General features: G+C 65.3%; 51 protein-coding genes and 2 tRNA genes. 22 read left to right on the plus strand and 31 right to left on the minus strand.

Going from position 1 to position 56,497, the window contains the following annotated elements:
• The 4 genes from IOC61_RS00785 to IOC61_RS00800 all read right to left on the minus strand — a co-directional run.
• A partial coding sequence (locus tag IOC61_RS00785) for an SLC13 family permease (protein ID WP_195686990.1) occupies nucleotides 1-795 on the minus strand: 795 nt, incomplete at its 3' end.
• Nucleotides 796-900: 105 nt separating this feature from the next.
• Entirely contained in the window at nucleotides 901-1,698 is a 798-nt protein-coding gene (locus IOC61_RS00790; protein ID WP_420706319.1) for an enoyl-CoA hydratase-related protein, read from the minus strand.
• 8 nt (nucleotides 1,699-1,706) lie between these two features.
• Nucleotides 1,707-3,908 carry an acetate--CoA ligase family protein gene (locus IOC61_RS00795; protein WP_195686992.1) on the minus strand — a complete coding sequence of 734 codons (2,202 nt, stop codon included), beginning with the start codon at nucleotides 3,906-3,908 and terminating at the stop codon, nucleotides 1,707-1,709.
• A gap of 111 nt (nucleotides 3,909-4,019) precedes the next feature.
• A complete protein-coding gene (locus IOC61_RS00800) occupies nucleotides 4,020-4,826 on the minus strand; it encodes an enoyl-CoA hydratase/isomerase family protein (RefSeq protein ID WP_195686993.1) in 807 nt (268 codons plus the stop codon).
• 263 nt (nucleotides 4,827-5,089) lie between these two features.
• On the opposite strand from IOC61_RS00800, the gene IOC61_RS00805 reads away from it, so the two are divergent.
• Nucleotides 5,090-6,007 carry a MurR/RpiR family transcriptional regulator gene (locus IOC61_RS00805; protein WP_311428984.1) on the plus strand — a complete coding sequence of 306 codons (918 nt, stop codon included), beginning with the start codon at nucleotides 5,090-5,092 and terminating at the stop codon, nucleotides 6,005-6,007.
• Nucleotides 6,008-6,174: 167 nt separating this feature from the next.
• Here the strand turns inward: IOC61_RS00805 and IOC61_RS00810 are convergent, their stop codons facing one another.
• Together IOC61_RS00810 and IOC61_RS00815 are read right to left on the minus strand one after the other, a co-directional pair.
• A complete protein-coding gene (locus tag IOC61_RS00810) occupies nucleotides 6,175-7,152 on the minus strand; it encodes an NADPH:quinone reductase (protein WP_195686995.1) in 978 nt (325 codons plus the stop codon).
• A 264-nt stretch (nucleotides 7,153-7,416) separates the two neighbouring features.
• Nucleotides 7,417-7,989 carry a hypothetical protein gene (locus IOC61_RS00815; protein ID WP_195686996.1) on the minus strand — a complete coding sequence of 191 codons (573 nt, stop codon included), beginning with the start codon at nucleotides 7,987-7,989 and terminating at the stop codon, nucleotides 7,417-7,419.
• 173 nt (nucleotides 7,990-8,162) lie between these two features.
• On the opposite strand from IOC61_RS00815, the gene IOC61_RS00820 reads away from it, so the two are divergent.
• On the plus strand, nucleotides 8,163-8,912 hold the full coding sequence (locus IOC61_RS00820) for a glycerophosphodiester phosphodiesterase family protein (RefSeq protein WP_195686997.1): 750 nt from the start codon (nucleotides 8,163-8,165) through the stop codon (nucleotides 8,910-8,912).
• 77 nt (nucleotides 8,913-8,989) lie between these two features.
• On the opposite strand, the gene IOC61_RS00825 is transcribed toward IOC61_RS00820, so the two are convergent.
• Both IOC61_RS00825 and IOC61_RS00830 read right to left on the minus strand, forming a co-directional pair.
• Nucleotides 8,990-9,235, minus strand: a complete 246-nt coding sequence (locus IOC61_RS00825) for a GlsB/YeaQ/YmgE family stress response membrane protein (RefSeq protein ID WP_195686998.1) — start codon at nucleotides 9,233-9,235, stop codon at nucleotides 8,990-8,992.
• 81 nt (nucleotides 9,236-9,316) lie between these two features.
• Nucleotides 9,317-9,862: a DUF924 family protein gene (locus tag IOC61_RS00830; protein WP_195686999.1), complete on the minus strand. Its 546-nt coding sequence runs from the start codon at nucleotides 9,860-9,862 to the stop codon at nucleotides 9,317-9,319.
• 87 nt (nucleotides 9,863-9,949) lie between these two features.
• Between IOC61_RS00830 and IOC61_RS00835 the strand changes: the two genes are divergently transcribed.
• The 9 genes from IOC61_RS00835 to IOC61_RS00875 all read left to right on the plus strand — a co-directional run bounded on the left by IOC61_RS00835 (nucleotide 9,950) and on the right by IOC61_RS00875 (nucleotide 19,187).
• Nucleotides 9,950-10,132, plus strand: a complete 183-nt coding sequence (locus IOC61_RS00835) for a hypothetical protein (protein ID WP_161422179.1) — start codon at nucleotides 9,950-9,952, stop codon at nucleotides 10,130-10,132.
• Nucleotides 10,133-10,144: 12 nt separating this feature from the next.
• On the plus strand, nucleotides 10,145-11,536 hold the full coding sequence (locus IOC61_RS00840; protein ID WP_195687000.1) for a YcjX family protein: 1,392 nt from the start codon (nucleotides 10,145-10,147) through the stop codon (nucleotides 11,534-11,536).
• Nucleotides 11,533-12,591, plus strand: coding sequence for a TIGR01620 family protein (locus IOC61_RS00845; RefSeq protein ID WP_195687001.1), 1,059 nt, complete (start codon nucleotides 11,533-11,535; stop codon nucleotides 12,589-12,591). The genes IOC61_RS00840 and IOC61_RS00845 overlap by 4 nt, the downstream gene beginning before the upstream one ends.
• A gap of 83 nt (nucleotides 12,592-12,674) precedes the next feature.
• Nucleotides 12,675-13,115: a universal stress protein gene (locus IOC61_RS00850; RefSeq protein WP_195687002.1), complete on the plus strand. Its 441-nt coding sequence runs from the start codon at nucleotides 12,675-12,677 to the stop codon at nucleotides 13,113-13,115.
• Nucleotides 13,116-13,282: 167 nt separating this feature from the next.
• Complete coding sequence (locus IOC61_RS00855) at nucleotides 13,283-15,223, plus strand: exoribonuclease II (RefSeq protein WP_195687003.1); 1,941 nt, start codon at nucleotides 13,283-13,285, stop codon at nucleotides 15,221-15,223.
• A gap of 180 nt (nucleotides 15,224-15,403) precedes the next feature.
• The gene (gene siaA / locus IOC61_RS00860) at nucleotides 15,404-17,422 is read left to right on the plus strand and encodes a biofilm regulation protein phosphatase SiaA (RefSeq protein ID WP_195687004.1); all 2,019 of its coding nucleotides are present in this window, start codon (nucleotides 15,404-15,406) and stop codon (nucleotides 17,420-17,422) included.
• 34 nt (nucleotides 17,423-17,456) lie between these two features.
• Nucleotides 17,457-17,990, plus strand: a complete 534-nt coding sequence (gene siaB / locus IOC61_RS00865) for a biofilm regulation protein kinase SiaB (protein WP_195687005.1) — start codon at nucleotides 17,457-17,459, stop codon at nucleotides 17,988-17,990.
• 13 nt (nucleotides 17,991-18,003) lie between these two features.
• The gene (gene siaC / locus IOC61_RS00870) at nucleotides 18,004-18,393 is read left to right on the plus strand and encodes a biofilm regulation phosphoprotein SiaC (RefSeq protein ID WP_195687006.1); all 390 of its coding nucleotides are present in this window, start codon (nucleotides 18,004-18,006) and stop codon (nucleotides 18,391-18,393) included.
• On the plus strand, nucleotides 18,390-19,187 hold the full coding sequence (locus tag IOC61_RS00875; protein ID WP_195687007.1) for a diguanylate cyclase domain-containing protein: 798 nt from the start codon (nucleotides 18,390-18,392) through the stop codon (nucleotides 19,185-19,187). Before siaC ends, IOC61_RS00875 begins: the two co-directional genes overlap by 4 nt.
• 86 nt (nucleotides 19,188-19,273) lie before the next feature.
• Here the strand turns inward: IOC61_RS00875 and sucD are convergent, their stop codons facing one another.
• From sucD to sdhC, 9 genes are all read right to left on the minus strand, one after another.
• Complete coding sequence (gene sucD / locus IOC61_RS00880) at nucleotides 19,274-20,146, minus strand: succinate--CoA ligase subunit alpha (protein WP_132041371.1); 873 nt, start codon at nucleotides 20,144-20,146, stop codon at nucleotides 19,274-19,276.
• Nucleotides 20,146-21,312 (minus strand): ADP-forming succinate--CoA ligase subunit beta, encoded by a 1,167-nt coding sequence (sucC, locus tag IOC61_RS00885; protein WP_132041370.1) that lies wholly within the window; start codon nucleotides 21,310-21,312, stop codon nucleotides 20,146-20,148. Before sucC ends, sucD begins: the two co-directional genes overlap by 1 nt.
• A 137-nt stretch (nucleotides 21,313-21,449) precedes the next feature.
• A complete protein-coding gene (lpdA, locus tag IOC61_RS00890; RefSeq protein ID WP_195687008.1) occupies nucleotides 21,450-22,892 on the minus strand; it encodes a dihydrolipoyl dehydrogenase in 1,443 nt (480 codons plus the stop codon).
• 63 nt (nucleotides 22,893-22,955) lie between these two features.
• Nucleotides 22,956-24,551: a 2-oxoglutarate dehydrogenase complex dihydrolipoyllysine-residue succinyltransferase gene (gene odhB, locus IOC61_RS00895; protein ID WP_195687009.1), complete on the minus strand. Its 1,596-nt coding sequence runs from the start codon at nucleotides 24,549-24,551 to the stop codon at nucleotides 22,956-22,958.
• A gap of 42 nt (nucleotides 24,552-24,593) precedes the next feature.
• On the minus strand, nucleotides 24,594-27,428 hold the full coding sequence (locus tag IOC61_RS00900) for a 2-oxoglutarate dehydrogenase E1 component (RefSeq protein WP_195687010.1): 2,835 nt from the start codon (nucleotides 27,426-27,428) through the stop codon (nucleotides 24,594-24,596).
• A gap of 344 nt (nucleotides 27,429-27,772) precedes the next feature.
• Nucleotides 27,773-28,477 (minus strand): succinate dehydrogenase iron-sulfur subunit, encoded by a 705-nt coding sequence (locus IOC61_RS00905; protein ID WP_195687011.1) that lies wholly within the window; start codon nucleotides 28,475-28,477, stop codon nucleotides 27,773-27,775.
• Nucleotides 28,478-28,503: 26 nt separating this feature from the next.
• Nucleotides 28,504-30,276: a succinate dehydrogenase flavoprotein subunit gene (gene sdhA, locus IOC61_RS00910; RefSeq protein WP_195687012.1), complete on the minus strand. Its 1,773-nt coding sequence runs from the start codon at nucleotides 30,274-30,276 to the stop codon at nucleotides 28,504-28,506.
• A gap of 3 nt (nucleotides 30,277-30,279) precedes the next feature.
• A complete protein-coding gene (gene sdhD / locus IOC61_RS00915) occupies nucleotides 30,280-30,627 on the minus strand; it encodes a succinate dehydrogenase, hydrophobic membrane anchor protein (RefSeq protein ID WP_195687013.1) in 348 nt (115 codons plus the stop codon).
• Nucleotides 30,621-30,998: a succinate dehydrogenase, cytochrome b556 subunit gene (sdhC, locus tag IOC61_RS00920; protein ID WP_195687014.1), complete on the minus strand. Its 378-nt coding sequence runs from the start codon at nucleotides 30,996-30,998 to the stop codon at nucleotides 30,621-30,623. Before sdhC ends, sdhD begins: the two co-directional genes overlap by 7 nt.
• Nucleotides 30,999-31,448: 450 nt before the next feature.
• On the opposite strand from sdhC, the gene gltA reads away from it, so the two are divergent.
• Both gltA and IOC61_RS00930 read left to right on the plus strand, forming a co-directional pair.
• Entirely contained in the window at nucleotides 31,449-32,732 is a 1,284-nt protein-coding gene (gene gltA, locus IOC61_RS00925) for a citrate synthase (protein ID WP_195687015.1), read from the plus strand.
• A gap of 108 nt (nucleotides 32,733-32,840) precedes the next feature.
• Complete coding sequence (locus tag IOC61_RS00930; RefSeq protein ID WP_229332838.1) at nucleotides 32,841-33,731, plus strand: NAD(P)-dependent oxidoreductase; 891 nt, start codon at nucleotides 32,841-32,843, stop codon at nucleotides 33,729-33,731.
• A 391-nt stretch (nucleotides 33,732-34,122) separates the two neighbouring features.
• On the opposite strand, the gene IOC61_RS00935 is transcribed toward IOC61_RS00930, so the two are convergent.
• From IOC61_RS00935 to gltX, 3 genes are all read right to left on the minus strand, one after another.
• Nucleotides 34,123-34,198 (minus strand) — tRNA-Glu (locus tag IOC61_RS00935).
• A 23-nt stretch (nucleotides 34,199-34,221) separates the two neighbouring features.
• Nucleotides 34,222-34,297 (minus strand) — tRNA-Ala (locus IOC61_RS00940).
• Between the two features lie 175 nt (nucleotides 34,298-34,472).
• Nucleotides 34,473-35,951 carry a glutamate--tRNA ligase gene (gene gltX / locus IOC61_RS00945; protein WP_195687016.1) on the minus strand — a complete coding sequence of 493 codons (1,479 nt, stop codon included), beginning with the start codon at nucleotides 35,949-35,951 and terminating at the stop codon, nucleotides 34,473-34,475.
• A 144-nt stretch (nucleotides 35,952-36,095) separates the two neighbouring features.
• Between gltX and IOC61_RS00950 the strand changes: the two genes are divergently transcribed.
• Nucleotides 36,096-36,836, plus strand: coding sequence for an SDR family NAD(P)-dependent oxidoreductase (locus tag IOC61_RS00950; protein WP_195687017.1), 741 nt, complete (start codon nucleotides 36,096-36,098; stop codon nucleotides 36,834-36,836).
• A gap of 12 nt (nucleotides 36,837-36,848) precedes the next feature.
• Here IOC61_RS00950 and IOC61_RS00955 read toward each other — a convergent pair whose 3' ends face one another.
• Nucleotides 36,849-37,463 carry a hypothetical protein gene (locus IOC61_RS00955; protein WP_195687018.1) on the minus strand — a complete coding sequence of 205 codons (615 nt, stop codon included), beginning with the start codon at nucleotides 37,461-37,463 and terminating at the stop codon, nucleotides 36,849-36,851.
• Nucleotides 37,464-37,594: 131 nt separating this feature from the next.
• On the opposite strand from IOC61_RS00955, the gene dusA reads away from it, so the two are divergent.
• The gene (dusA, locus tag IOC61_RS00960) at nucleotides 37,595-38,593 is read left to right on the plus strand and encodes a tRNA dihydrouridine(20/20a) synthase DusA (RefSeq protein WP_195687019.1); all 999 of its coding nucleotides are present in this window, start codon (nucleotides 37,595-37,597) and stop codon (nucleotides 38,591-38,593) included.
• Nucleotides 38,594-38,611: 18 nt separating this feature from the next.
• Here the strand turns inward: dusA and IOC61_RS00965 are convergent, their stop codons facing one another.
• Nucleotides 38,612-39,643, minus strand: a complete 1,032-nt coding sequence (locus IOC61_RS00965; protein WP_195687020.1) for a succinylglutamate desuccinylase/aspartoacylase family protein — start codon at nucleotides 39,641-39,643, stop codon at nucleotides 38,612-38,614.
• Nucleotides 39,644-39,791: 148 nt separating this feature from the next.
• Here IOC61_RS00965 and IOC61_RS00970 point away from each other — a divergent pair, with 148 nt between their 5' ends.
• A complete protein-coding gene (locus IOC61_RS00970; RefSeq protein ID WP_195687021.1) occupies nucleotides 39,792-40,406 on the plus strand; it encodes a TetR family transcriptional regulator in 615 nt (204 codons plus the stop codon).
• Here IOC61_RS00970 and IOC61_RS00975 read toward each other — a convergent pair.
• From IOC61_RS00975 to IOC61_RS00990, 4 genes are all read right to left on the minus strand, one after another.
• A complete protein-coding gene (locus IOC61_RS00975) occupies nucleotides 40,403-41,074 on the minus strand; it encodes a hypothetical protein (protein ID WP_195687022.1) in 672 nt (223 codons plus the stop codon). The genes IOC61_RS00970 and IOC61_RS00975 overlap by 4 nt on opposite strands.
• Nucleotides 41,075-41,283: 209 nt before the next feature.
• Nucleotides 41,284-44,463: an efflux RND transporter permease subunit gene (locus IOC61_RS00980; RefSeq protein WP_195687023.1), complete on the minus strand. Its 3,180-nt coding sequence runs from the start codon at nucleotides 44,461-44,463 to the stop codon at nucleotides 41,284-41,286.
• Entirely contained in the window at nucleotides 44,460-45,779 is a 1,320-nt protein-coding gene (locus tag IOC61_RS00985) for an efflux RND transporter periplasmic adaptor subunit (protein WP_229332839.1), read from the minus strand. Before IOC61_RS00985 ends, IOC61_RS00980 begins: the two co-directional genes overlap by 4 nt.
• A gap of 222 nt (nucleotides 45,780-46,001) precedes the next feature.
• Nucleotides 46,002-47,507, minus strand: coding sequence for a TolC family outer membrane protein (locus IOC61_RS00990; RefSeq protein ID WP_195687024.1), 1,506 nt, complete (start codon nucleotides 47,505-47,507; stop codon nucleotides 46,002-46,004).
• A gap of 120 nt (nucleotides 47,508-47,627) precedes the next feature.
• Here IOC61_RS00990 and IOC61_RS00995 point away from each other — a divergent pair, with 120 nt between their 5' ends.
• A complete protein-coding gene (locus IOC61_RS00995) occupies nucleotides 47,628-48,470 on the plus strand; it encodes an alpha/beta fold hydrolase (protein WP_195687025.1) in 843 nt (280 codons plus the stop codon).
• Nucleotides 48,471-48,509: 39 nt separating this feature from the next.
• Here IOC61_RS00995 and IOC61_RS01000 read toward each other — a convergent pair whose 3' ends face one another.
• Nucleotides 48,510-49,355, minus strand: a complete 846-nt coding sequence (locus IOC61_RS01000; protein ID WP_195687026.1) for a fructosamine kinase family protein — start codon at nucleotides 49,353-49,355, stop codon at nucleotides 48,510-48,512.
• A gap of 308 nt (nucleotides 49,356-49,663) precedes the next feature.
• Between IOC61_RS01000 and IOC61_RS01005 the strand changes: the two genes are divergently transcribed.
• The gene (locus IOC61_RS01005; protein WP_195687027.1) at nucleotides 49,664-49,975 is read left to right on the plus strand and encodes a YqfO family protein; all 312 of its coding nucleotides are present in this window, start codon (nucleotides 49,664-49,666) and stop codon (nucleotides 49,973-49,975) included.
• Between the two features lie 16 nt (nucleotides 49,976-49,991).
• On the opposite strand, the gene IOC61_RS01010 is transcribed toward IOC61_RS01005, so the two are convergent.
• On the minus strand, nucleotides 49,992-50,546 hold the full coding sequence (locus tag IOC61_RS01010; RefSeq protein ID WP_195687028.1) for an NUDIX hydrolase: 555 nt from the start codon (nucleotides 50,544-50,546) through the stop codon (nucleotides 49,992-49,994).
• Between the two features lie 79 nt (nucleotides 50,547-50,625).
• Between IOC61_RS01010 and IOC61_RS01015 the strand changes: the two genes are divergently transcribed.
• From IOC61_RS01015 to IOC61_RS01030, 4 genes are all read left to right on the plus strand, one after another.
• A complete protein-coding gene (locus IOC61_RS01015) occupies nucleotides 50,626-51,261 on the plus strand; it encodes a CoA pyrophosphatase (RefSeq protein ID WP_195687029.1) in 636 nt (211 codons plus the stop codon).
• Between the two features lie 19 nt (nucleotides 51,262-51,280).
• Nucleotides 51,281-52,897: a PAS domain-containing sensor histidine kinase gene (locus tag IOC61_RS01020; RefSeq protein ID WP_195687030.1), complete on the plus strand. Its 1,617-nt coding sequence runs from the start codon at nucleotides 51,281-51,283 to the stop codon at nucleotides 52,895-52,897.
• Entirely contained in the window at nucleotides 52,894-53,532 is a 639-nt protein-coding gene (locus IOC61_RS01025) for a response regulator transcription factor (protein WP_195687031.1), read from the plus strand. The genes IOC61_RS01020 and IOC61_RS01025 overlap by 4 nt, the downstream gene beginning before the upstream one ends.
• A 162-nt stretch (nucleotides 53,533-53,694) precedes the next feature.
• Nucleotides 53,695-54,144 (plus strand): DUF411 domain-containing protein, encoded by a 450-nt coding sequence (locus IOC61_RS01030; RefSeq protein WP_195687032.1) that lies wholly within the window; start codon nucleotides 53,695-53,697, stop codon nucleotides 54,142-54,144.
• A gap of 177 nt (nucleotides 54,145-54,321) precedes the next feature.
• Here IOC61_RS01030 and IOC61_RS01035 read toward each other — a convergent pair whose 3' ends face one another.
• From IOC61_RS01035 to IOC61_RS01045, 3 genes are all read right to left on the minus strand, one after another.
• Nucleotides 54,322-55,296 carry an alpha/beta hydrolase gene (locus IOC61_RS01035; protein WP_195687033.1) on the minus strand — a complete coding sequence of 325 codons (975 nt, stop codon included), beginning with the start codon at nucleotides 55,294-55,296 and terminating at the stop codon, nucleotides 54,322-54,324.
• An 83-nt stretch (nucleotides 55,297-55,379) separates the two neighbouring features.
• Complete coding sequence (locus IOC61_RS01040; RefSeq protein WP_195687034.1) at nucleotides 55,380-55,754, minus strand: DUF488 domain-containing protein; 375 nt, start codon at nucleotides 55,752-55,754, stop codon at nucleotides 55,380-55,382.
• A gap of 61 nt (nucleotides 55,755-55,815) precedes the next feature.
• Nucleotides 55,816-56,256 (minus strand): YtoQ family protein, encoded by a 441-nt coding sequence (locus IOC61_RS01045; RefSeq protein WP_132041344.1) that lies wholly within the window; start codon nucleotides 56,254-56,256, stop codon nucleotides 55,816-55,818.
• Nucleotides 56,257-56,497 lie beyond the last annotated feature (241 nt).

A 56,497-nucleotide genomic window follows, 5' to 3' on the forward strand; every position in this document is an offset into this window, starting at 1 on the left:
CACCCCGAAGAAGGCATGGCCGGCACGGCGCTTCTCGTCGCGAACCACCGCCAGCACCGGCACCGCCTCCTTAAGCTTCTGCTGCAGCTCACGCAGGGTCAGCCCCCTGGCCTGGGAGTCTTCACCGACACGCAGTTCGACCAGGTAGTTGGCGGTGTCGAACATGGCCTCCGTGGAGGCCTTGCCCGCGCGCTGGGGCACCAGGCGCCAGCCGACCAGGAGAATGAAGACCAACCCCGCCAGGGCTACCGCCACGCCTACCGGCGAGAAGGAGAACATGCCGAAGCTATCGCCGGTCACGCCGCCACGGTAGCTGGCGATAATGATATTGGGTGGGGTGCCGATCAGGGTGGTCAATCCGCCCAGCAGTGACCCGAACGCCAGGGGCATCAGCAGCAGCGAGGGGGAGATGTCGTGCTCGCGCGCCAAGCGCATGGCCACCGGCAGCAGCAGCGCGAGCGCTCCCACGTTGTTCATGACGCCGGAAAGCACCACGACCGTGCCCACCAGCACCAGCAACTGCAGGAAGAGGCTCTCGCCCACCTTGAGGAGCTGCTTGGCAATCAGGTCCACCACGCCCGAGCGCTCGAACCCCCGGCTGAGGACGAGGACGGCGGCCACCGTTATCACCGCCGGATGGCCGAAGCCCTGGAAGGCCTGATCGCCGGGAACCAGGCCCAGCACCACCGAGCCCAGCAACGCGGCCATCGCCACCAGATCATAGCGAAAGCGCCCCCAGACAAAGGCTGCCAGGGTCGCGCCCAGGACGAGGAAGATCAGGGTGCTGTCGGCCATCGGTTCACCTCCCTGTGTGATCGGATGGCCACAGCATCGCCAGCCAGGCGCCCTGGCGACAAGTGTTTTCTACCGTTCGAGGCCGATCCGTCGCCTCTCGCCTGGTTACTTCGCCATTTTTTCCAGCATGGCGTTGACCGCCTCCAGATGCTCGGGCTCGTTGTGGCACATGCCCTGGAACACCGCGCAGAGGTCGAGGAAGTCCTTGAGCTCGGTGCGCTGTGCCATCTTCATCAACCGCTTGGTCAGCCGAGTCGCCTTGGGGGGCTGAGCGGCGATGCGACCGGCCAGCTCGAGGGCACGCTCCATCAACGCCTCGGGTTCGGTGACCTCGAGCACGATGCCATACTCCCTGGCCTCCTCGGCATCGATCACGCGTCCCGACAGGGTCAGCTCGAAGGCGCGCTGGTAGCCAATCAGGCGCTGCATGAACCAGGCGCCGCCATCCCCGGGGATGATGCCCAGGTTGAGGAAGGTCTCGCCGAACTTGGCCCGCCGCGAGGCGATCCGGATATCGGCCATGTTGGCCAGGTCGAAGCCGGCACCGATGGCGGGGCCATTGACCGCGGCGATGATCGGCACCTCCACCTCGGCGAGCGCCAGCGGAATGCGCTGGATGCCTCGACGATAGCGCGCCGAGACTTCGGCCACGTCACCGGCGAAGTCGCCGTCTCGATTGGCCATGTCCTTGACGTTGCCGCCGGCCGAGAAGGCACTCCCCGCACCGGTCAACACCAGCACCGAGACATCCTCGCAGGCGTTGACCCACTCCGCCACGGCGACAATGTCATCGACCAGGGCGGTCCCGGTCAGGGCGTTGCGCACATCGTGACGATCGAGGGTCAGGGTCGCCACCCGCCCCTCGAGGGTCAGATGGGCATCGGTCATTTGGGGATAAGACATCGACTGGCTCATGACAGGGCTTCCTCGTCGCGATGGGATTGGAGATCGGATTCACGCTCGACGATAACCCGGGCATCCACTACCGCATAGCCTTCGGCATTGACGATCACCGGGTTAAGGTCCAGCTCGACGAGCTCGGGATAGGCCTCGACGATGCGCGACACCTTGAGCAGCAGATCGACCAGAGCGGCCTTGTCCACCGCCTTCTCGCCGCGTACCCCGTCGAGAATGCGACTGGCCTTGATCTGCTCCACCATGGATTCGGCATCGAGACGGGAAAGCGGGATCGAGCGGAAGGCCACATCCTCGAGGATCTCGACGAAGACGCCCCCCAGGCCGAACATCAGCACTGGCCCGAAGATGGGGTCGCGGATCACCCCGACGATCACCTCCACCCCCTTCTGCGCCATGGGAGTGATCAGAACGCCTTCGATCTCGGCCTCGGCATCGTAGTCACGACAGGAGGCGAGAATCGCCCGGCGCGCCTCGCGCATGGCGCCCTCGCCCACCACATCAAGCCTGACGCCGCCGGCGTCGGACTTGTGCAGGATATCCTTCGATACCACCTTCATCGCCAGCGGCGTCTCGCCGAACCGTTCGGCCGCCTCGACCAGCTGCGCCTCGTCTCTTGCCACCAGCTCCAGCGGCACCTCGATGCCATGTTCGCGCAGCAGCCGCTTGGCCTCATATTCGAAGAGGTCGCGCCCTTCGGCACGAGCCTGATGAAAGATGGTGGTGAGCTCGGGCAGCGGCGCCACGCTGGGCACACGGCTCGCGCCTCGAGACTGAGCCAGGTACTGGCCGCGCTCCCCCAGCGCCGAGAGCACCCGCACCGCATGTTCGATGGAGGCGTAGACCGGCAGGCCGGCCTCGTGCAGGCGACGCAGCGCCGGCGGCTTGACCGGTGTATAGAGGCTGTAGATCACCAGAGGCTTCTCGGTGGCATTGGCGAGGTCCACCATGGCCTCGGCTCCGCGCATCTCGTCGCCCAGCAGCGACTCGGCGAAACGCTGGCTATAGCCACCGAACATGCCTACCAGGAAGACGCTGTCGACGTTGTCGTCGGCGGCAACGATCTCCATGCAGGTCGCCAGCAGCGACGGATTGGCATCGGTGGAGCCCGCCACATCCACCGGGTTGACGGTGGAGGCCTGAGGCAGGAGCACCTCGCGCAGCCTTGTCCGGGTCGCCTCGGAGAGCTCGGCAAGCACCAGGCCCGCCTCGACCAGGCGATCGGAGGCGATGGTCGCCTGGCCACCGCCATCGGCAACCACCGCCACACGCTTGCCGCGGGCCTTCTGCAGCAGGCCCAGCCCCTCGGCGACCGGCAGGATCTCGTCGGACTGATGCACCACGCTGACGCCGGATTGCCTGAGCAGATCCACGGTCATGGCATAACTGCCCGCCAGCGCGCCGGTATGCGAACTGGCCGCCTTCTGGCCGGCCTCGGTAGAGCCCGACTTGTAGAGCACCACCGGTTTCATGGCGGCCACCTCTCGGGCCACCTCCAGGAACTTGTGCCCGTCGCGGAACCCCTCCACATAGAGAGTCGCCACGCGAGTATGCGAATCTTCGCCGAGATAGCGCAGGTAATCGTTGAAGCCGATATCGCTCTGGTTGCCGGGACCGATATAGGTGGAGAAGCCCACCTGGCCATTGTGCTGCGCCTCCAGTGCCAGGGAGAGCAGCATGTTGCCGGACTGGGAGATGATGCCGACATCCCCGGGCCTGACGTTGTCCAGCGCCAGCAGGTTGACCCGGTGGTGCAGGTTGAAGATGCCGGACGTATTCGGACCGATCAGGCGCACGCCATGGGCGCGGGCCTTCTCCAGCATCTCGCGTTCGAGCGCGGCTCCCTCTTCGCCCACCTCACTGAAACCGCTGGCCAGGATCACCGCCCCCTTTATGCCTCGGCGGCCGCACTCGGCGACAAGCCCGGGCACGCTGGGTGCCGGAGTGCAGATCAACGCCAGCTCGGGGTTGCCGGGAATGGCGGTCACCGAGGGCCACGCCTTGACCCCGAGAATCATCTCGGCCCGGGGGTTGACCGGATAGATCTCCCCCCGGTACCCCTCCTTGATCAGCCCCACCATGGCCTTGTAGCCACGCTTGGTGGGGTCGGCGGAAGCCCCCACCACGGCGATGCCGGAGGGAGCCAAGATGTCATGCAGCGGGCTGCGGGTCGGAAGATGTCCTTCGATGGGATTCATGGCGAGATAACCTTGGCGACGGATGTCGCTGAGTCGAGTTTGGCACGGGAGTGTGGCGAAACGGTGGCGCAGGACCGGCGGGAGCCGGGCCGATGACAAGGCATGGCGGCGTTACTCGCCTCGGAAGCGCGGGGTGCGCTTCTCGGCGAAGGCATCGACACCCTCCTGCCAGTCCCGGGTGGTACCGACGAACATCATGCCCTCGAGTTCGGCGGTCAGGCAGGCATCCAGGGTGCGCTCGCCGGACATGGTGAGCTGCTCCTTGGCGAGCTGCATGGAGAACGGCGCCTTGGTGGCGACCCTGGCGGCAAACTCCAGGGCAGCATCGGCAAACGCCTCATCGGGATAGTGGCGGTTGGCCAGGCCGATACGCACCGCTTCGGGGCCGTCGATACGCTCCCCCAGGAAGACCAGCTCGCGGGCCTTGGCCAGGCCGACCAGTCGCGGCAGCAGCCAGGTGACACCCCCGCCCAGGAAGTTGCCGATGGAGACCTCGGGCAGGCCGATCTGGGCGCTGTCGGCCATCAGCAGGAAATCGGCGGCCAGGGCGATCTCGGCACCGGCCCCCAGGGCGTAGCCATTTACCGCGGCGATCACCGGGGTCTTCAACTGCATCAGGCGCTTGCAGACGACCTGCTCGCCCTGCAGGTACTGACGACGATCGAAGGCGGTGCGCCCGGCCTTGTGCTCCTTGAGGTCGGCACCGACACAGAAGGCGCGCCCCTCGCCGGTGATCATCACCACCCGCACCTCGGGATCCTGCTCGGCGGCGGTCAGGGCGTCATTGAGCTCGTCGTAGAGCGTCTGGGTCACGGCATTGAGGCGATGGGGGCGGTTGAGACGAATCTCCTGCACCTGCCCGTGACGGCGAGTGATCAGCGTCGAGAAGTGAGACGAGGGGGTAGCAGCGTGGCTCATGGTGTTATGGCGCCTCCGAGGCGTCAGTCGTCGATGGCGGTAACGGTCGTTGCCGCATAGGCAACAAATGTTTCACTCATAAAAAAACTACAGCACATTTGTTTTATTGACATGCTAGCCAGCCCCATGCCCCACGTCAACACATACGTTTCCTAATAAAAATATTTAAGAAACATTTGTTTCACTACGCTTCGAGCACTTCGGATACAATGCACGCCAACACTTCATTCTCGACCCCATTCACGACCACCCGGGAGACCGCCGTGCTGGACCACGAACGTCGCCACGACAACCCTGCCGATGACTGCCAGAACTCTCTGGACAGGGTCAACCGGCAACTCGCCGAGGCCTATCCGGAGCTTAGCCCCCAGCTCAAGCTGGCAGCGGGTTATGTGCTGGAGCACCCGGTGGAGGTGGCCTTCCAGTCGATCCGCAAGTCGGCCTCGGCCGCCAGGGTCACGGCCTCAACGCTGGTGCGCCTGGCCAAGCGGCTGGGGTTCGACAGCTACGAGCAGTTTCGTGAGGTCTTTCAGTCGGCGGTGCAGGCCGGGCCTGTGGAGCTCTCCGGGCGTGCCAACCAGCTGCGCAACATGGCCAGCCAGACCGACGACCAGGTCTTTCTGGATGTGGGGGATGCCGCCTTCGACAATATCGGCCGGCTGTTCACCGCGGACAACCAGGCACGGGTACGCGAGGCCGCCCGACTGCTGCTGGGGGCCGAGAGGATCGCCGTGGTGGGATTTCGCGATGCCTTCGCCTGCGCCTATCACTTCGCCTATGTGGGGCGCATCGCCATGCCCAACATTCAGCTGATTCGAGGCCAGGAGGGAGGACTGCTCACGGAGCTGGCGCCCTTCGGGGAGGGCGATGTGGTGGTGGCCTTCGGCTTCGAGCCCTACTGCGCCGAGACCATGCGTGCCCTGGAGATCACCCGGGCGGCTGGCGTCGACGCCATCGTCATCACCGACACCCTGCGCTCGCCGCTGGTGCCGGGGGCGTCGATCACCTTTCCGGTGGCCAACGCCACACCGCACTTCTTCCCCTCGATACTCTCCGCCATCACCCTGGTGGAGACGCTGCTGGCCGAGTGCGTGGCCTTCGGCCCGGATGACCTGGTGGGCAATGTGGCGAGCTTCGAGTCACGAATGCGGGCGATGGGCGCCTATGTGGAGAACGGCTAAGGCCGTAAGCCGTAAGCCGTAAGCCGTAAGCCGTAAGCCGTAAGCCGTAAGCCGTAAGCCGTAAGCCGTAAGCCGTAAGCCAGGATGGCAACGCCAAGCCTAGCGGCAAGGGTTTTTCTTACCACTTAAAGCTTACAGCTTACAGCTCCTGGTCCGGCGAAGCCGGATCAGGGAATCAGAATGGTGGAACCGGTGGTCTGGCGACCCTGAAGGGCGTCCTGGGCCTTGCCGGCCTCGGCCAGCGGGTAGCGCTGGGCGATATCGACCTTGACCTTGCCGCTCTTGAGCATCTCGAACAGCTCGGCGGCCATCATCTCGAGACGCTCGCGGGTATCGGCGTAGCCGTTGAGGCTGGGGCGGGTGGTGTAGAGCGACCCCTTCTGGTTGAGGATGCCGAGATTGACGCCCTCCACGGCCCCCGAGGCGTTGCCGAAGCTGACCATCAGCGAGCGCGGCTTGAGGCAGTCCAGCGAGGTCTCCCAGGTGTCCTTGCCCACCGAGTCGTAGACCACATCACACATGGCGCCATCGGTGAGTTCGCGCACCCGTTCGACCACGTTCTCCCGGGTGTAATCGATGGTCGCCCAGGCGCCATTCTGCTCGGCGAGTGCCGCCTTCTCCGGCGAGCTCACCGTGCCGATCAGCTTCACCCCCAGCGCCCTGGCCCACTGACAGGCGATGGAGCCCACGCCGCCGGCGGCGGCATGCCAGAGGATGGTCTCACCGGCCTCGAGGCGGTGGGTCTGACGCATCAGGTACTGCACGGTCAATCCCTTCAGCATGCTGGCCGCGGCGGTTTCGAAGTCGACACCCTCGGGCAACACCACCACCTTGTCGGCAGGCAGGGTATGCAGCTCGGCATAGGCGCCCAGGGGGCCCTGGGCATAGGCGACGCGATCGCCCTCCCGAAGGTGCGTCACGCCCTCGCCCACCGCGTCAACCACCCCGGCCGCCTCGGTGCCAAGGCCGGTGGGTAGCGCGGGTGCCGGATAGAGGCCGGTACGGAAGTAGATGTCGATGAAGTTCAGGCCGACGGCACGGTTGGCGACCCTTACCTCGCCGGGACCGGGGTCCGCCGGGGCGACGTCGACAAGCTCGAGGACCTCGGAGCCGCCGGTACGGGACAACTGGATACGCTTGGCCATGTCGCTGTTTTCCTTTGCTGGCTAGTGGATGATCCCACCAGTCAAGCGCCAAGGCCTCCTGCGGTCAAGTCGTGCCCCTTTCAGAGTAGTGCTATCGCAGTTACCCCAGGCTGATGGTGGAAGGCGCCGGGGACAGGCCGGAGAGGGGGTCCGAGGACCAGGGATGGCCGAGGTAGCCTACAAGGAAGTACTCGTAGCGCCCCCTCGTAGGCCTGTCGCCGGAATAGCCTTGAGCGGTACTGCCATCTGCGATAGCCCTGCCACTCAGAGGGTGGCGGGAAAGGCTTCCAGGCCGCGGATAAAGCGCGCCTTGTAGTCATCGAACTGTTGACGGTCCTGCTTGAAGGACTGGATCACCGAGGCCTCGTCGAAGGTCAGCGCCCGCGGCAGGTCCTCCAGTGAGGTGGCGGGATGCTTGGGTCCCAGGCCGATATGCACACCGGCCCTGCCTTCCAGCCAGCGTGAGATCCCCGCTTCGCTGAAGCGTCTCTTCTGCTCGTCGTCCTGGGTATCGACGCGCAGGGGCGCCTTGAGCGCCAGCTCGGCGACCAGGCGCTCGGCCGGCCGCGCCACGCTCTGCTGGTCGAGCTCGGCCAGCAGCATCACGGTCATGCTGCTGCCATGCTCATCGAGCACCAGCAGGGCCAGCGCGACGGGACGCGCCTGATCATCCACCAGCGCCAGCACCCTGGCCGCCTCCTGCTCGACCAGCACCGCCAGGGTGCCGGCGAAGGTGGCCAGGGGGCGAAGGCCAGCCTCATGGCCATAGGCCTCGGCGCAAAGCCGGGCCAGGCACGCCTCGCGCTGGCTGGGGTTGTTGATATTCACGACTCTCATCTCACTCTCCTGCACCGGCGGTGGCGCTCTGGCTGCATTGAATCTGGCGGCATCGAAAGTGGCGCAGCCTAGCATATCCAGACCAGACCATATCCAGAACAGGTGGATGGCGATACGCTAGGGCGGCTTTCTCACCGCCGGTGACGACGCTTCGCTGACCAGGACGATGGCCGATGCCCCACCCCGATATCTCGCTTCCCCGCCTGATGGCCCACCGGGGCTTCTCCTCCCAAGCCCCCGAGAACACGCTGGCCGCCGTACGCGCCGCCCACGACGCCGGCTGCAGCTGGGTCGAGCTTGACGTTCAGTTGCTGGGCGATGGCACCCCGGTGATCTGGCATGACGCCGGGGTCCGGCGCTGCTCCGATGCCCGCGGCAGGCTCGCCGACCTGGACCTGCCCGCCGCTCGGCGCCTCGACGTGGGGGGCTGGTTCTCCGATGCCTTCCGTGGCGAGCGTATCGCCACCCTGGACGAGATGCTGACGCTGATCGACGAGCTGGGGATGGGGCTCAACCTGGAGCTCAAGGTCAACCGTGGGCGCAATGCCGAAGCGCTGGTCGAGGCGTCGCTTCCGGCCGCCCTCGAGGCCCTTCCGCCGGAGCGGCTGATCGTCTCCTCCTTCAATGACCAGGCCCTGAGCCAGGCGCGCCGGCTGGCGCCCGCTTCGCGGCTGGCGCTGGGTGTCCTCTTCGAGGGGGTCGGGCGCGGCTGGCAGAAGCGCTGCGTCGGGCTCGAGGCCTACAGCATCCATGCCGACTGGCGGCGGCTGAGTCGTCGAACGGCCGAGGCAGTCAAGGCGGATGGCTACGCCCTGCTCTGCTATACCCCCAACGACCCGACCGCCTTTACCCATCAATGGCAATGGGGTGTCGATGCGGCGATCAGCGACTATCCAAACCGCTTTCTGGGCCATTTGCCCTGACCTCCCCACGACTCTGAATTCATTACGACAAAGGGCCGCCTGCAGGCGGCCCTTGGACAACAATCAACGCTGAGAAGTTAGGCTTTCTTCACCTTGCTGATGATCCACAGCAGGATCAGCGCGCCGACCACGGCACTGAACAGCGACCCCAGAAACCCGCCGGTACCCATGCCGAGGATCTGCTTGAAGATAAAGCCGCCGATCACCGCGCCGACCACACCGACGCCAATGTTCCCGAGAACACCGAAGCCCCCTCCCCGCATGATATGACCGGCGATCCAGCCGGCCAGGCCACCGATAATCAACCAGGCGATAATTCCCATGATGCCTCCCGTATGTGTCGTGACGAATAGTGAGTGGTGAGTGATAAATGGAGAGTGTGATGTGGCGCCAGTATAAAGACGCTAGAAGGAAGAGCCCGGTTGTGCCAGAAACTCCAGCTCCTCAGGGGTAGAGTCACGGCCCAGGATGGCATTGCGGTGGGGATAACGCCCAAAGCGCAGAATGATCTCGCGATGGCGATGCTCGACACCCAGGTGCCTCTCGAGGCCCGGCTGATCGAACAGCCATGCTGCCTGCTCGTGGATCACCGCCGACTCGCTATGCATGAAGGGCATATACAGGAAGGCTCGCCTCTTGGGCGGCAGCCCGGCATCGGCGCCGCAAGCCACCGCTTCCTGGGCGAGTACCAGTGCCATGGGGTCGGCGGTGAAGGCCGCCGGGGTGTCACGATGAATATTGCGGGAGAACTGGTCGAGCACGATGATCTCGCCAAGTCGACCCGCCGGCGTCTCTCGCCAGCGCCACAGCTCGCCACGACAGGCCGCGGCCAGACAGGCACCGAAGCGTCTGGCAATCTCGGCATCCAGACGCGAATCCTTGCGGAACCATTGAGCCGGGTTGAGCTCATCGAACCAGAATGTCAGCACCTCATCGGGGGTCGTCGTCATAAGCCATCCTTGATTGCTGCGCTGCCGCTGGACCGACTCTCCTGATACCATCCCCGACGTGACACCACAAGCGAGGAGCGTTATCGCATGAATCCCGACCCCCTCTGGTCGATGATCACCTATCTGTTCAATATCCTCGGCATGCTGATCTGCCTGGGAGGCCTGAGCCTGGCTCACTACAGCCGCCATCTGTGGCCGGGACGCATCATCGCCGGCGCGGGGTTCCTGCTGGCCGCCTCACCGACCCTCTACGGCCTTGTTGCCGGCTGACGGAGCCCCCGCATGCGCCAGCCCTTCACCCGTGAGCTACAGGACCTGCTGGAGCGGGGCCGCGATCGCCAGCTGCGGCTGGCGGTCACCGGCCTCTCCCGCGCCGGCAAGACCGCCTTTCTCACCTCCCTGGTCAACCAGCTGCGTCATGCCGGCCTGGAGGCGCGCCTGGACCTGCTGCCCGCCGCCAGGGAGGGCCGCCTGCTGGGGGCCCGGCGTGTCAGCCAGCAGGACCTGGGAGTGCCACGCTTTCCCTACGACCAGGCCATGGCGGCACTCTCGGCGTCCCCGCCACGCTGGCCGGAGCCGACCCGCGGCATCAGCGAACTGCGCCTGACCATCCGCTACCGTCCCGCGCGCCCCGGCCTGCTGGGGGGCGACTCCCGCCAGCTGACCCTGGACCTCTTCGACTACCCGGGCGAATGGCTCCTCGACCTGCCGCTGCTGGGCCTGGACTATCCCGGTTGGTGTGCGCGACAACACACCCTGGAAGGCAACCAGCGCGCCGCCCACTTCGCCGCCTGGCAGGCCGCGGTCGTAAGGCTCGACCCCGCCGCCGAGGCCGACGAGGCACAGCTGGCCGAGATCAGTGAGCACTTCGCCGCCGGACTGCGCAGCGCCCGGGAGGCGGGCTTCGCCGACCTGCAGCCCGGTCGTTTCCTGCTGCCCGGGGACCTGTCCGGTGCGCCGGTCCTGCAGTTCTTCCCGCTGCCCGGGGTTTGCGACATGGACCCCGCGCTCCTGGCCAGCCTGCCCGAGTCGAGCAACTACGCCACCCTGGCGCGGCGCTTCCGCTACTACCAGCAGCATGTGGTGCGCCCCTTCTATCGCGACCATTTCCGGCGCTTCGATCGTCAGATCGTGCTGGTCGATCTGCTGGGAGCGCTGAATGCCGGTCCCGAGCGTTTCCAGGACCTCTCCCGGGCACTCGCCAACCTGATGCAGAGCTTCGATTACGGCCAGCGCAGCCTGCTCTCGCGACTGTTCGCCCCGCGCATCGATCGCCTGGCCATCGCCGCCACCAAGGCCGATCATGTGACGCCCGAACAGCACCCTCGCCTGGTGTCACTGCTCGAGGCCCTGCTGGCCGAGCCCCTCAAGGACCTGCGCTATGCCGATGTCCCCGTACGCGCCCTGTCACTGGCGGCGATTCGCGCCAGCGAGTCGCGCGAGGTCGAGAGCCAGGGACGGCACACCCCGGCGCTGCGCGGCACCGGCCTCGATGGCGAACCGTTGCTGATCTACCCCGGCGAGGTGCCGGAGCGTCTTCCCGACGACGCCTTCTGGACGCGTCAGGGCTTCGACTTTCCGGCCTTCCGCCCGCTGCCCATGGAAGATGGCGCCCTGCCTCATATCCGCATGGATGCCGCCCTCGACTGGCTGATCGGAGACAAGCTGACGTGAGCACGCCCCACGACCCCCGCCCCGGACGGCGTTTCTCCCTCGAGGAGCCGGCCCCTTCCTCCACACCAAGGGATCCGCGCCCACCCGAGGCCTATGCCCACGACCTGCCGAGCCAGGCGCTGACACCGAGTCATGCGCCAGCCGAGCCGGTGCTGGAGGCCAGCCTGGGGCGTCCCCGCAAGCGCCGCTGGGGATTGCTGGTGCTGCTTGGCGGCACCCTGGGGCTGGGGGCCGTCGAGGCCGGCACCACCCTGTATGCCGCCGGCATCGGCGGGGACTGGCTGGCCAGCGCCTGGAGCCTGCTGCTGCTGATCGCCCTGGCCCTCGGCGCAAGCGCCCTCGGCCGCGAACTATGGCGCTTGCGCCGCCTGCGGCGTCATGACCGGCTGCGCATGCGCCTGGGCGGCCTCGCCACGGCAACCCGCGGCGAGGCCGACGCGACCGCCGATGTCCTGCGCCGCGCCCTGAACCTGGATACCGACCACCCGCACTGGCAGGCCTTCCTGACCGCGCGACAACCCCATCACGGCGCGACCGAACTGCATACCCTGCTCGACCATCACCTGCTGGCCCCACGCGACCGGGCGGCCCGCCGCCTGGTGTCGCGGATGTCCGGCGAAACCGCGGTCATGGTGGCGGTCAGCCCGCTCACCCTGGTCGACATGTCGCTGGTGGCCTGGCGTAGCCTGGCGATGGTCGACCGCCTGTGTCGCCTCTACGGCCTGGAACTGGGCTATGCCGCCCGCCTGCGACTGCTGCGGGAAGTGCTGCGCCAGATGGCCTTCGCCGGCGCCACCGAGATGGCCGGTGAGGCCGGCATGGAGATGCTCTCGATGAACCTGGCCGGGCGCCTCTCCACACGGGCCGCCCAGGGGCTCGGCATCGGTCTGACCAGTGCGCGCCTTGGGCTGCGCACCCAGCGCCTGACTCGCCCGCTGCCCTTCGACGAGGAGCAGGCACCGCGCCTGGCGGATCTGCGCCGGGAGCTGTGGCAGCAGCTGCGTCGCCTCGAGGCGGAGGGGGAGCGTGGCGGACCTGATGCGGCTCAAGCTTAGGCCCACCGGGCACCATGTCACATGACCCCGACAAGGAAAACGACTAGGCTCGAGATAGTCCCTGACCAATAAGGAGTCGCACCGTGTACACCTCCATCCTGGTTCCCGTCGATGGCTCCAAGCATGCCCAGCAGGCGCTCGCCGTGGCCTGCCAGCTGGCACAGCAGAATGAGACCAGGCTGATCCTGCTGCACATCCCCGAAAAGCTCGCCCACGATACGCTGCTGGTGTGGGGCATCGGCGCCGTCGACCTCAAGGCCACTGACGAGGAGCTCGAGGCAGCCGGACGCAAGATCGTGGAGCGCGCCGAGCAGGCCGCCCGCGATGCCGGCATCTCCAACGTCGAGACGCAGATCATCCAGGGCGACCCGGCCCGCGCCATCCTCAGCGAGTCACACAAGCGAGGCGTCGACGCCATCGTCATGGGCAGCCGCGGCCTCAGTGACCTCAAGGGCTTCGTGGTCGGCAGCGTCTCCCACAAGGTGGCTCACGCCGCCGAGTGCTCGGTGATCACGGTAAGCTGACCCCCCAGGACAAACCAGATGACGGCGCCAGCAGGCGCCGTTTCGCGTTACCGGCACCCGTGAAGTGCGCCAAGCCACTGATTCATGGCGCGCCCTCGCGCCACGTTTGGCGCGGCGATCGGGAATCCGTATAGTGGCCAGCCTACCCCCGCCACACGTTCGTGATCATGCTGCAGAACAACGCCTTGCTTGCCCAGCTCAAGCAACAGATTCGCTCCACCACCCCTCGTGTCGAGGGCGTGATCAAGGCCACCGAGAAGGGCTTCGGCTTTCTCGAAACCGATGAGGGCGACTCCTACTTCGTACCGCCCCCCGCCATGAAGCAGGTGCTGCATGGCGATCGCGTGGCAGCGGTGCTTCATGAGGAGGGCGAGAAGAAGAGCGTCGAGCCCGACACCCTCATCGAACAGGGACTGGAGCGCTTTATCGCCCGGGTCCAGAAGCGCGATGGCCGGCTGGCCGTGGTGCCGGACCACCCCTCCATCAAGAATGTCCTCAAGGCCCGCATCAAGCGCAGCCTCGATGAGAGCACCATCGGCGATGCCGACTGGGTGGTGGCACGCCTGGTACGCCACCCCCTGAAGGCCGACGACCGCGGCTTCTTCACCCAGATCGACGAGCTGGTGGCCAAGGCCGATGACCCGGCCGTGCCGTGGCGCGTGACCCTCGCCCGCCACGCCCTCGAGCAGGAGTGCCCGGACGCCGGTGACGACTGGCCGCTGCGTGACGAGGGCCTCGAGCGGGCGGACCTGACCGCCGAGCCGTTCTTCACCATCGACGGCGAGAAGACCCGCGACATGGACGATGCGCTGCGCATCGTGCCGCGTGCGGAGGGCGGCTGGGACCTCAGCGTGGCCATCGCCGATCCCACCGCCTACGTCGAGGAGGGGCATGCCGCCGACCTCGAGGCGCGCACCCGTGCCTTCACCGTCTATCTGCCGGGCCAGAACGTCACCATGCTGCCCGAGCAGCTGGCCGACGACCTCTGCTCGCTGTGGGAGAACAAGGAGCGCCCCGTGCTGGCCTGCACGCTGACCGTGCACGCCGATGGCAGCCTGGGCGACTACCGTTTCTTCGCCGCCACCGCGATGTCGCATGCTCGCCTGGCCTACGACCGGGTATCCGACTGGCTCGAGGGCCAGGGCGACTGGGCGCCGGCAGACGCGATCGGCGAGCAGCTCAAGGCGCTGCGCGACCTCACCGAGGCACGCAGTGCCTGGCGTGCCGAGCACGCCCTGGTGTTCAAAGATCGTCCCGACTTCGTCTTCGACCTGGATAGTGCCGGCAATGTGCTGGATATCCGCACCGAGGAACGGCGTATCGCCAATCGAATGATCGAGGAGTCGATGATCGCCGCCAACGCCTGCTGTGCCGACCTGCTCTCGGAGCATATCGGCCACGGTATCTTCAACGTGCACCGCGCCTTCGAGGATGACAAGGCCGAGGCCGCCCAGGAGTTTCTCGCCAGCCAGGAAATCGCCGTGGAGCGCGAGGCCCTTACCGAGCTGCCCCGCTACAAGGAGCTCAAGCGTGAGCTGGAAGGTCGCGACGACGCCTGGCTCGACGCCCGCCTGCGCCGCTTCCAGGGCTTCACCAGCATGTCGGCCAAGCCCGGCCCGCACTTCGGCCTGGGCCTCCCCGCCTATGCCACCTGGACCTCGCCGATCCGCAAGTATGGCGACATGGTCAACCACCGCCTGATCAAGCGGGTGCTCAAGGGGGAGCAGGCACCGGCCGAGGCGAGCCTCGAGCTCACCGAGCAGCTCACCGAGCGGCGCCGCCTCAACCGGATGGCCGAGCGTGACGTCAAGGACTGGCTCTACGTGCGCTACCTGACACCGGCCGCCGAGTCCCAGGAGACCTTCGACGCCGAGATCATCCAGATCAACCGCGGCGGCATGCGCGTGCGCCTGACGGCCAACGGCGCCACCGCCTTCGTGCCGGCACCGATGATGCACAGCGAGCGTACCAAGGTCGCCATCGACGACAAGGAAGGACGTATCCAGATCGAGAGCGAGGAACGCTACAAGCTCGGCGATCACGTTCGCGTGGCGCTGATCGAGGCCCGCGAGGAGACCCGCTCGCTGGTGGCGCGCCCCGCCGAGTAATCTCGCCTCTTCCCCAACTCGCAGGCGATTGCCATGGCGATCGCCCGCTCCCTCCCGACCCCGCGTCGAGGGTCGTCGAACGACGACAAATGTGGCATTGTTTATTCAACAATGAAGAACAAGGATTCCGAATAAGCCGGTCATGTCAGGCCGCCTCGGAATCGACGCAAGGGAAACCCCATGGCCTATCGCTGGGGACTGCGCGGACAGTCCACCCTGAGCCTGCTGCTGGCCTGTCTGCTGGCCCTGATTCCAGCCCTTCTGATCGGCTGGCTGGCCCTCGACAATGTCCGTCACCACTTCGCCACACGCTACGCCGAGCAGTACACCCTTCTGCACATGCAGAAGATTCTGACCCCCGTTTCCCGTGAGCTGGCTCTCTCCCGACGCTTCGCCGACTCGGTAGTGACCCGCGAATGGCTCGGCGAGCCGGACCATGCGGCACGCCGTGACCGCTTCTTCCGCGAGGCCAGAGGGTTTCGCCAGCAGTTCAGTGGTGACGCCTACTTCATTGTCAATCACGAGACCGGCAACTACTACTACAATGACGGCCTTGCCCCTCAGAGCCGTCTTCCTCGCTACCGGGTCGTTCCCGACGATCCCGACAACGCCTGGTACTTCGCGACCATGGCCGGCGGCGACGGCTACAACATCAACGTCAACCTCGACGCCAAGCTGGGGCTGGCCAAGGTCTGGTTCAACGTCAAGATCATGGACGGCGACCGACCGCTGGGCCTGGCCGGCGGCGGCCTCGACCTGAGCCGCTTCCTCGACGATTTCATGCGCAGCAGCGCCCCCGGTCTGACGCCGCTTATCATCGATGCCCGGGGTGCCATTCAGGCCCACCCCGACCGCAGCCAGCTGGCGCTGAGCTCCGGCGCACTGACCGACCTCAACGATGATGCGCCCCATCTGCAGGCGCTGCTCGGCAACGATGCCCAACGCGACCGGCTGGAGACGTCAATCGCCGATGTGCGGCAATATCCCGGCACGGTAGCCACCCTGGAAGCCGAGCTCGAGGGGGCACCGCGCCTGCTCACGCTGGGCTATATCCCCGAGCTCAAGTGGCTGGTGGTGACGGCCCTGGACCTGAAGAGCGCCCCGCTTATCGATAGCCGCTGGCTTCTGCCCCTGGCGAGTGCCCTGCTGCTGGTATTCCTGATCCTGCTGGCGGGATTCGCCTATGGTATCGAACGCCTGGTTCTCGCTCCCCTGCGCGGCCTGCAGCATTCGGCCCGGGCCATCGCCAGCGGCGACTACGACAGCCATCTGCCGACCGAGCGCCGTGACGAAATCGGCGAGCTGTCGAGGGCCTTCTCGCATATGGCGGGTCAGATACAGCGTCACACTCGCGAACTGGAGGAGAAGGTTCGCCAGCGGACCCAGGCCCTGGAGTCCAGCAATGCGCGGATGACCGCGGCCCGCCGCCAGATCGACGCCTCTCTGGAGTATGCCAGCATCATCCAGCGCGCCATCCTTCCCGACCGACAACTGGCACGCCATCTGGCCGACCGCCATGCGCTTCTGTGGCGACCACGAGACCAGGTCGGCGGTGACTTCTACATCTTCCACGCCACCGACGGCGGCTATCTGATGGGGGTGGTCGACTGTGCCGGGCATGGCGTGCCGGGGTCGCTGATGACCATGCTGGCTCGAGCGATCATCGACCACGCCATCCTCAAGGTGGGAGCCGACGACCCGGCGGGCATCCTCAACGAGACCCACCGCCAGAGTCGCGAGACGCTGCATCACGAGAGCCTGCCCGCCTCCATCGCCACCAACATGGATATCGGCCTGGTCTGGATCGAGCGCGACGGCGGACAGCTGACGTTCGCCGGCGCCAAGATGTCGCTCTATGCCAGCGATGGTGAGGAGCTGGCGATCTACCCCGGCGGCCGCCGCGCCCTGGGCCAGCGGCGCGCCATGACCTACGAGAATCGCGTTCTGCCGCTGCATGATCACTGGACCTACTCCCTCTGCTCCGATGGCTTCCTCGACCAGGCGGGGGGCGAGCACGGCTTCGGCTTCGGCAATGCCCGCTTCGAGCAGATGCTCAAGCGCCATGCCACCACCCCGCTTGACCAGCAGATCGCCCGCTACGAAGCGGAGCTCGACGCCTATCGTGGCCAGCATCCGCAGCGCGACGACATTACCCTGCTATGCTTTCGCTTCACGCCGGCCGCACCAGCGGATACCTGATCACAGTACCACCAACCTCATACGCGGAGAGGCCATGGACCTTCTGACCTTGCGTAACACCTACCTCCAGCAGCGCATCATGCTGTGCTTCAACGGCCCCATCTCACGCAGCCTGATCGAGGAGATCGGACACGCGCTGCGCAACTACCTGAACCATCAGTCGGCGGCGCCATCGGCGGCCATGGATGTCTTCGCCGTCTATATCGAGATGACCCAGAACATCCGTCACTATGCGACCCGCCGCGAGTATGGGGAGGAGGACGCGACCGCGACCATCGCCGTGGCGAGAGACGGCGAAGGGCACTATCAGGTATCGGCCGGCAACCTGGTGGAAGACGCCGACGGCCAACGCCTGGTCGAGGCCGTGGAGAGCCTGGCCCCCCTGGATGCGGCGGCTCTCAAGCGTGCCTACAAGCAGCAGCTGCGACGCCCCCGCGACGAGTCGGCCGACAGCGGCGCGGGCCTGGGGCTGATCGACATGGCGCGCAAGTCGAGCCATCCGCTGGTCGCGTCTCTGCAGCCTCTATCCTCTGGCCGAAGCTTCTTCAGCCTGACGGCGACCATCTAAAGGGAGAGTGATCATGAACCAGGACCTGAACCTTGCGGGTAGCGTCTCCACCCCCGCCATCCAGAGTGACTGGCAGGCGGGACGCCTCTGCATGCAGGGAGACTCCTATCCGGAGAACTCCTATGAGCTGTTCGGCCCGGTGATCGGCTGGGTCGAGGCCTATCTCGCCCAGGAGTCACGCCCTCTCGAACTCCGCCTCGAGCTGGTCTATCTCAACACCAGTTCGGTAAAGGTCATGATGGATATCTTCGATCTTCTCGAGGAGGCCTACCAGGAGGGGCGTCGGGTCGAGGTCGTGTGGCACTACGACGCCCGTAACGACCGCATCGCCGAGCTTGCCGAGGAGTTCAAGGAGGATTGCAGCTACCCCTTCGCCATTCGTGCCCTGGAAGTTTCCACGTGAGCCAACGCGAACGGGAGCTGCTGGAGGAGGTGGCAGACCTGCTGGCGACGGAGGAGTACCGGGGGCACAGGCTGCACTCGGCGCTGCAGCGCCTCTATCGGCGTCACCTGGCGCAACAGGAGCGGCTGGAACGACTGGTCACCATCGCCGACGGCTTCCAGAAGGGGGCCCAGCAGGACCTTCAGGAGACACGACAGCAGCTGGAGCGCCAGCGCCGCCGTCAGCACAAGCTGTCGTATATCGCCGACCGCTTCCAGGACCTGTTGCACGAGCGCAACCAGGCACTCAAGGATGTCTCGCGCCTGGACCCCCTGACCGGCCTGGCCAACCGACGCTGTCTGCATGAGCGGCTGGAAGTCCTGACCGCCGATGTGATCCGCCAGCGCCGCACCGCCAGCCTGGTGATGCTGGACATCGACCACTTCAAGACCATCAACGACCGCCATGGACACGCCACCGGCGACCGGGTCCTTGTCACCCTGGCCAAGAGCCTGGAAAGATCGCTGCGGCAACATGACCTCTGTGGGCGCTGGGGCGGGGAGGAGTTTTTGCTGGTGCTGCCGGATACGCCGAGTGATCAGGCCCGCCCCCTGGTGAGACGGCTCACCGAGCAGCTGCGACGCCTCACGCTGACCGCCGATGACGGAGAGACCGCGTTCTTTATCACCGCCAGTGCCGGCATCGCCGAATGGCAGCCCGGCGAGGGGTATCAGGCCACCATCGAGCGCGCCGACCGGGCCCTCCTCGAGGCCAAGCGCCAGGGGCGCGACCGCTGCTGCCTCGCCGAGGCATAGACTCCCCCATCCCTCGCCATGAAAAGGGCCTACGAAAAAGGGCGCCCGAAGGCGCCCCTTTTACATCGCTTGAAGACGAACTCGGCTTACCAGCCGGTCACTTCCTTCAGCGCGTCGCCGATCTGAGCCAGGGAACGCACGGTCTTCACACCGGCATCTTCCAGGGCGGCGAACTTCTCGTCCGCGGTCCCCGTGCCACCGGAGATGATGGCACCGGCGTGGCCCATGCGCTTGCCGGGAGGCGCGGTGACGCCGGCGATGTAGGAGACCACCGGCTTGGAGACGTTGGCCTTGATGTAGGCGGCCGCCTCTTCCTCGGCGGTGCCGCCGATCTCGCCGATCATCACGATCGCCTCGGTGGCCGGGTCCTTCTCGAACATCTCGAGGATGTCGATGAAGCTGGAGCCCGGGATCGGGTCGCCGCCGATGCCCACGCAGGTGGACTGACCGAAGCCGTGATCGGTGGTCTGCTTGACCGCCTCGTAGGTCAGGGTGCCGGAGCGCGACACGATGCCGACCCGGCCGGGCTTGTGGATATGGCCCGGCATGATGCCGATCTTGGTCTCGCCGGGAGTGATAACGCCCGGGCAGTTGGGGCCGATCAGGCGCACGCCCAGCTCGTCACACTTGACCTTGACGTCGAGCATGTCGAGGGTCGGGATGCCTTCGGTGATGCACACGATCAGCTTGATGCCGGCGTTGGCAGCCTCGAGGATCGAGTCCTTGCAGAACGGGGCCGGCACGTAGATCACGCTGGCCTCGGCGCCGGTCTTCTCGACGGCTTCCTTGACGGTGTTGAACACCGGCAGACCGAGGTGCTCCTGGCCGCCCTTGCCCGGGGTCACGCCGCCGACCATCTGGGTACCGTAGGCGATGGCCTGCTCGGAGTGGAAGGTCCCCTGGCCACCGGTGAAGCCCTGGCAGATGACCTTGGTGCTCTTGTCGATCAGGATGCTCATTACTTGCCCTCCGCTGCCTTGACTACCTGCTGAGCCGCATCGGTGAGGCTCTCGGCAGCGATGATGTTGAGTCCGCTGGATGCCAGCTTCTCGGCGCCCAGTTCGGCGTTGGTACCTTCCAGACGCACCACGACCGGCACATTGACACCGACCTGCTCGACGGCACCGATGATGCCCTCGGCGATCATGTCGCAGCGCACGATACCGCCGAAGATGTTGACCAGCACGGCCTTGACGTTGTCGTCGGAGAGGATCAGCTTGAAGGCTTCGGCCACGCGCTCCTTGGTGGCGCCGCCGCCGACGTCAAGGAAGTTGGCCGGGCTGCCGCCGTGCAGGTTGACGATGTCCATGGTACCCATCGCCAGGCCCGCACCGTTGACCATGCAGCCGATATTGCCGTCGAGGGCCACGTAGTTGAGCTCCCACGCCGCGGCCTCGGCCTCGCGCTCGTCCTCCTGGGAGGGGTCGCGCATGGCCTGCAGGTCCGGATGGCGATAGAGGGCGTTGCCGTCCAGGCCGATCTTGGCGTCGAGGCAGTGCAGGTTGCCCTCGTCGGTGATCACCAGCGGGTTGATCTCGAGCAGCGCCAGATCCTTGTCGTGGAACATCTTGGAGAGGCCCAGGAAGATCTTGGTGAACTGCTTGACCTGGTCACCCTTCAGGCCCAGGGCAAAGGCCAGCTCACGCGCCTGGTAGGGCTGTGCACCCACCAGCGGATCGATCTCGGCCTTGAGAATCTTCTCGGGAGTCTCCTCGGCGACCTTCTCGATCTCGACACCGCCCTCGGTGGAGGCCATGAAGACCACGCGGCGGGTGCCACGGTCGACCACGGCGCCCAGATACAGCTCGTCGGCGATATCGGTGCAGGTCTCGACCAGGATCTTGGCGACCGGCTGACCATTGGCGTCGGTCTGGAAGGTCACCAGGTTCTTGCCCAGCCACTGCTCGGCGAAGGCCTTGGCCTCCTCCGCACTCTTGACCAGCTTGACACCACCGGCCTTGCCGCGGCCGCCAGCGTGGACCTGGGCCTTGACAACCCACATGTCGCCGCCGATCTTCTTGCAGGCTTCCGCGGCTTCTTCGGGGGTATCCACGGCAAAGCCCTTGGACACCGGCAGACCATAGTCGGCAAACAGCTGCTTGCCTTGATACTCGTGAAGGTTCATCGATTCATGCCATTGGTTGCATGTGACTCGAACGGCGCCCCGGCTCGACCTCGGCGGTCTGACTCAGGAGGCACCACCGTCCCCTCCGATGCATCGCCGGAAGGGGCACGCCGCCCGGTGGGCGGCGCTTGTTATCCTTACTTCTTTTTCTTCTTGCGATTGGCCATGTGGATGGCATGGCCCTCCACGGCCAACGCGGCCTCATGCACCGCCTCCGACATGGTCGGGTGGGCATAGCAGGTCAGCGCCAGATCCTCGGCACTTGAACCGAACTCCAGGGCGATGACCCCCTGGGCAATCATCTCGCCGGCATGCTGGCCAACGATATGCAGGCCCAGCACGCGGTCGGTCTCGGCATCGGCGATGATCTTGGCCTGGCCCTCGGTGGCATTGTTGGCCATGGCGCGACCGCTGGCGGCAAACGGGAAGGCGCCCGTCTTGACCTCGATGCCCTTGGCCTTGGCATCCTGCTCGGTCATGCCGACCCAGGCCACCTCGGGGAAGGTGTAGATGACGCTGGGGATGGCGTCGTAGTTCATCTCGGCCTTATGGCCGGCGATGATGTCGGCCACCATGATGCCCTCTTCGGAGGCCTTGTGAGCCAGCATCGGGCCGCGCACGCAGTCGCCGATGGCGTAGACGCTCGGCACGCTGGTGCGGCACTGGTCATCGACCTGGATGAAACCGCGCTCGTCGGTCTCCACGCCAACGCCGTCGCCAACCACGCCCTTGGTGTAGGGCTTGCGGCCGACGCAGACGATCAGCTTGTCGAAGGTCACCTCCTGGTCGTTGTCACCGTCGCTGTACTTGACGGTGACCTCGCCATCCTTGACCTCGGAACCGGTGACGCGGGCGCCCAGCTTGATATCCAGCCCCTGCTTCTTGAGCAGCTTCTGGGTCTCCTTGGCGATGGCACCGTCGACCATCGGCAGGAAGCTGTCCATGGCCTCGAGCACGGTGACCTCGGAGCCCAGGCGGTTCCAGACGCTGCCCAGCTCGAGACCGATCACGCCGGCGCCGATCACACCCAGGCGCTTGGGCGTCTCGGTGAACTCCAGGGCACCGGTGGAGTCGACGATGATGTCGTCGGTCAGCGGGGTCGGCGGGATCTCCACCGGCACGGAGCCCGCGGCGATGATGATGTTATCGGCCTCGTAGGTGGTGGCCTTGCCATCCTGGTCGGTCACCTCGACCTGCTTGCCACCGGTCACCTTGCCGGTTCCCTCGATACCGGTCACGCCGTTGGCCTTGAACAGGCCGGCGATACCACCGGTGAGGTTCTTCACGATCTTGTCCTTGCGGGCGATCATCTTCTCGACGTCCACCTGGACATCGCTGGCCTGGATGCCCAGGTCATCGAAGTCGTGCTTGGCTTCAACGAACTTGTGGGAGGCCTCGAGCAGCGCCTTGGACGGGATGCAGCCCACGTTCAGACAGGTGCCACCGAAGACGACCTTGCCCTCCTTGCCGATCCACTTCTCGACACAGGCCGTCTTGAGGCCCATCTGGGCGGCACGAATGGCGGCCACGTAGCCACCGGGGCCCGCACCGATCACGATCACATCAAACTTGTCGGCCATATTGGCTCCTGTTGCATGTCTTGGGTTCAGGGGCCGCCGGGATCAGCCGGCGGCTCGTGCCGCTCAGATATCCAGCAGCAGGCGTGCCGGATCTTCCAGCAGCTCCTTGATGGTGACGAGGAACTGCACCGCGTCCTTGCCGTCGATCATGCGGTGATCGTAGGAGACCGCAAGGTACATCATCGGGCGGATCTCGACCTTGCCGTTCACCGCCATGGGGCGCTCCTGGATCTTGTGCATGCCCAGGATCGCCGTCTGCGGGGGGTTGATGATCGGCGTGGACATCAGCGACCCGAAGATGCCGCCGTTGGTGATGGTGAAGGTACCACCCTGCATCTCGTCGATGCCGAGCTTGCCGTCACGCGCCCGCTTGCCGAAGTCGACGATACCCTTCTCGACATCGGCGATCTTCATGCTGTCGGTATCACGCAGCACCGGCACCACCAGACCACGATCGGTGGAGACCGCCACGCCGATATCCTGGTAGCCGTGATAGACGATATCGGTACCGTCGATGGAGGCATTGACGTCGGGGAAGCGCTTGAGGGCCTCGCTGGCCGCCTTGACGAAGAAGCCCATGAAGCCGAGCTTGACGTCGTGGGTCTTGACGAAGGTGTCCTTGTACTGGGCACGCAGCTCCATCACCGCGCCCATGTCCACCTCGTTGTAGGTGGTCAGCATGGCGGCGGTCTGCTGGGCCTGAACCAGGCGCTTGGCGATGGTCTGACGCAGACGGCTCATCGGCACACGCTTCTCGGGGCGCTCGCCCTCGACGGCGGGCGCCGGAGCGGCGGCCTTGGCGGAGCCGGTGGACGCCTTGGCGCTTTTGGCGCCCTTGGCGGCAGAGCCCTCCTTGACGGCGCGCTGCACATCCTCCTTGAGGATGCGACCGCCCTTGCCGGTCCCCTCGATCTTGCTGACATCGAGGTCATGCTCGGCCACCAGCTTGCGCGCGGCCGGGGCCAGGATCTTGTCCCCCACCTGCTTGTCGCTGGCGCCATCATCGGCGGAGGCAGCCGGCTCGACATCGGCGGCCGTGTCCGCCTCACCGCCGGCGCCTTCGGCGAAGATGCCCAGCACCGCCTCGGACTCGACCTGGCTGCCCTCCTCGGCCTTGATCTCGACGAGCGCGCCGTCGGCGGGCGCCACCACTTCCAGCACCACCTTGTCGGTCTCGATCTCGGCCAGCACCTCGTCGCGCTTGACCGCTTCACCGACCTGCTTGTTCCAGCTGGCCACGGTGCCTTCCTGGATCGACTCGGGGAAGGTCGGCGCCTTCACTTCGTGCTTCTCGCCGCCGCCGGCAGCCGGCTTGTCGGCCTTGGCCTCGGACGATGTCTCGGCTTTGGCCTCTGACGACTTCTCGGCCTTGGCGTCTTGGTTGTCGCCGCTCTCTGCCGACGCCTTGCCGCCCTTGGCCTCGCCTTCACCGATGCGTCCCAGCACCTGCTCGGACTCCACGGTGTCACCCTCCTCGACCAGTGTCTCGGAGAGAACGCCCGCCTCGGGGGCCAGCACTTCGAGCACGACCTTGTCGGTCTCGATCTCGACGATCAGCTCGTCACGCTCGACGCTGTCACCCGGCTTCTTGTGCCAGGCAGCGACGCTGCCTTCGGCAACGGATTCCGGAAAGGTTGGGGCCTTGATCTCGGTAGCCATGTCGTATCCCTTGTAGGTTCTCTCTCGTCCCGGTGGGCGCCATTACAGATTGAAGGCGTCTTCCACCAGCTGGCGCTGCTGTTCGGTGTGCACGGACATGTAACCGGCCGCGGGTGCCGCCGATGCCGGACGACCGGCAAACTTGAGCTTGCCACCCAGACCGTCCTTGAGCATTTCCGCGACGGCACGCATATGGTGCTGACTCGGGTACCAGGCGCCCTGGTTGAGCGGCTCTTCCTGGCACCACACGATGTCGGTGACATTGGTGTACGCCTTGATCGCCTCGAAGAGCTCCTCCTTGGGAAAGGGGTAGAGCTGCTCGACACGCAGGATGGCGACATCATCACGGGCATTCTCCTCCCGCCAGGCGGCCAGGTCATAGTAGACCTTACCGGCACACAGGATGATGCGCTCAACCCTCTCGGCCTCCAGCCCGGCCTGGTCGGCCAGCACCATCTGGAAGCCGCCATCGGCCAGCTCATCCAGGCTCGATGTCGCATCCTTGTGGCGCAGCAGGCTCTTGGGCGACATCACCACCAGCGGCTTCCTGACCTTGCGGATCACCTGGCGGCGCAGCAGATGGAAGATCTGCGCCGGGGTGGTCGGCACACAGACCTGCATGTTGTGTTCCGCGCACAGCTGCAGGAAGCGCTCCAGGCGCGCCGAGGAGTGCTCGGGGCCCTGCCCCTCATAGCCGTGGGGCAGCAGCATGGTCAGCCCGCACAGGCGTCCCCACTTGGTCTCGCCCGAGGAGATGAACTGGTCGACCACGACCTGGGCGCCATTGAAGAAGTCGCCGAACTGCGCCTCCCAGATCACCAGGTCGTTGGGCGCGGTGGTGGCATAGCCGTACTCGAAGGCCAGCACCGCCTCCTCGGAGAGGAAGGAGTCGTGGATGGTGAAGCGCGGCTGACCATCGGCCATGTACTGCAGCGGCACATAGGCGCTGCCATCCTTCTGGTTGTGCACCACCGCATGGCGGTGAGAGAAGGTGCCGCGACCCACGTCCTGGCCGGTGATGCGCACCGGATGCCCCTGGTCGATCAGCGTGGCGTAGGCCAGGGTCTCGGCGAAGCCCCAGTTGAGGGCCAGGCCACCGGCCTGCATCTTGCGCCGATCGGCGTAGATCTTGGCCACCTGGCGCTGTACCTCGACCCCATCGGGAATCTCGCACATCTTCGCCGCCAGGCGCTGGAGCTTCTTCATCGGGACCGAGGTGTCGGCGTAGCCCGTCCACTCATGTCCCAGATAGGGCTTCCAGTCGACGAACAGTGAGGTATTGGGCTGTTGCACCAGGGCGTTGGCCACATGGTTGCCGGCGATCAAGTCCTCGCGATAGGTCTCGATCATGCCCTTGGCCTCCTCCTCGGTGAGGACGCCCTGTGCCACCAGTCGCTCGGCATAGATCGCCCGCGAGGAGGGGTGATCCTTGATCTTGCGGTACATCATCGGCTGGGTGCCGCTGGGCTCGTCGGCCTCGTTGTGACCGCGACGGCGGTAGCACACCAGATCGATCACCACATCCTTCTTGAACTGCTGACGATAATCCAGGGCCACCTGGGTCGCGTGCAGCACGGCGTCGGGGTCATCACCATTGACATGGAAGACCGGCGCCTGAACCATCTTGGCGATATCCGTGCAGTACTCCGTGGAACGCGAGTCCTCGGGATGCGAGGTGGTAAAGCCAATCTGGTTGTTGATGACGATGTGTACCGTGCCGCCGGTCTTGTAGGCACGGGTCTGGGACATCTGGAAGGTCTCCATGACCACGCCCTGACCGGCGAACGAGGCATCACCATGGATGTTGATCGGCAGTACCTTGTTGCCATCGCTGTCGTCACGGCGATCCTGGCGGGCCCGCACCGAGCCCACGACCACCGGGGCGACGATCTCGAGATGAGAGGGGTTGAAGCCCAGCGCGAGGTGCACCTCGCCACCCGGCGTCATGACGTTCGAGCTGAACCCCTGGTGGTACTTGACGTCACCGGAGCCACGCTCGATCACCTTCTTGCCGTCGAACTCGTCGATCAGCTCGCCGGGGTTCTTGCCAAGGATGTTGACCAGCAGGTTGAGGCGCCCGCGGTGGGCCATGCCGATCACCACCTCCTTGATGCCATAGCCCCCGCCACGCTGGATCAGCTCATCCATCATCGGAATGAAGGACTCGCCCCCCTCCAGGCCGAAGCGCTTGGTCCCCGGATACTTGGAGGCCAGGTAGTTCTCCAGGCCCTCGGCGGCGGTGAGCCTCTCCAGCACGTGCTGACGCACCTCGTTGCTGAAGGCGGGCGCACTGCGCACCGATTCGAAGCGCTGCTGCAGCCAACGCTTCTCCTCGGTATCGACGATGTGCATGATCTCGCAGCCGATGGAGCGACAGTAGGTCTTCTCCAGGGCGTCGACGATCTCCTTGAGCGGCGCCTTGTCCATGCCCAGGAAGAACGAGCCGGTCTGGAACTCGGTATCGAGATCGGCCTTCGTCAACTGGTGGAAGGAGAGGTCGAGGTCGGGGACCGGCGTCTCGCTGCGCAGCTTGAGGGGGTCGATATCCGCCTTCTGGTGACCGCGGAAGCGATAGGCGTTAATCAGCTGCAGAACCCTGACTTGCTTACGATTTTCCTCGCCATCGGCGGCAGCGGGCGCGAGTGCCGTACGGCGCTGCCTGGCCAGCTGATGGAACTGTTCGCGGACGGGGGTCAGGGGAACATCATGGTGGGGGCCGTCATCGGGGCGCGGCAGCTCGTCAAAGTACTGGCGCCACTCGTCGGGAACGGCGGAGGGATCATCGAGGTACTGCTCGTATAGCGCCTCCACGTAGTGGACATTGCTGCCACTGACGTGCGAGGAGCGCCACATCAACTCCATTATGCCTTGTTGCATCTCTCGGTCACCCTGCACTGATGGGGTGTGATCGGCGTCACCGCGACGCGGCCACGGCGACATCGGTGGTGCCCTGCCGGCTGGGGCCCATGCGTTTCCGGCATCTCCGGCCATCGTGGGCCGGAAACCTTGAATCTATGGTTACGGAACCTGTGGCCACTCGAACCTGTGGTTACTGAACCTGTGGTTACTGAACCTATGGTCACTCAATCCCATGGTCAAAAGCCGGCGCCCAGGGCACCGGCTTCCGACACTATCTCACTCCTCCCTGCGACACGGGGTCACAGGGGGTGTGCTGCGGCATATGATAACAAGCCACGGAGCTCGATTTAAGTGCCATCGGCTCAGGTGCTATCGGCCAGCAGCATCTCGCGGATCTTGCCGATGGCGCGAGTGGGGTTGAGTCCCTTGGGACACACCGCCACACAGTTCATGATGCCGCGGCAGCGGAACACGCTGAACGGATCCTCGAGCTCGGACAGACGCTCCCGGGTAGCCGTGTCGCGCGAGTCCACCAGGAAGCGATAGGACTGCAGCAGCCCCGCCGGCCCCACGAACTTGTCCGGGTTCCACCAGAACGACGGGCAGGAAGTGGAGCAGCAGGCGCACAGGATACACTCGTAGAGGCCGTCGAGCTTGTCGCGATCCTCCGGCGACTGCAGACGCTCGATGGCCGGCGCCGGCTCGTCGTTCTGGAGGTACGGCTGGATGCGCTCGTACTGCTGGTAGAACAGCCCCATGTCGACCACCAGGTCACGGATGACCGGCAGGCCCGGCAGCGGGCGCAGCACCAGCTTGTTGCCCTTCACCACATCGGAGATCGGAGTGATGCAGGCCAGGCCGTTCTTGCCGTTCATGTTCATGCCATCGGAGCCACACACGCCTTCGCGGCAGCTGCGACGGTAGGCCAGGCCGTTGTCCTGCTCCTTCATCATGTGCAGGACATCGAGCACCATGATGTCGCGGCCCTGGGTGTCGACCTGAAACTCCTGCATGTACGGCGCGGAGTCGGTCTCCGGGTTATAGCGGTAGATGGATACCTGAAGCATCGTGACTCACCCTCGTGTTAGCTGAATTAGTAGGTACGGACTTTCGGCTCGAAGGTGTCGACGGTCTTCGGCGCGAAGTTGACGTCGCGCTTGCCAATCGTCTTGTCGGCCGGGAAGTAGAGCGAGTGCTTCAGCCAGTTGACATCGTCACGGTCCGGGTAGTCGTAGCGGGAGTGCGCGCCACGGCTCTCCTTGCGCTCCAGTGCCGCGATGGCGGTCGCCTCGGCGACTTCCATCAGGTTGTCGAGCTCGAGGGCCTCGACACGAGCGGTGTTGAAGGCGTTGGACTTGTCGGGCAGGTAGGCGTTGTCGATACGCCCACGCAGCTCGGCCAGCTGCTTGACGCCCTTCTGCATGTTCTCCTCTTCGCGGAATACGCCGAAGGAGTTCTGCATGATGGCCTGCAGCTCACGCTTGAGCTCCGGCACGGTCTCGCCGCTCTCGGACTCGTTCCAGCGGGTGATGCGCTTCATCGCCGTCTCGATATCGGACTCGGAGGCATCGAGGTAGTCGATACCCTCGTTGAGCGCCCCCTCGATGAACATGCCGGCGGCACGACCGAACACCACCAGGTCGAGCAGCGAGTTGCCGCCCAGGCGGTTGGCACCATGGACCGACACACAGGCCACTTCGCCGCAGGCGAACAGGCCGTTGACGATCTGGTCCTTGCCATCCTCACCACGCATGATGGCCTGGCCATGCACGTTGGTCGGCACGCCCCCCATCATGTAGTGACAGGTCGGCACCACCGGGATCGGCTCCTTGGCCGGGTCCACGTGGGCAAAGGTCTTGGAGAGCTCGACGATGCCGGGCAGTCGCTTGCCGAGGACCTCCTCGCCCAGGTGATCCAGCTTGAGATAGACATGATCGCCGTTCTCGCCGCAGCCACGCCCCTCAAGGATCTCCATGACCATGGAGCGGGCCACCACGTCGCGGCCGGCCAGGTCCTTGGCGTTGGGAGCATAACGCTCCATGAAGCGCTCGCCATCCTTGTTGACCAGGTAGCCACCCTCACCGCGGCAGCCTTCGGTCACCAGGGTGCCCGCACCGTAGATACCGGTCGGGTGGAACTGCCACATCTCCATGTCCTGCATCGGGAAGCCGGCCCGCAGCGCCATGCCGACGCCGTCACCGGTATTGATCAGGGCATTGGTGGTAGAGGCGTAGATACGACCGGAACCGCCGGTCGCCAGGACGGTGGCCTTGGACTTGACGTGCACCACTTCGCCGGTCTCGATATCCATGGCGATGCAGCCCACCACGTCGCCATTGGCATTCTTGACCAGATCGACGGCGTACCACTCGTTGAGGAAGGTGGTATTGTTCTTCAGGTTGTTCTGATAAAGCGTATGCAGCAGGGCGTGCCCGGTACGGTCGGCCGCGGCACAGGTACGCGCGGCCTGGCCGCCGGCGCCGAAGTCCTTGGACTGACCACCGAAGGGACGCTGATAGATGCGACCATTGTCGAAACGCGAGAACGGCAGCCCCATGTGCTCGAGCTCGAAGACGGCCTTGGGGCCCTCGGAGCACATGTACTCGGCGGCGTCCTGGTCGGCGATATAATCGCCGCCCTTGACGGTGTCATACATGTGCCAGCGCCAGTCGTCGTCGGGGTCGGCGGAAGCGATGGCACAGGTGATGCCGCCCTGGGCGGACACGGTGTGCGAGCGCGTCGGGAAGACCTTGGAGAGCACCGCGGTCTTCTTGCCGGACTTGGCCAGCTCGAGGGCGGCTCGCAGGCCGGCACCACCGCCGCCGATGATGATCGCGTCGAAGGACAGGCTACGCATGTTGGACATGGATCAAGCTCCCCACAGAATCTGAATGCCCCAGACCAGGAAGGCGAAGATGGCCAGGATGACAAGAAGTTGAACGGTCAGGCGAATGGCGGTCGACTTGAGGTAGTCGGTCGTCACGGTCCACAGCCCCACCCAGGCGTGGCCAGCCAGAGAGATGAAGGCCAGCAGCGAGAAGATGCGCATCCAGGTCTGGGCGAACAGGCCGCTCCAGGTCAGGTAGTCGAGATCCGGGTTGAACAGCAGATAGAGAACGATGAAGAGCGTATAGGCCGCCAAGATAACGGCGGAGACCCGCTGGATCAGCCAGTCGGAGAGGCCACTGCGGCCAAGGTTCGTGATGTTGGTTACCATACCCAGACTCCCGCCAGAATGATCAGTACGGCGCTAGCCACCACGGTGATCTGCGCCTTCTTGTGGCCGCCCTCAAGGGTCACACCGATATCCATATCCATCAGCAGGTGCTTGATGCCGGCCACGAAGTGAAAGGCCAGGGCCGACAGCAGGCCCCAGGCGATCAGCTTGGCCAGGAAATTGCCGGCCAGCGCATCGCTTACCGCGGCAAAGCCTGCCGGCGATGAGAGCGACTCGCTCAGTGCCCAGAAGGCAAAGATGGTACCGATGAAGAGGATGACGCCAGTGATGCGGTGAGCGATCGACGTCAGGGCGGGTAGCGGAAACTGTATCGTGGACAGATCCAGATTTACGGGTCGTTTGCTATTCACGGCTCTCTACACACTCTCTATGGCCCACACGGAAAGCTTCGGGTGGCTCCGGGCGGGCGGTGGTTTCGGGAAGGCATCGGCCGTTGCCGGGGGGGCGGCAAGACCGGCTGTACCTGCCAGTCGCGCGGGGTGGATTATAGGGGCCCGTCCGCCCCATGACAAACCGGGAGCTCCCTGACTAGACCATGGTGCAAAGCCTGCCGCCCTCCCTTTCGTTCAGGCTTTATTGCACCATTGGCACCCCGCAGCCCATTATGGTGCTACGCATCAATTCCTCGACAATCCCTGGACATGAGCAGGACCCTCGCACATGCGGCAGCGCACCATTGACCAATTGACAATCGCTGGGACGCTTCTATAGTGGGCAAACCTTTTTCGCCGGCTCCCCCAGCGAAGATGTCGAAGAATGAATGACTTATCGCCCTAAACGAACTCGAGAGGAGGCCTTCCATGGCTGACAGGAAAGCGACGCTGACGGTTGACGGCCTGGACAAGACGATCGAACTGCCCGTCTATTCGGGTTCTCTAGGCCCCGACGTGATCGATGTCCGCGGACTCGGCGCCGAGGGTCTGTTCACCTATGACCCCGGCTTCATGGCCACCTCCTCGTGCCAGTCTGCCATTACCTATATCGATGGCGGCAAGGGTGTGCTGCTGCACCGTGGCTACCCGATCGACCAGCTGGCCAAGCAGTCCAACTTCGTCGAGCTGTGCTATCTGCTGCTGTTCGGGGAGCTGCCCGATGACGCCAAGTACGCGGACTTCGAGTCCCGCGTGCGCAACCACACCATGGTCCACGACCAGATCATCAATTTCTTCAAGGGCTTCCGCCGCGACGCCCATCCGATGTCGATCCTCTGCGGGGTGGTGGGTGGCCTGGCCGCCTTCTATCACGACCATATGGACATCAACGTCGAGCAGGATCGCACCATCAGCGCCATCCGCCTGATCGCCAAGATGCCGACCATCGCGGCAATGTCCTACAAGTACAACGTCGGCCAGCCGTTCAACTACCCGCGCAACGATCTGAACTATGCAGAGAACTTCCTCTACATGATGTTCAGCACCCCGTGCGAGGACTACAAGATCAACCCGGTCTATGCGCGTGCCATGGACCGCATCTTCATGCTTCACGCCGATCACGAGCAGAACGCCTCCACCTCCACGGTGCGCCTGGCGGGCTCCACCGGCGCCAACCCCTTCGCCTGCATCAGCGCCGGTATCGCCGCGCTGTGGGGACCGGCCCACGGTGGCGCCAACGAGGCCGTGCTGAAGATGCTCGACGAGATCGGGGACGACTCCGAGGAGAACATCCAGCGCTTCATCGACAAGGCCAAGGACAAGGATGACCCGTTCAAGCTGATGGGCTTCGGCCACCGCGTCTATCGCAACTTCGACCCGCGCGCCAAGGTCATGAAGGAGACCTGCGACGAGGTTCTGGCGGAGCTCGGCATCGACGATCCCCAGCTGAAGATCGCCAAGCGTCTCGAGCAGATCGCCCTGGAGGACGAGTACTTCGTCGAGCGTCAGCTCTACCCCAATGTCGACTTCTATTCCGGCATCATCCTCAAGGCGATGGGCATCCCCACCAACATGTTCACGGTGATCTTCGCGGTCTCCCGGACCATCGGCTGGATCTCCCACTGGAACGAGATGCTCAGCGACAGCTACAAGATCGGTCGCCCCCGCCAGCTCTACACCGGCCACGACCAGCGCGACTACCCCGGCAAGTAAGCCCGGTTACGCGCGCCCCGTCGCCGCACACGTTATGCTGCAGAAAGCCGCCTTCGGGCGGCTTTCTGCATCCTGTCAGCGTTCGACCACCCATATGAAGAGAGAGCCATGAGCAACACGATCTCGACAGTCGCCTTTATCGGCCTGGGCGTCATGGGCTACCCCATGGCCGGCCACCTGGCCCGTGCCGGCCTCGACGTGCGCGTCTACAACCGCACCCCGGCCAAGGCCGAGGCCTGGAGCGAGGAGTACGGCGGCAGCCACCACGCCACCCCCCGCGACGCCGCCAGCGGAGCCGACCTGGTGCTGGTCTGCGTCGGCAACGATGATGATGTCCGCCAGGTCACCCGAGGTGAGGATGGCGCCCTTCACGGCATGGCCCCAGGCAGCCTGCTGGTGGACCACACCACCGCTTCCGCCGACCTCGCCGGGGAACTCGACGCCGCCTGCCGAGAACTGGGTATCGGCTTTATCGACGCCCCGGTCTCCGGCGGCCAGCAGGGCGCCGAGAACGGCGCCCTGACCATCATGTGCGGCGCCGACGAAACCGACTTCACTCGTGTCGAGCCACTGCTCGACCACTACGGCCGCGCGGTGACGCTGATGGGGCCTGCCGGCAGCGGCCAGCTGACCAAGATGGTCAACCAGATCTGCATTGCCGGCCTGGTCCAGGGACTCGCGGAGGGACTGCACTTCGCCGAGCAGGCCGGCCTCGACCGTCAACGCGTGGTGGACGTCATCGCCAAGGGCGCGGCCGGCTCATGGCAGATGGAAAACCGCCACGCCACCATGATCGCCGATGAGTACGAGCACGGCTTCGCCGTGGACTGGATGCGCAAGGATCTCGGTATCTGTCTGGAGCAGGCACGTCGGCTACAGGCTCGCCTGCCGGTAACCGCCCTGGTCGACCAGTTCTACGCCGACCTCCAGGTGCTGGGCGGCGGTCGCTGGGACACCTCCTCCCTGCTGCGCCGTCTGCGCGCCATGAAGCTCGATTGACCCCTCCGCGGCGGCCCGTCATGGCCGCCGCAACACCCCTTTCCCCACCGCCCTGACGTTTTCCACACTTTCTGTGGATAACCCTGTTCAAAACCCTTCCAAAAGGTCGCACAATCGCCATGGGAAGCGGCCTGGGCTCAGATTGATCATTTTTTGACCTGATCTAACTTGTTGTTTTACAAGACTTTTTAGACAGAGATCGGCGCCACGGGCATTCCCGGCCGGCTGTGCACAGGCAGCCGGCCGGAACGCCGCAAAGTGGACAAGTCAAGTGAAAATCGTCGCGGAATCGCGATCGATGGCAGGCAATCTCGAGGAGTGATCGCCGCCGGGGATAGACATCGGAGAACAAGAAAGGGCATCCTGCTGGATGCCCTTTCTCGAAGGAAGGTGGCGTCCCATAGGGGGTTCGAACCCCTGTTCCCGCCGTGAAAGGGCGGTGTCCTAGGCCACTAGACGAATGGGACGTTATCTTCACGCATGGCACGATTGGTGGAGCCTAGCGGGATCGAACCGCTGACCTCAACACTGCCAGTGTTGCGCTCTCCCAGCTGAGCTAAGGCCCCGTGTGCCGTGAAGACGAGACGTATATTACTGATTCCCCTCCCCTTCGTCAACCCCTTTTATGCCTTGCTCTAGAAACTCAAACCGTAAGCCAGGATGACGCCACCGGAATAACCGGTGGCGTCGATTCTTAGCGCTTACGGCGCCGGGCGAAGCCCGGTTCAGCTCCCCAGGGGGTTACAGCTCTCTGTATTCCTTCTCGAAGCGCTTGGCCTGCTTCTTGGAGACGCCCCCCAGCACCGCGATGGCGTGACGCAGACGCGCCCGGGTCATGTCGGAGCCCAGTATCGCCATGGCGTCCATGACCGAGGTGCTGGCACTCGAGCCCGTGATGGCAATGAAGACCGGCGCCAGCAGGTCCTTCATCTTCATCTCGAAGTGCGCTGAGAGCGCCTTCACCTCGCCAAGCAGCGCCTCCTTGTTCCAGGCTGGCAGGACCTCGAAGCGCCACACCAGGAACTGCAGCAGCTTGACCAGGTCCTCGCGGCCCAGCTTGACGGCGTCGAAGCTGGTCTCGCTGATCGCCGGCACACCGGAGAAGAAGTGGCCGGCCAGGGGGGCGACCTCGGAAAATGTCTCGACCCGCGGGCGCACCTGGGGCAGGATCTCCTTCACGTACTGTTCGTTGAAGGCCCACTCCATCAGCGCCTTGAGGAACCCCTCGTCGTCGAGATCCTCACGAATATAGAGGCCGTTGAGCCAGGTCAGCTTTTCCAGGTCAAAGACCGGCCCGCCCAGCGAGACCCGCTGGATATCGAAGTGGGCCATCATCTCATCGAGGCTGAACTTCTCACGCTCGTCGGGCATCGACCAGCCCATGCGGCCCAGGTAGTTGGTCACCGCCTGGGGCAGATAGCCCATGCGCCGATAGTAGTTGATCGATGTCGGATTCTTGCGCTTGGAGAGCTTCGACTTGTCCGGATTGCGCAGCAGCGGCATATGGCAAAGCTCCGGCATCTCCCAGCCGAAGTACTCGTAGAGCAGCTGATGCTTGGGCGCCGAGTTGATCCACTCCTCACCCCGCAGCACATGGGTGATGCCCATCAGGTGGTCGTCGACCACGTTGGCCAGATGGTAGGTGGGCATGCCATCGGACTTGAGCAGAATCTGGGCATCGACCTGAGCCCAATCCACCTCGATGGTGCCGCGCAGCATGTCCTGAATGACGCAGGTGCCGTTTGCCGGCACCTGCATGCGCACGACATGGGGCCAGCCCTCGTTCTCCCGACGCGCCTGCTCGTCGGCGGGCAGGGCAAGATCGGCGGGCTTGAGCGCCAGGTGCATGCCGGCGGCCTTGCGCGACTCACGCAGCTCATCGAGCTCCTCGCTGGTGCGGTAGCACTTGAAGGCATGACCCGACTCGATCAGCTGGCGGGCGTGCTCGGCATAGATATCACCACGCTCGCTCTGACGGTAGGGCCCATGGGGGCCTCCCACATCGGGCCCCTCATCCCACTCGACGCCCAGCCAGCGCAACGAGTCGAGGATCATCTGCTCAGACTCCGCGGTGGAGCGCACGCGATCGGTGTCCTCGATGCGCAGGATGAACTGTCCACCGTGCTGGCGAGCGAAGCAGAGATTGAACAGGGCGATGTAGGCGGTGCCGACGTGAGGATCGCCGGTCGGTGACGGCGCGATACGCGTGCGTACGGTCATGTCGTTGCGGTGTCCCGGATCCGAGGGTGGGTGGATGAGTGAGTGCTCGCATTATACGCACCTGCCGACGCCTCGGCAGCCGTGGCCCGGGAATCATCGGCGGGATCAGGGGTCCATGTCTGGCAACCCGACGAGGAGCCCCGCATGCTGCCCACCCTTCCCCCAGGTTTCACTGCCCTGGTCACCGGCGCCTCCGGCGGCATCGGCGGCGCGCTGGTCGAGGCGCTGCTGGCAGACCCACGCCCGGGGCGGGTGATCGCCGTCGGCCGCTGCCCGCCCGCCATGGATGACCCTCGCCATGAGGCGCTGGCCACCGACCTCACTCGTGAAGAGGGCTACCAGGCACTGACGGAGCGGATGGGGGAGGGTCCACTGCATCTGCTGTTCAATGCCATCGGCACCCTGCACGATGCCAATCTGGGGATCCACCCGGAAAAGAAGCTGGATGATCTGGACCCCACGAGCCTGACGCATCTGTTTCACGTCAACGCTGTGGCACCCTCCCTTCTGCTCCAGGCCCTGCAGCCCAACCTGAAGGGGAAGCACACCGCGCTGGTGGCAAGCCTCTCGGCGCGGGTAGGCTCCATCGGCGACAACCGGCTGGGTGGCTGGTACGCCTACCGTGCCAGCAAGGCGGCCCACAATATGCTGATGCGGACCGCCGTCATCGAGCTCAAGCGCCTGAACCCAGAACTGGCGGTAGTCTGCCTGCACCCCGGCACCACCGACACCGGCCTCTCGCGCCCCTTCCAGGCCCGGGTGCCCGCCGAGCAGTTGCTGTCTCCGAGCTTCGTTGCCTCACGCCTGCTGACGGTACTTGGCGAGTGCGGCCCGGAGTCCAGCGGCAGTTTTCTCGACTGGGCAGGCAAGCCCGTCCCCTGGTAACGACCGACGGGGCTACTCGACCCGGATCACCTCTACCTGATCGTGGGTGCGCCGTGTCTCGCTCCCCACCAGGAAACGCTGGCGATAGCGGGCCACCTGCCCCAGGCCGTGCGGCGACTGCTGAACCAGAGGCCCGCTGAGATGCTCATTCTCCTCACCCAGGCGTTCACGCACCGAACGCGGCTGGACGCTGCCCTCCTGAACATCGACCGTAACGCGATAGCCACCATCCGGCAGCCCACTGCCGGGACCGAAGGGGCCTGCCACAAAGCCCCCCTCCGCCACCGACACACGCTCCCGCCAGCGCACCCCGCTGAGCTCGCGCTCCACGATCACCTGCAGGCGGGTCGCCTGGGGCAGGTTGGTCTCGCCCTCCACCGTCAGGCGCCGGTCGCTTTCCAGTCGGGAGCTCAACTCGAACATCACCGGCTCATCGAAGGGCGGCACCTCGGGCGCCTCCTCGGTAGAGGCCGGCTCACTGCTCTCGGTGGCCACGCTCATCTCATCGTCCGTCGTCCTGTCGGCGGCCGTCTCGGTAGACTCCGACGGCGACGTCTCCTCGCCGCCACAGCCGGCCAGCATGACCGCCAGCACCAACGGGACTGCCGCGTACAGCGCCCTTGTCATCCACTATTCTCCAAACAGCATCATCAACCTTCAGGCTACCACCGCTCGGGGTCGGCGTCGCCCACCCCTCGGCCTGACGCCCGCGGGCTGGTAGAATACGTCCTCCTCCACGCCTGACCTCCGTGATGCCGATGCCCCAGCTTGACCGCACCTTCTCCGTGGCCCCCATGATGGAATGGACGACCCGCGACTACCGCGCGTTCGCCAGGACCCTCACCCGCCACGCCCTGCTCTATACCGAGATGGTCACGACCGGCGCCATTCTCCATGGCAGCCCCCGCGAGCGCTTCCTGGGGTTCGACGAGGTCGAGCACCCGCTCGCCCTGCAGCTTGGCGGCAGCGACCCTGGCGCGCTCGCCGAGTGCGCGGCCATCGCCGAGGCGTGGGGCTATGACGAGGTCAACCTCAACGTCGGCTGCCCCAGCGACCGGGTCCAGAACAACCTGATCGGCGCCTGCCTGATGGGGCACCCCCAGAAGGTCGCCGCGGCGATCAAGGCCATGCGCGAGGCGGTATCCATTCCGGTCACGGTCAAGTGCCGCATCGGCATCGACGACCAGGACGAGGATGCCGACCTCTCGCGCTTTATCGATACCGTTGCCGACGCCGGCTGTGACACCTTTATCGTGCATGCGCGCAAGGCATGGCTGGAGGGCCTCTCCCCCAAGGAGAATCGTGACGTGCCCCCGCTCAACTACCCCCGGGTGCATCGTCTCAAGGCGAGCCGCCCCGAGCTGCATATCGGCATCAACGGCGGCCTCAAGACGCTCGACGCCTGCCAGGAGCAGCTCGAGTTAGTCGACAGCGTGATGGTGGGTCGCGAGGCCTACCAGAACCCCTGGCTGCTCGCCGGCGTCGACCAGGCGCTCTACGGCGTCCCCGGACCGGCAGCCAGCCGCCATGCCGCGGCCCGCGCCCTGCGCCCCTATATCGCTCGCCGCCTCGCGGAGGGGGCCAGGCTTAACCATCTGACTCGCCACCTGCTGGGACTCTTCCAGGGCCAGCCGGGCGGGCGCAAGTTCCGCCGCCACCTGTCGGAGAATGCCCATCGCGAGGGTGCCGGCCTGGAAGTGTTCGATGATGCCCTGGGCCTGGTCGCCGAGCGCGAGACGCCCGCCGCCGTGGCCTGAGGCCGCTCGGCACACTCTTCAATACAGCGGGTCGGGGGGCGGTTCCAGGCTGGAGTGAAACCCTTCGACCGCGCTCTGGGCCTCCTCGATGGCATCGAAGCGGGCGATATGAAAGAGTGCCTCGCCCTCGTTGGCCAGTGGCAGGCGACTCATGCCGATCACGATACCGTCCGCCATGGCCAGCACCTCCCCTTCCGCGTTGCCGAAGGGATCGGCCACCCGGCCCAGCACTTCGCCCCTGGCCACCCGCGCCCCCAGGCGTACCCTGGGGCGCAGGATTCCATCGATGGGGGCTCTCGCCCAGCTTGAGCCATTGGCCACCTCGGCGGCCGGAGGCTCACGGCGGCGATGCTCCCCGCTCAGCATGCCCAGGCGACGCATCACCCGGAGCACCCCGCGCACCCCGGGGGTGATCGCCCATTCGTCGAAACGCAGCGCCTCGCCGGCCTCATAGGTCAGCACCGGTATCCCGCGATTCTGGGCATAGTGACGCAGGCTCCCCTCGCGCAGCTCGGCATTGAGGATCACCGGCGCCCCGAAGGCATTGGCCATGCGCTCGGTCTCCCCGCCCGCTACCAGCTGGGCGCGAATCTGGGGCAGGTTGGTACGATGGATCGCTCCGGTATGCAGATCGACGATATGTGTCGCCTGATCGACGATCGCCTCGCGAAACAGCGCCGCCATGCGCCCACCCAGGGAGCCCGACTCGCTGCCCGGAAAGCAGCGGTTGAGGTCGCGGCGGTCAGGCAGATAACGGCTGTTCTGCACGAAGCCGAAGACATTGACGATCGGCACGGCGATCAGGGTCCCACGCAGGCCCTGCAGCTGCCTGGAGCGCAGCAGACGACGCACGATCTCCACGCCATTGATCTCGTCACCGTGAATGCCGCCGCATACCAGCAGGGTCGGTCCCGCCTGGCGACCATGGACCACCTCCACGGGAATGGAGAGCGGGGCGTGGGTGTACAGGCGCGCGGCGGGCACGTCGACCTGGGTACGACTGCCCGGCGCGATGGCGACACCGGCAAGGTCGAAGGGGGCTCGAGGCATGGGAACTCCTGCGGCAGAGGTGCCGATCCTGGCGCCCTTTTATACGGCAGTGCGCGGCGAAAGACGAGCATCGTGACATACAGGAATGAATGTAAATCTTGGACGCATCGGATAGAATGAAGGTATCCACTTCTCACGAGACCTGACCATGGCTCGACGCACCAAGGCCGAGGCCGCCGCGACTCGCGAGGCCCTGCTCGACGCTGCCGAAGAGGTCTTCCTCGAAAAGGGTGTCGCACGCACCTCCCTGGAGCAGATTGCCCGCCACGCCGGCATGACCCGGGGTGCCGTCTACTGGCACTTCAAGAACAAGGCGGACCTCTTCCAGGCCATGCTGTGCCGGGTACGCATGCCCTTCCAGGAGCTGATCGCGGAGATTGCCGATCCGAGCCTGGTGGAGCGTCCCCTGGAGGCCATTCGCCTGGCCATCCAGAACGGCTTCGAACGCCTCGAACAACCCCGCTATCGGCGCGTACATGCCATCCTGGTCCATCACTGCGAGGTGTTCGGCGATATCGACCCGCTGGCCATGCAGAATGAGATGACCGACGAGGCCCGCGAGGCCCTGACCGACTACTTCACCTGCGCGGCACGCCTGAAGCAGTTGCGTGAAGACCTCTCCCCCGATATCGCCGCCGAACTGATGCTGGCGCTGCTCGGTGGACTCTTCCATGACTGGTTGCGCAACCACGAGCGCTTCTCGATCGCGATCAAGGGCAGCGAGCTGGTGGCTCTCCAGCTCGAGCTGATGCGCCGGCCCTAGGCCGCCGTGGCCGAGCGTCGCCCACCCAGCCGCAGCCGCCTGAGGTGAGCGCGGGCCTCGCGAAACTCTCCATCCTCGACACTGCGATAGGTGCCCTCCTCAACCAGGTACTTCACCAGTACCCGCCGTTCGCCGGCCCGGGGCATGCTGCCTGCCTTGCCCTGCAGGCGCACTTCGCACTGGGGATCGTCGAGCAGGATCGCACTGGCCACCCCCTCGGCATCCGGCGCCGAGCGCACCTCGACAAGCTCACCCAGCAGGCAGCGCCGATGGCTATGCGAGTAGCGGTGAAACCAGCGCCTCATCGAGTGGCAGAGTGCCGCGGCGAGCGGTGAGGCGACCGCGAAGGCCCCCCACAGCACCACGATCCCCAGCGGGACCCGGAACAGCCCCAGCGCCAACCAGCGCAGCGCCACGAGCTCCACCGTCAGGGTGATGGCCGCCGCCAGCCCCAGCAGCACCGAGAGTGAGACGCTGGCCGGCACGCCCACAAAGCCAAGGGCGACCAGCGAGCTGGCCAGATAATCACCCTTCAGGCTGTCATGCTCGAACAGCTCCAGCGGTGCCAGACGCAGCGCCACCAGCACCCAGTAGAGCAGCAGGAGCGGTATCAGCACACTGAACACCACTACCGGAAAGCTCAGCGCAACTCCCATGACGAACTCCATGGTCACCTCCCCGACACTACTTAGCCAACGAATGGGACCCTGGTAATCACTATAGCCTCTCCTCCCGGACGAAGGCCAAGGAGCGGCAGCACGGTCAGGTAGCCCACAGGTAGCACAGTGAGCCTCATCGGAGTGAGCTGCTTCCCGGAAAGACAAGGGGCGCCTCATAAGAGGCGCCCCTTGTAACAGCCGGCCGAGTCAGGCGATGACTAGCCCTGCTCGGACCCTGCGGCCTGACGCGGCGCCTCCTTGCCGCGCAGCTTGCGTCCCAGCCAGTCGGAGACCGAGGCGATCATGGCGTAGAAGCTGGGAATGAAGAAGCTCCCCAGCACCGCGACCGACGCCATGCCCACCGCCACCGTGGTGCCGATATGGTGGCTGCTGACATCACTCGCCCCGCTGGCCAGGGCCAGCGGCAGGGTGCCGAAGATAAAGGCCAGCGAGGTCATCACGATCGGCCGGAAGCGCAGCTCCGCCGCGCTGATGGCCGCCTCGCGGATCGTCTTGCCCAACTCCTTGCGCTGCAGCTCGGCGAACTCGACGATCAGGATGGCGTTCTTGGCCGCAAGGCCAACCACCACCAGCATGCCGATCTCCACATAGACACTGGTATCCAGCCCGCGCAGCGCAATGCCGCCGATCCCTCCCAGGAAGGCGAAGGGGGTGGCGGTCAACACCGCCAGCGGCAGCGACCAACTCTCGTATTGGGCGGCCAGGATCAGGAATACCATCAGCAGGCCGAAGATGATTGCCAGGCTGGCGGCACTGCCCATCTGGCTCTCCTGGTAGGCGGTACCGGTCCAGCCCATGCCCCAGTTGCTGCCCAGGGTCTCGTCGACAATCTCCTCCATGGCGGTGATCGCCTGGGTTGAGCTGTAGCCCGGCGCCGGGCCACCCTGGAACTGTGCCCCCAGATAGACGCCGAATCGCGATACCGCGGTGGGCTTGGCCTGGCGCTCCAGGGTCACGAACTCCGAGAGTGGAATGCGCTCGCCACTGCCGCCGCGCACGAAAACGTTGTTGAGGTCGTCCGGTGTCTTGCGGAACTCATCCTCATTCTGCAGGTAGACCTGGAAGTTGCGGTTCTGATAGCTGAAGAAGTTGACGAAGCCATTACCGAAGGTGTTCGACAAGGTTGCGTTGAGCTCGCTCAGCGGCACGCCGTAGCTCAACGCCTTCTGCTGGTCGATCTCGGCACGATACCCCGGCACATTGACGTTGAAGGTGGAAAAGACACGCTGCAGCGCCGGATGCTCGCTTGCCGCCTGCATCACCTTGCGCGACGCCTGGAAGAGCTCCTGGGATGTAGCTCCTTCAAAGGATTGCAGATAGCCGGTGAAGCCGCCGGTAGTAGAGAGCCCCATGATCGGCGGCACGTTGAAGGCCATCGCCGAGCCCCCCGGAACCTGGGCGCCCAGCTGCATGATACGCCCCACCAGCTCATCCGCGGTCAGCGTCCGCTCGTCCCAGGGCAGCATGTTGATGAACATCACCCCGCGGGCGGAGTTCACCGAGCTGGCCAAGATATCGTAGCCGGCCACGGCGGAGCTGTACTCTACTCCCTCGATCTCCTCGATGCGGCTGCTCAGCTCGGCCATATAGGATTGGGTGCGTGCCAGAGAGGCGGAGTCCGGCAACTGCACACTGGCCAGCACCACCCCCTGATCGGTCTCAGGCACCAGGGTCGAGGGGGTGACCTGGTAGAGCCACCAGGAGCCACCGATCACGACCGCGGTTAGAAGCAGCGCCAGTCCCCAGAAACGCACCAGCACCTTGACCACCCACATATAGACCGAGGTGATACCGGCGAACAGGCTATCGAACAGGCGCAGCGGCGTGTTCACAGCGCGCATCAGCTTGGACTCGCCTAGCTGCGCCTTGTGCTTGATGAACACCGCCGACAGGGCCGGGGTGAAGGTCAGCGCCATCAGCGCCGAGAAGGCCACCGAGATCGCCACGGTCAGGGCAAACTGCTGATAGATCTGGCCGGTGAAGCCGCCCAGAAAGGCCACCGGCACGAATACCGCGGCCATGATCAAGGAGGTGGCAATGACCGGGCCACCCACCTCCTTCATGGCACGCACGGTGGCCTGGGTGACCGTGATCTCCTCATCCTCGCCCAGCACCCGCTCGACGTTTTCCACCACCAGGATGGCATCGTCCACCACGATGCCGATGGCGAGCACCAGCGCGAACAGGGTCAGCAGGTTGATCGAGAAGCCGAACATGTAGAAGCCGGCAAAGGTCGCCAGTACCGACACCGGCACCACCGACATGGCAATCACCGTGAAGCGCCAGTTCTGCAGGAAGATGAACAGGATTACCCCGACGATCAAGAAGGCCTCGATAAACACCTTGGTCACGGTATCGACGGAGGCGCCGATAAACAGCGTGGTGTCGTACGGCACCACATGCTCCAGTCCCGGTGGGAAGCGTCCAGCCAGCTCGGTCATGGTGTCGTTCACTGCCTGGGCGGTCTCGAGGGCATTGGCGCCGGGCTGCTGGTTGATGATGATCGGCGTCATGGTGCCGCCGTTGAGTCGGGCATCAACCCCGTAGAAGGAGGCCCCCAGCTCGATGCGTGCCACGTCGCTGAGACGCAGCGACGAACCATCCGGATTAGTGCGCAGAAAAATCTCGCGGAAGTCATTGACGTCGTTGAGCCGTCCTCCCGCGGTGATGGTGTATGTGAAGGCCCGCGGTTCGCTCTGCGGTGTGCCGGCCAGGCTGCCCGCCGGCACCTCGGTGTTCTGGGCACGAATCGCCGCGGCCACCTCGGTGGGGGTCAGATCGTACTGGGCCAGCTTGTCCGGATCCATCCAGATGCGCATGGCAAACTCGCCTCCCCCCAGCACCGAGGCATCCCCCACGCCGGGCACCTGGCGCAGCTCGTCGAGGATGTTGAGGGTGGCGTAGTTCTGCATGAACACCTTGTCGTAGTCACCCTGCGGCGAGGTCAGCGCAACCAGCATCAAAATCGAGCTGGAGCGCAACTCAACGGTCACACCCTGGGCCTGCACCGCCTCGGGTAGCTGCGAGAGCGCCCCCTGCACCCGATTGTTGACGTTGATGGTGTTGATATCGCCTTCGGTGCCGATATTGAAGGCCACGTTGAGGCTCATGGAGCCGTTGTCACCGCTGGTCGAGGTCATGTAGAGCATGTCCTCGACACCGTTGATGGCCTCGGCCAGGGGAGCCGCCACCGTCTGCGCTACCGTTTCGGCATCGGCGCCGGGGAACTGGGCACGTACCGAGACGGTGGGCGGCACCACGCTGGGATACTGCTCCACAGGCAGCACGCGCATACTGACCACCCCGACCAGAGTCAGGATGATCGCCAACACCGTGGCGAAGATCGGCCGCTTGATAAAGAAGTTGGAGAAGTTCATCGGGCGTCGTCCTCACCGGCCTCGGCCGGCCCCGACTCGCTCTCGGCAGCCGCCTCCTCGGTCGCCTGGCCCTTCTGGCCGGGCTGGGCAGCCGAACCACCCGCTGCCGCCGCACCCTGCTGCTGGTCACCCGCCTGCATGGAGCGCTCGACCAGCGCCTGAGCATCGCCGTCGAAGGGCAACGGCTTGATGGTCACGCCCGGCTCGATGCCGGCGAGGTCACCGACCACCACCCGTTCACCGGCCTCAACGCCGCCGCGCAGCACCTGCCAGGGGCCGGCCACCTCACCCAGATCCACTGGGCGCGCGCGAGCCACATCATCCTCGTCGAGCACGAATACCTGGGGCCCCATCAGCCCCTGACCGATCGCGATCTCCGGCACCGCCAACACATCGAAGCGCTTGAGGCCCTCGAGTTCGACACGCACGAACTGTCCGGGAAGCACGCGATGCTCGGGATTGTCGAAGGTGGCACTAGCCTGCACCGTGCTGGTAGCCTCCTCCACGCGGGAACCAAGAAAGTCCAGGCGCCCTTCCAGGCGATCTCCCTCAGCATCCTTGAGGCCAGGAAACTCGAGCACTGCCTGAATTTCCTCTATGGCACCGACATTGTTGAGCTGGCGGCGCAGCTCGAAGGCATCCCGCTGGGGCAGCTGAAAACGCACCTCGAGCGGATCCAGCGGCGTGATGGTGGCAAGCTCGGAGCCATTGCTCACCACATTGCCGACGTTGATCCGGCTGAGGCTGATCATGCCCGATACCGGCGCGGTGACTTCGGCATAGTCGAGATCGATCCGTGCGGTGGCCAGTGCCGCCTCGGCCTGGACCACCGACGCGCGTGCCACGCTCAGCTCCGAGCGTGCCTGGTCGACCTGCTGGCGGCTCACCGAGTTCTGGCTCAACAGCCGTTCGAAACGATTGGCATCGCGCTGAGCACGCTCCAGCTGGGCGCGGGCACTCTGCAGGTCGGCCTCACGCTGCCTGACCGCCGCCTGATACACATCCGGTTCGATGGAGTAGAGCACCTGTCCCTTCTCGACCATCTCACCCGGCTCGAAGTGACGCTTCTCGAGGGTGCCGGTGACGCGGGCCACCAGCGTCACCTCATCATCGCTGCGCAGCAGCGAGGGATAGGAACGTTCCAGATCGAGATCCTGTCGGGCCAGCTCGGCCACCTCCACCGGGTGTGGGGGTCGTTCCTGGGCGCCGCCCTGCTGGGCCTGCTGAGACGACTCATCTTGACCACAGGCGGCCAGCATCATGCCGGCGGCCAGGACAAGAAGGCCCGCCCGGCCGATTCGGTATGCAGTTTTCATGCGCGTGGGGGTTCCTTGGGAAAATAGCGGATGAACGAATTTTACATTCACCGGTGTATGGATGTAAAACTTAGCTGCCTAAGCAAGACACGAGGCCCCGCCCTGGATAACCGGCTATCGCTGACCTGCCATTGATGAGCTGCTCGCGATGGCCAGTCATGCATCAATAGCCAGTGCCCAGGTGGCAATGGCTATCGAGCGACCGCCCAGGGCCCAGGAGACTCACTGGGGCGTAGGGCGCTCACCGATATTCATAACCGGATCCTTGCCCGCAGCATCCGGCAGCTGAAGATCGACGCTGGCGCCGTCCAGCCAGGCGTTGACCTCAGCCAGGGCCTCCTCATCGAGGGTGCCCGCTCGCTGACGCAGGGTCAGCAGATTGATCACATAGTCGTAACGCGCGCTGGCCAGCTCGGCAATGGCGTTGTAGAGGTTCTGCTCGGCATTGAGCACATCGACGATATTGCGGGTACCGACCTCGTAGCCGGCGCGAGTCGCATCCAGGGCGCTCTGGTTGGAGACCACCGCCTGGGCGCGGGCCTCTACCGTGGCGACATCGTTGGTCACCCGGGTATAGCTGGAACGCACATCCTGGATGGTGCTGCGACGCTGGTCCTCGAAGTCATACTGGGAGGCCTCCAGCAGGTAGGTGTTCTGGCGTACCGAGGCGCTGGTGCGCCCCCCGGTATAGAGGGGCATGCTGACACCCACCCCGACCTGACTGCTGGAGTCATGGCCATCGATGCCATCGGCATCGCTATCGGCGTAGTTGTAGTTGGCGAAGGCATTGACCTGGGGCAGATGCCCGGCGCGAGCGATCTCCACCGCGCTGCGCGACACCTCGATGCCGGCCTGGCTGGCCAGTACCCGGGGGTTGTTCTGCATGGCCAGCTCCACCCAGGCGCTGCGCTCCAGCGGCATGGGCGGGGCGATGGTCAGCTCCTCGCCCAGGGCATCGATACTCTCGTAGCGCTGGCCGGTGAGCCGTTCGAGTACCTCGAAGCGCACCTGCAGATCGCTCTCGGCACCGATGCGAATCGCCCTGGCCTGGTCGAAGGCCGCCTTGGCCTCCTCCACCTCGGTTATGGCGATCAGCCCCACCTCGAACTGCTCGCGGGCCTGCTCCAGCTGACGGTTGATGGCCCGCTCCTGGGCACGGCGCGCCTCGAGCACCTCATGGGCCCGCAGGATCTCGAAATAGGCGGTCGACACGTTGATCAATACGCCCTGCTCGGTGGCCGCCAACTGGTAGAGCTGTTGCTCAATTTGACGTTCGGAACGTTCTACCTCACGACGATCGATGGCATTGAACAGCGCCTGGGTAGCCTCGAGGGTGAGGCCGACGCGATTGACGTTGTCATCTTGCGATTGAGAACCGCCAGCCAATGCCGCAGCAGCCTGCTGCTGTTCAGGTGTTAGACCACTGAAATCCGGCCCCGCCCCGGAGCTGGACTGCCTCTCATACTCCCGATTGTGGGTAATGTTACCGCTGACTTGCACTTGGGGCAGGAAGTCCGCCCGATCCACGTCACGCCCGGCCTCGGTGCTACGGGTCAGGGCACGAGCCGAGGCCAGCTCGGCGTTGTTCAGCAGGGCGTCGTTGGCGATGGTCAGCAGGTCCGCCGCCTGGGCGGATGTCGACATGATGGTGGCCACCATCATCGGCAACAGGGCACGGCGCAGAACGCGCGACGGGCGGGAACAACGCGACGGGCAGGAAGACGTCATCGGCTCATCCTCGATCGATGGGATATTTACATACATTGTCGCATGTTCAGGCCTCGATTCCACCTTATCATCGAGGAACAATATGGCATATTGTGGTCACTCCAGCGGCGGAGACGAAGCATGCAACACCTTGATTGGGTCAGCGTAGACGATCTCGACGTGGCAGTGCGGGTATGGCATCCCGATGCCCCTCGTACCCTGATCGCCTGGCATGGCCTGGCTCGCCATGGAGGTGACTTCGCCGAGCTGGCCCACCGCCTGGGGCCCGAGTGGCGAGTGCTGGCGCCGGACACCCCGGGGCGCGGCCTGTCGGCCTGGTCGTCTCGTCCCGAGCGTGACTACACCTACGCCGCCTACGCCGGCATCGCCCGGGGCATCCTCGACCATTTCGACCTGGAGCGGGTGCCCTGGCTGGGCACCTCCATGGGCGGCCTGCTGGGCCTGCGCCTGGCCGCCGAGCCCGACACCATCGGGCGCATCGAGCGCCTGATACTCAACGATATCGGCCCCGAGCTGGCGCCCGATGGACTAGCCGAGCTGGGCGACTACTTCTCTCGCCCCCATGAATTCGCGAGCTTCCGCGACCTCGAGGCTGAGCTGCGCCACCACTATGCAGGATTCGGCATCGAGGATGACGACAGCTGGCGGCGACTGGCACTGGAGAGCGCACGGCGCCTGCCCGACGGGCGCTGGAGCTTTCATTACGACCCGCAGATCACCGCACAGTTTGTCCATGACACGCCGCGAGACCTGTGGGCCGACTGGAGTGCCCTCACCTGCCCGCTGATGGTAGTCCGCGGCGCTCGCTCGCCCCTGCTCGCCGCGACCACGCTCGAGCGCATGGCCGAAACACAGCCCCAGCTCATCACCCTGGAAGCGGCCGACTGCGGCCACGCCCCCTATCTCGACCGCGCCGGCCAGGTCGAGCCGATTCGCCACTTCCTCGCCATGGAGGCGACCTAGCACGACTCGAAGGTCGCGCTCCTTCACCTCCACGCTGGCCTAGCGCGTCTCGACCTCCAGCCTCGAGACCGCTCGCTCCACGGCGCCGCGGTAGCCGCCGCCGAACAGCAGCAGATGGTTGAGCAGCGGATAGAGCTGAAACAGCGTCTCGCGACGCGGCCAGTCCGCCGGGGGGGCGCCATCCCAGTAGGCCTCGAAGAAGGCCTCCCCCGGAGAGCCGAACAGGGTCAGCATCGCCAGGTCCACCTCCGGGTAGTGGCGATAGACCGCGGGGTCGATCAGTGCGGGGCCCCTCGGCGTGAAGAGCACATTGCCCGACCACAGATCGCCGTGTATCAGGCTTGCGGGGGCATCCGGCAGCCAGCAGGCCTCCAGACCATGGGCCAGCGCCTCGAGGCGGCCGCGCAGCCTGGCATCCAGTAGACCACGGGCCTGGCACGCCTCGGCCAGCGGCAACAGACGCCTCTCGCGCTGGAAGGCACGCCCATCGGCGAGCGGTGCATTGGGCTGGGGCGTGCGCCCACAGGCGTTGTCGCGATGCCAGCCGTGAGCCTCGCCCACCGCCCCGTGCAGTCTGCGTAGCCCTTCTCCCAGTGCGGCGGGAGCACGACGGTGAGGAGCCACCTCCAGCGCCTCCATCACCAGCCACCCATCGCCCTGGGCCAGCACGTCGGGCACCACCAGACCCGAGCCGGCGGCGGCCAGGGCGGCCAGCCCCTCTGCCTCACCGGCCAGACGCTCGGCGGTGTCCTGCTTGACCACCACCTCGCCTCGGTCGGTGGCCAGGCGATAGACCGCGGCGATATCACCGCCCGACAACGGCGCAGGCTCACCTTCTGGCGTCAATCCGGCCGTGGCCAGGCACGCCCGCAACCTCTCATCCATGCCACCCCTCATCGATGCCACTCCTCACGTTATCGGTGAGGTCCCAGGCTTGCCCTGCAAAGGCATGCCGTCAAGTGCACCAAAAAAACCGCCCGGGGCGGGCGGGAAATGCCTCGTCGGTGGGGCGAAGACAGTGGGGGGGACCCTCGTTCTTAGCGTATCGACCAGGTCGGCTATCTGCACCGCGGCGACCGGATATCGGAGCAAGAGAACGGCACGATGAGCAAGAGAGCCCTGCTATGGCTGACGCAGGCCCCCGAATATGGCACAACGACAGGCTGGATCACCCCGATAGAGGAGTCACACTCATGTACAAGCTGGCGTTCTTTGTACCGGTGGCGAAGGCCGAGGCCGTCAAGGAGGCAGTATTCGCCACCGGCGCCGGGCGCATCGGTGACTACGAGGCGTGCTGCTTCCAGACCCCGGGTACCGGGCAGTTCCGCCCCCTGGACGGTGCCACCCCGCATATCGGCAGGGTGGGCGATCTGGAGCGGGTGGAGGAGCTGAAGGTGGAGCTGGTCTGTGAGGATGCGCTGATTCGCGAGGCGGTGGCGGCGCTACGCCGGGCCCACCCCTATGAGGAGCCGGCCTTCGATGTCTGGCGTCTCGAGGATCTTTGAAGCCGGGGGTGTGCGTCTAGCCGGCGCCGGATTGGCGCTCGCGGTCGGGCACGATGTCGCTCATATGCAGTGGAAACTCGCCCTGCTTGCGGTCGGCATAGAAGTGCCACAACGTGCGCTCGATGGTAGGAAAGGCGAGCTCCTCCCAGGGAATTTCATGCTCCTCGAAGAGCCCCACCTCGAGGCTTTCCGGCCCGGGGGCGAAGCTGCCCTCGAGATCGGCCCGAAAGATCATGAACACCTGGTTGATATGCGGCAGGTTGATCAGGGTATAGAGCCCATGCAGGTGAGTCTCGGCGCAGGCCTCCTCGCGGGTCTCCCGGGCGGCGGCCTCTGCCGTGGTTTCGCCGTTCTCCATGAAACCCGCCGGCAGCGTCCAGTACCCCTTGCGCGGGGCGATGGCACGGCGGCAGAGCAGCACGCGAGTACCGCTTACCGTAAGCGTCCCCGCCACGATACGCGGGTTCTGATAGTGGATGGTCTCGCACTCGTCGCACAGAAAGCGCGGACGATCATCCCCCTGCGGAATCGCGAGGTGCACGGTATGGCCACAGTGGCTACAGAAGTTCATGAGACTCCCAGGCAAGCGAACTGGCTTGACGTTGCGGAAGGCGGCCGGGTAGAAGATACCAAACCCCAATGGAAACCCCATGTTAGAGAAACTTCGCGAACGCCTGCAAGCGCACCGGCCTAGCCGACAGTCGCTGCGCCTGCCCGAGGCGGCGGTGCTGATGCCCATCGTCGACCGCCCCGACCCGACGCTGCTGTTCACCCGGCGAGCCATCCACCTCAATACCCACAGCGGCCAGGTCGCCTTTCCCGGCGGCAAGCGTGAAGCCCGGGATGCCGACCTGCTGACCACCGCGCTGCGGGAGTCCGAAGAGGAGATCGCCCTGCCACCGCAGCATGTGGAGCTGCTCGGCCAGCTGTCGGACGTGATCTCGCTGCATGGCTTGAGCGTCACCCCCTATGTGGGAGTGATTCCTCCCGATCTGCCGCTGCTGCCCGACCCCGCCGAACTCGACCTGATCTTCGAGGTGCCGCTGGCGCTTTTTCTCGAGGACCGTCGCCATCATACCGACGTCATCCCGGTAGACGGCCGGCCCTGGTACGTACCCAACTACCATGTCGATGGCCAGGTCATCTGGGGGCTCTCGGCGATGATGCTGGTGGAGCTTCTCGCCGAGGGGTTCGGCCGTCCGGTCGACCTGCACCGGGAGCCGCCGGGACCGCTCTGCTACTTTCCGGAGCGGCTGCTGCGTATCCAGCAGCATGCCACCGGCTGACCCGGGGGGCCGAGGCCATATGCCCGACAGCACACCCAACAGTGCACCCAACACCAGTGCCGCCCTCTCGCCCGAGGAGCAGGCCCGCTTGATCGAGGAGCATGCGGCGCTTGCCGCCCGCTGCGACCGACTCGAGGAGAGGCACCGGGCCCTCGAAGCGGAGCGTGACCACTACCGCTGGCTGGCCGAGAGCAGCACCGACCTGATCTCGCGCCATGCCCGGGACGGCACCTTTCTCTACGCCTCGGAGGCGGCACGCGAGCTGCTCGGCTATGCCCCCGAGGAGCTGATCGGCGTCTCCGCCTATGACCTGTTTCATCCCACCGACCTGGCCGCCCTGCTCAACAAGTCACCGCGGATCTACTACCGCGACGGCTTCTACCAGCAGACCTATCGCTTCCGCGCCAAGGATGGCCACTATGTCTGGTTCGAAACCACCAGCCGGACCCGCCGCGACCCGGCCAGCGGCGAGTTGCTCGATATTCTCTGTGTCTCCCGGGATGTCGGGCGCCGCATCCGTGCCGAGGCCAACCGCGAGCGGCTGGCCCGGGTGGTGGAGTCCACCACCGAGTTCGTGCTGTTCATGGATGACGATGAGCGCCTCTTCTACGCCAACCAGGCGGCACGCCACCTCCTTCAGCTGCCCCGCACGGGCGGCGCCGCACGACTGGCCGATGCCTATGTCGAGGAGTCGCTGCGCGACCTGCGCGATATCGTGCTGCCCGCCGTGGCCCGCTACGGCTCATGGAGCGGCGAGCTGGCGATGCGTGGGCCACAGGGCGCGGTGCCGGTGCTCAGCGTGGTGATGGCGCAATCCGGGCCCGGCACGGAACCGGGCCATGTATCGTTGCTCAACCGTGATATCCGCCTGCGCCAGGCGGCCGAGGAGCAGGCCCGTCAGCATCAGGCCCAGATCGCCCACGCCAACCGGCTGGCCACCACCGGCGAGCTGGCATCGAATATCGCCCATGAGCTCAATCAGCCGCTGGGCACCATCGGCAACTACGCCAGTGGCGCCCTGCTCAAGCTCGATGCCGGCCAGCCGGCCGAGGCACTGCGCCTGCCCCTCGAACAGATCCAGCGACAAGTAGAGCGCCTGGGGGAACGGCTGCGCCATATTCGCGGCTTCGTGCGCAAGGGCCAGATCCGGCCGCGGCCCACGGTCCTGGCCGAGGTGGTGGACGCCGCCTGCCGGCTCTGCGAATGGCAGTACCAGCAGGCCGGGGTCGACCTCGAGGCGGCCCTCAAGGCGCCACTGCCGAGGGTGATCGCCGACCCGGTGGGACTGGAGCAGGTGCTGGTCAACCTGCTGCTCAACGCCCTGGAGGCGAGCCGCGACCATCCCGGCGCCCAACGGGTCGAGATCAAGGCCCGACGCAGCGGGCGCCGCGAGGTGGCCCTGACGGTGGCCGATCAGGGCCCCGGCATCCCCGCTGACCAGGCCGAATCCATCTTCGCCCCCTTCCACTCCAACCGTGACGAGGGGCTGGGCATGGGCCTGGCCATCAGCCGCACGCTGATGGAAGCCATGAGCGGCAACCTGCGCCTGCTGCCACACACCGGTTCCGGCGGCGCCACCTTTGCCGCTACACTGCTTGCCGAACCTGACCATACCGCTGCCATGAAGCGTCCATGACCGATACCTCTTCACCCTGCATCGCCATCGTCGATGACGACCAGGCCCTGCGTGACTCCCTGGCCTGGCTGCTGGACTCCGTCGGCATCGAAAGCCGCCTCTTCGCCGACGGCGAGGCCTTTCTCGCCGGCGACCCGGAAGGCTTCGACACGGTACTGCTGGACGTGCGCATGCCCGGCCTCTCCGGCCTCCAGGTACAGCAGCGCCTGAGTGAGCTGGAGAAGGCCCCGCCAGTCATCTTCATGACCGGCCACGGCGATGTGCCCATGGCCGTTTCCGCGCTCAAGGCCGGGGCGCGCGACTTCCTCGAGAAGCCATTCAATCACCAGCAGCTGATCGATATCGTCCAGCAGTCACTTCATGCGCACCAGCAGGCGCGTCAGGCCCAGCTCCGCCTCGAGGCGCTACGCGAGCGTTACGCGGCGCTGCGCCCCAAGGAACGCCAGATCCTGGTGCACGTGGCCCGGGGTCTGACCAGCCGCGAGGTCGCCGATCACCTCGGGATCAGCCCCAAGACCGTGGAGATCTACCGGCTGCGCGCCATGAAGGCGCTGGGAGCCACCAACCTGGCCGAGCTGGTACGCCTGTGCGTGGCGCTGGGGCTGGTGGATGCCCTGCCCGAAGAAGCCCCCTGACCTTGGCCCAGCACGGCTGTTGACGGCTGTGCTTGACCTGGGTGCTACACATAAGATGTATATTTCAAGGTTAACCTTCCCTCCCTCGGCCGGATCGCCTTAGCCGGAGGCTGGCCGAGAGACAACCCTGCGTAACCACGCCATCTGGACCAGGAAAATGTCATGCTGAATCGCATCCCTTCAAGCGCCACCCTGCTCATGTCTGCCTCCCTGCTGCTGGGCGCCGGTAGCGCCCACGCCGCCCTGCCCGCCGAGGCGACCCTCTACAAGACCCCCCAGTGCCTCTGCTGCGACAAGTACGCCCGTCATCTCGAGGAGCGCGGCGTCGATGTCACCATCGTCGACGACGTGTCGCTCGGCCAGGTCAAGAAGAGCGTCGGCCTGCCCTACGGCCTCGGCGCCTGCCACACCATCGAGATGGGCGGTTACGCCATCGAGGGTCATGTGCCTTTCGCGGCCCTCGAGAAGCTCTTCGAGGAGCGCCCCGACACCGCCGGCATCGGCCTTGCCGGCATGCCCATCGGCACGCCTGGCATGCCAGGACCCAAGCAGGAAGCGTGGAACGTCTACCAGTTCCGCGATGGCGAGGCCCAGCCGTTCATGACCCTCTGAGGAAAGCCCGCCAGTCAAGATACCACCACCCCTGACGTTCGTGCCCTGCCGCTGGAGGCTTGCACTGGCCTGAAATCTCGGCACCAGCCCCAGCGGTATCGGCTGTCATGAACAGGTCGCCGACAGCCTGGCTCACCTCCTGGAACGGGGGGCATGATCACTACGGGCCATAGCGCCTCAGTCGCGCAGGATGGTCATGCGACGCAGCTCGTCCTCGGGGAAGACCCGACCGCTCTCCAGGGCGACGAACAGGTGCTGAAACACCACGCCGGGCTTGCCGGGCACGATGCCCGATCGAAAGTAGGAGTGCCCCTTGGGGAAGTCGTAGAGGGTATTGACGTCGTCGCAGTCGACCGCGAAGACATTGCGCGGCAGCCGGATCATGTCTTCCGGGCCGGTGTGGCCGAGCCGACGGGAGGCGATGCGATTCCTCAGATTGGAGGCCTTGCTGGCACGCAACGCCAGGTCGTCGGAGGCAAAGTAGACCGTCACATTGCGTGAGCTATGCACGATCAGCTCACCACTGCGCCCCTCCTCCAGCGACTCGTTGACGATATCGGCGGCAACCAGGAAGGTATTGCGAAACAGCAGCGGCACCCCGCCCGGCAGCGAATACTTGTGCCAGATCCTCAGGGTCTCGCGCAGCACGCGATTGCCCATGGAGTGGGCCAGCACGTTGATGCGCTTCAGGCAGGGGGTAGGGTCCTGCTTGAACTGCTCCCCCTCCCGCCAGTCCAGGAAGCGCTGCAGCACGCGGGCGAAGGAGAAGCCGCTCAGGTCGGCCGACTCCTGATCATCCCAGTAGTCCTTCACTATCCCCAGGTCATTGTCACAGGGCCACACCAGAGGCACCACCAGCACCTCGCCTGGCTTGGTCTCATCACACAGCGACTGAAACTCCTGGACCGCAACAAAGACATCTTCGGGCAGATTGGAGAAGCCGTGGATATAGATCAGCACCTGATTGACATCGGCCTCCTTGAGCCGCTGCAGGAAGGCCGAACTGCCGATCTCCTGATACTCCTCCTCCCCCTGCCGCTCGCAGTAGAACACCGAGTTGCTGGCAGCGTTATTGTTGAGGTCGAAGGTGAAGTTGCGGTTGAGCCGAGTGCGAATGCTCTGGGTAGGAAAGCGGTTGGTAATAAACAGCATGGCGGCCACCTCGCAGGACGGCGGCAATAACACCGCCTTCCCTTGAAGTTAGCAGCTGCGCGGGGATTGGCCGCCCTGCTCCGTTAACGCTTCTCGGCGCGCAGGCGCGGCTCGAGCATGGCCAGGTACTCGGCAAGCACCACGGCGTTGTTGTGACGTTCATCCTTGGCGGCGAATACCAGGGTCACCCTTTTCCCCAGGGCGCGCTCGGCCAGGGGCCTGAGCCGTTCGCGATGCTCCTTGAGCTCGCCCAGATAGCGGCGGCGGAACTCGCCCCATTCGTAGTCACCGGCATGGAAGGCCTTGCGCAGGGTGTCGCTGGGAGCGACCTCCTTGGGCCACTCGTCGATTCTCGCCTCCTCCTTGGAGACGCCGCGGGGCCATAGACGGTCAACCAGCACGCGATAGCCGTCGTTGTGGCTCGCGGTGTCGAAGGCACGCTTCAGCTCCAGGCTCATGGGGGTCACCTCTGTCGAGAATGGTGCCCCCAGTGTAGCCAATCGACACCGCAGGCTGGGGTCAGGCCTTGAGCACGTAGCGCAGCACCTCGACCACCTGATCGGTGGTGGTGCACCAGGCCTGGGCGTCGGCATCGACCTCCTTGAGCGGGTGCACGATCTCCTCGCCGTGGAGGGTCACGTAGGGCTTGCCCAGGGCGGCGCAGTAGCCGGCGTCGAAGGCGGCGTTCCACTGCTTGTACTTGTCGCCGAAGCGCACCACCACCAGGTCGCTCTGCTCGATCAGGGTACGCGTGCGGATGGCATTGACCTTGGAGGACTGGTGATCCCGCCAGAACTGGCTCGGGGTCTCGCCCAGATGGTCACCGGCGGCATCGCTGGCATCATGGTCGGTCACCGGTGCGGTGAACACCACATCGAGGCCTGCCGCCTCGGCGCCGCGCTGGATCTCGTCGCGCCAATCGGTGTGGATCTCGCCGGAAAGATAGACGTGAAAGCTCATGGCAGGCTCCTTGCGCAAGTGGACAGATGACCTGCCATGATAACCCAGAAGGCCATTTACTGGAAATGCATTCCATTTCACGCAACCAGCCCCTGTAATGAGCCCTTGCACGCGGAACCTGTCAACCTGATTCGGACAGATCGTTAAAAATTAGTGTCGATTTCGTCGCGGTGGCACCTGCCGCCGATAGCGTCGGGAAGTTCACCACGCTGTAGGGGGCCGGGTCGTCGTCATCGGGCTG

Origin of the sequence: Halomonas sp. KAO (assembly GCF_015595025.1) — a bacterium.
Taxonomy (GTDB): Bacteria; Pseudomonadota; Gammaproteobacteria; order Pseudomonadales; family Halomonadaceae; genus Halomonas.

Coding starts and splice junctions, on each gene's coding strand:
- lpdA (WP_195687008.1), bottom strand. CDS start 22,892: ATGGCCGACAAGTTTGATGTGATCGTGATCGGTGCGGGCCCCGGTGGC.
- IOC61_RS00965 (WP_195687020.1), bottom strand. CDS start 39,643: ATGCCTCGAGCCCCCTTCGACCTTGCCGGTGTCGCCATCGCGCCGGGC.
- gltX (WP_195687016.1), bottom strand. CDS start 35,951: ATGACCGTACGCACGCGTATCGCGCCGTCACCGACCGGCGATCCTCAC.
- IOC61_RS00830 (WP_195686999.1), bottom strand. CDS start 9,862: ATGACGACGACCCCCGATGAGGTGCTGACATTCTGGTTCGATGAGCTC.
- IOC61_RS01020 (WP_195687030.1), top strand. CDS start 51,281: ATGCCCGACAGCACACCCAACAGTGCACCCAACACCAGTGCCGCCCTC.
- IOC61_RS01030 (WP_195687032.1), top strand. CDS start 53,695: ATGCTGAATCGCATCCCTTCAAGCGCCACCCTGCTCATGTCTGCCTCC.
- IOC61_RS00975 (WP_195687022.1), bottom strand. CDS start 41,074: ATGGAGTTCGTCATGGGAGTTGCGCTGAGCTTTCCGGTAGTGGTGTTC.
- IOC61_RS00795 (WP_195686992.1), bottom strand. CDS start 3,908: ATGAATCCCATCGAAGGACATCTTCCGACCCGCAGCCCGCTGCATGAC.
- IOC61_RS00995 (WP_195687025.1), top strand. CDS start 47,628: ATGCAACACCTTGATTGGGTCAGCGTAGACGATCTCGACGTGGCAGTG.
- IOC61_RS01005 (WP_195687027.1), top strand. CDS start 49,664: ATGTACAAGCTGGCGTTCTTTGTACCGGTGGCGAAGGCCGAGGCCGTC.
- siaC (WP_195687006.1), top strand. CDS start 18,004: ATGAACCAGGACCTGAACCTTGCGGGTAGCGTCTCCACCCCCGCCATC.
- sdhD (WP_195687013.1), bottom strand. CDS start 30,627: ATGGTAACCAACATCACGAACCTTGGCCGCAGTGGCCTCTCCGACTGG.
- sucD (WP_132041371.1), bottom strand. CDS start 20,146: ATGAGCATCCTGATCGACAAGAGCACCAAGGTCATCTGCCAGGGCTTC.
- IOC61_RS01045 (WP_132041344.1), bottom strand. CDS start 56,256: ATGAGCTTTCACGTCTATCTTTCCGGCGAGATCCACACCGATTGGCGC.
- IOC61_RS01000 (WP_195687026.1), bottom strand. CDS start 49,355: ATGGATGAGAGGTTGCGGGCGTGCCTGGCCACGGCCGGATTGACGCCA.
- IOC61_RS00855 (WP_195687003.1), top strand. CDS start 13,283: ATGCTGCAGAACAACGCCTTGCTTGCCCAGCTCAAGCAACAGATTCGC.
- IOC61_RS00815 (WP_195686996.1), bottom strand. CDS start 7,989: ATGAGAGTCGTGAATATCAACAACCCCAGCCAGCGCGAGGCGTGCCTG.
- IOC61_RS01040 (WP_195687034.1), bottom strand. CDS start 55,754: ATGAGCCTGGAGCTGAAGCGTGCCTTCGACACCGCGAGCCACAACGAC.
- IOC61_RS00840 (WP_195687000.1), top strand. CDS start 10,145: ATGCGCCAGCCCTTCACCCGTGAGCTACAGGACCTGCTGGAGCGGGGC.
- IOC61_RS00900 (WP_195687010.1), bottom strand. CDS start 27,428: ATGCAACAAGGCATAATGGAGTTGATGTGGCGCTCCTCGCACGTCAGT.
- dusA (WP_195687019.1), top strand. CDS start 37,595: ATGCCCCAGCTTGACCGCACCTTCTCCGTGGCCCCCATGATGGAATGG.
- odhB (WP_195687009.1), bottom strand. CDS start 24,551: ATGGCTACCGAGATCAAGGCCCCAACCTTTCCGGAATCCGTTGCCGAA.
- IOC61_RS00800 (WP_195686993.1), bottom strand. CDS start 4,826: ATGAGCCACGCTGCTACCCCCTCGTCTCACTTCTCGACGCTGATCACT.
- IOC61_RS00835 (WP_161422179.1), top strand. CDS start 9,950: ATGAATCCCGACCCCCTCTGGTCGATGATCACCTATCTGTTCAATATC.
- IOC61_RS00905 (WP_195687011.1), bottom strand. CDS start 28,477: ATGCTTCAGGTATCCATCTACCGCTATAACCCGGAGACCGACTCCGCG.
- gltA (WP_195687015.1), top strand. CDS start 31,449: ATGGCTGACAGGAAAGCGACGCTGACGGTTGACGGCCTGGACAAGACG.
- IOC61_RS00930 (WP_229332838.1), top strand. CDS start 32,841: ATGAGCAACACGATCTCGACAGTCGCCTTTATCGGCCTGGGCGTCATG.
- IOC61_RS00955 (WP_195687018.1), bottom strand. CDS start 37,463: ATGACAAGGGCGCTGTACGCGGCAGTCCCGTTGGTGCTGGCGGTCATG.
- IOC61_RS00970 (WP_195687021.1), top strand. CDS start 39,792: ATGGCTCGACGCACCAAGGCCGAGGCCGCCGCGACTCGCGAGGCCCTG.
- IOC61_RS00990 (WP_195687024.1), bottom strand. CDS start 47,507: ATGACGTCTTCCTGCCCGTCGCGTTGTTCCCGCCCGTCGCGCGTTCTG.
- IOC61_RS00820 (WP_195686997.1), top strand. CDS start 8,163: ATGCCCCACCCCGATATCTCGCTTCCCCGCCTGATGGCCCACCGGGGC.
- IOC61_RS00790 (WP_420706319.1), bottom strand. CDS start 1,698: ATGTCTTATCCCCAAATGACCGATGCCCATCTGACCCTCGAGGGGCGG.
- siaA (WP_195687004.1), top strand. CDS start 15,404: ATGGCCTATCGCTGGGGACTGCGCGGACAGTCCACCCTGAGCCTGCTG.
- IOC61_RS01010 (WP_195687028.1), bottom strand. CDS start 50,546: ATGAACTTCTGTAGCCACTGTGGCCATACCGTGCACCTCGCGATTCCG.
- IOC61_RS01035 (WP_195687033.1), bottom strand. CDS start 55,296: ATGCTGTTTATTACCAACCGCTTTCCTACCCAGAGCATTCGCACTCGG.
- IOC61_RS00980 (WP_195687023.1), bottom strand. CDS start 44,463: ATGAACTTCTCCAACTTCTTTATCAAGCGGCCGATCTTCGCCACGGTG.
- IOC61_RS00810 (WP_195686995.1), bottom strand. CDS start 7,152: ATGGCCAAGCGTATCCAGTTGTCCCGTACCGGCGGCTCCGAGGTCCTC.
- siaB (WP_195687005.1), top strand. CDS start 17,457: ATGGACCTTCTGACCTTGCGTAACACCTACCTCCAGCAGCGCATCATG.
- IOC61_RS01025 (WP_195687031.1), top strand. CDS start 52,894: ATGACCGATACCTCTTCACCCTGCATCGCCATCGTCGATGACGACCAG.
- IOC61_RS00985 (WP_229332839.1), bottom strand. CDS start 45,779: ATGAAAACTGCATACCGAATCGGCCGGGCGGGCCTTCTTGTCCTGGCC.
- IOC61_RS01015 (WP_195687029.1), top strand. CDS start 50,626: ATGTTAGAGAAACTTCGCGAACGCCTGCAAGCGCACCGGCCTAGCCGA.
- sucC (WP_132041370.1), bottom strand. CDS start 21,312: ATGAACCTTCACGAGTATCAAGGCAAGCAGCTGTTTGCCGACTATGGT.
- IOC61_RS00825 (WP_195686998.1), bottom strand. CDS start 9,235: ATGGGAATTATCGCCTGGTTGATTATCGGTGGCCTGGCCGGCTGGATC.
- sdhA (WP_195687012.1), bottom strand. CDS start 30,276: ATGTCCAACATGCGTAGCCTGTCCTTCGACGCGATCATCATCGGCGGC.
- IOC61_RS00950 (WP_195687017.1), top strand. CDS start 36,096: ATGCTGCCCACCCTTCCCCCAGGTTTCACTGCCCTGGTCACCGGCGCC.